The 57,671-nt window shown below is 41.3% G+C and carries 48 protein-coding genes and 1 riboswitch (1 of these 49 running past the window's edge); of the genes, 18 read left to right on the top strand and 30 right to left on the bottom strand.

Annotated features, from left to right (window positions below; translation table 11 throughout):
- Positions 1 to 585, bottom strand: partial view of a methionine gamma-lyase gene (gene megL, locus N9I19_RS06025; protein WP_089362603.1) — the 5' end (the start) only. The gene continues 591 nt to the left of window position 1, outside the view; 585 of the gene's 1,176 nt are visible here — the first part of the coding sequence; it begins with the start codon at positions 583 to 585; its stop codon lies off the left edge, out of view.
- Positions 586 to 750: 165 nt separating this feature from the next.
- On the opposite strand from megL, the gene N9I19_RS06020 reads away from it, so the two are divergent.
- On the top strand, positions 751 to 1,644 hold the full coding sequence (locus N9I19_RS06020; protein ID WP_317777258.1) for a DMT family transporter: 894 nt from the start codon (positions 751 to 753) through the stop codon (positions 1,642 to 1,644).
- A 108-nt stretch (positions 1,645 to 1,752) separates the two neighbouring features.
- On the opposite strand, the gene N9I19_RS06015 is transcribed toward N9I19_RS06020, so the two are convergent.
- The 3 genes from N9I19_RS06015 to putP all read right to left on the bottom strand — a co-directional run bounded on the left by N9I19_RS06015 (position 1,753) and on the right by putP (position 5,850).
- Entirely contained in the window at positions 1,753 to 2,889 is a 1,137-nt protein-coding gene (locus tag N9I19_RS06015; RefSeq protein WP_061461466.1) for a DEAD/DEAH box helicase, read from the bottom strand.
- A gap of 47 nt (positions 2,890 to 2,936) precedes the next feature.
- On the bottom strand, positions 2,937 to 4,214 hold the full coding sequence (locus N9I19_RS06010) for an ATP-binding protein (protein ID WP_317777257.1): 1,278 nt from the start codon (positions 4,212 to 4,214) through the stop codon (positions 2,937 to 2,939).
- Between the two features lie 166 nt (positions 4,215 to 4,380).
- A complete protein-coding gene (gene putP, locus N9I19_RS06005) occupies positions 4,381 to 5,850 on the bottom strand; it encodes a sodium/proline symporter PutP (RefSeq protein ID WP_284471892.1) in 1,470 nt (489 codons plus the stop codon).
- 191 nt (positions 5,851 to 6,041) lie between these two features.
- On the opposite strand from putP, the gene N9I19_RS06000 reads away from it, so the two are divergent.
- Positions 6,042 to 8,090, top strand: a complete 2,049-nt coding sequence (locus N9I19_RS06000; protein WP_317777256.1) for a molybdopterin oxidoreductase family protein — start codon at positions 6,042 to 6,044, stop codon at positions 8,088 to 8,090.
- A gap of 265 nt (positions 8,091 to 8,355) precedes the next feature.
- Here the strand turns inward: N9I19_RS06000 and N9I19_RS05995 are convergent, their stop codons facing one another.
- The 3 genes from N9I19_RS05995 to N9I19_RS05985 all read right to left on the bottom strand — a co-directional run bounded on the left by N9I19_RS05995 (position 8,356) and on the right by N9I19_RS05985 (position 12,905).
- A complete protein-coding gene (locus tag N9I19_RS05995; RefSeq protein WP_317777255.1) occupies positions 8,356 to 9,876 on the bottom strand; it encodes an aldehyde dehydrogenase family protein in 1,521 nt (506 codons plus the stop codon).
- Between the two features lie 251 nt (positions 9,877 to 10,127).
- Positions 10,128 to 11,561 (bottom strand): aldehyde dehydrogenase family protein, encoded by a 1,434-nt coding sequence (locus N9I19_RS05990; protein ID WP_411730409.1) that lies wholly within the window; start codon positions 11,559 to 11,561, stop codon positions 10,128 to 10,130.
- A gap of 18 nt (positions 11,562 to 11,579) precedes the next feature.
- Positions 11,580 to 12,905 (bottom strand): aminotransferase family protein, encoded by a 1,326-nt coding sequence (locus N9I19_RS05985; protein WP_317777253.1) that lies wholly within the window; start codon positions 12,903 to 12,905, stop codon positions 11,580 to 11,582.
- A gap of 429 nt (positions 12,906 to 13,334) precedes the next feature.
- On the opposite strand from N9I19_RS05985, the gene N9I19_RS05980 reads away from it, so the two are divergent.
- On the top strand, positions 13,335 to 13,490 hold the full coding sequence (locus N9I19_RS05980; protein ID WP_317777252.1) for an RNA polymerase factor sigma-54: 156 nt from the start codon (positions 13,335 to 13,337) through the stop codon (positions 13,488 to 13,490).
- Positions 13,491 to 14,016: 526 nt separating this feature from the next.
- Here N9I19_RS05980 and bluB read toward each other — a convergent pair.
- Both bluB and N9I19_RS05970 read right to left on the bottom strand, forming a co-directional pair.
- On the bottom strand, positions 14,017 to 14,658 hold the full coding sequence (gene bluB, locus N9I19_RS05975) for a 5,6-dimethylbenzimidazole synthase (RefSeq protein ID WP_061461453.1): 642 nt from the start codon (positions 14,656 to 14,658) through the stop codon (positions 14,017 to 14,019).
- A gap of 107 nt (positions 14,659 to 14,765) precedes the next feature.
- Positions 14,766 to 15,371 (bottom strand): uridine kinase family protein, encoded by a 606-nt coding sequence (locus tag N9I19_RS05970; RefSeq protein ID WP_317777251.1) that lies wholly within the window; start codon positions 15,369 to 15,371, stop codon positions 14,766 to 14,768.
- Between the two features lie 96 nt (positions 15,372 to 15,467).
- Here N9I19_RS05970 and N9I19_RS05965 point away from each other — a divergent pair, with 96 nt between their 5' ends.
- The gene (locus tag N9I19_RS05965; protein WP_411730408.1) at positions 15,468 to 16,151 is read left to right on the top strand and encodes an HAD hydrolase-like protein; all 684 of its coding nucleotides are present in this window, start codon (positions 15,468 to 15,470) and stop codon (positions 16,149 to 16,151) included.
- Here N9I19_RS05965 and dacB read toward each other — a convergent pair.
- A complete protein-coding gene (dacB, locus tag N9I19_RS05960; RefSeq protein ID WP_317777250.1) occupies positions 16,131 to 17,621 on the bottom strand; it encodes a D-alanyl-D-alanine carboxypeptidase/D-alanyl-D-alanine endopeptidase in 1,491 nt (496 codons plus the stop codon). The two genes, N9I19_RS05965 and dacB, sit on opposite strands and share 21 nt — an antisense overlap.
- Before the next feature lie 246 nt (positions 17,622 to 17,867).
- On the opposite strand from dacB, the gene N9I19_RS05955 reads away from it, so the two are divergent.
- The 3 genes from N9I19_RS05955 (at position 17,868) to N9I19_RS05945 (ending at position 22,040) form a co-directional block, all read left to right on the top strand.
- On the top strand, positions 17,868 to 18,362 hold the full coding sequence (locus N9I19_RS05955; RefSeq protein WP_317777249.1) for a PH domain-containing protein: 495 nt from the start codon (positions 17,868 to 17,870) through the stop codon (positions 18,360 to 18,362).
- A gap of 2 nt (positions 18,363 to 18,364) precedes the next feature.
- Positions 18,365 to 19,831 (top strand): PH domain-containing protein, encoded by a 1,467-nt coding sequence (locus N9I19_RS05950; RefSeq protein WP_317777248.1) that lies wholly within the window; start codon positions 18,365 to 18,367, stop codon positions 19,829 to 19,831.
- A gap of 217 nt (positions 19,832 to 20,048) precedes the next feature.
- Positions 20,049 to 22,040 (top strand): methyl-accepting chemotaxis protein, encoded by a 1,992-nt coding sequence (locus N9I19_RS05945; RefSeq protein ID WP_317777247.1) that lies wholly within the window; start codon positions 20,049 to 20,051, stop codon positions 22,038 to 22,040.
- Positions 22,041 to 22,090: 50 nt separating this feature from the next.
- Here N9I19_RS05945 and N9I19_RS05940 read toward each other — a convergent pair whose 3' ends face one another.
- Positions 22,091 to 22,597 carry a general stress protein gene (locus N9I19_RS05940; protein WP_317777246.1) on the bottom strand — a complete coding sequence of 169 codons (507 nt, stop codon included), beginning with the start codon at positions 22,595 to 22,597 and terminating at the stop codon, positions 22,091 to 22,093.
- Between the two features lie 163 nt (positions 22,598 to 22,760).
- Here N9I19_RS05940 and N9I19_RS05935 point away from each other — a divergent pair, with 163 nt between their 5' ends.
- The 5 genes from N9I19_RS05935 to N9I19_RS05915 all read left to right on the top strand — a co-directional run bounded on the left by N9I19_RS05935 (position 22,761) and on the right by N9I19_RS05915 (position 28,981).
- Positions 22,761 to 23,825 carry a M20 family metallopeptidase gene (locus N9I19_RS05935; protein ID WP_317777245.1) on the top strand — a complete coding sequence of 355 codons (1,065 nt, stop codon included), beginning with the start codon at positions 22,761 to 22,763 and terminating at the stop codon, positions 23,823 to 23,825.
- A gap of 397 nt (positions 23,826 to 24,222) precedes the next feature.
- Positions 24,223 to 24,789 carry a 3D domain-containing protein gene (locus N9I19_RS05930; protein WP_317777244.1) on the top strand — a complete coding sequence of 189 codons (567 nt, stop codon included), beginning with the start codon at positions 24,223 to 24,225 and terminating at the stop codon, positions 24,787 to 24,789.
- 146 nt (positions 24,790 to 24,935) lie between these two features.
- Positions 24,936 to 25,856 carry a ketopantoate reductase family protein gene (locus tag N9I19_RS05925; RefSeq protein WP_317777243.1) on the top strand — a complete coding sequence of 307 codons (921 nt, stop codon included), beginning with the start codon at positions 24,936 to 24,938 and terminating at the stop codon, positions 25,854 to 25,856.
- 220 nt (positions 25,857 to 26,076) lie between these two features.
- The gene (locus tag N9I19_RS05920; protein WP_217899803.1) at positions 26,077 to 27,345 is read left to right on the top strand and encodes a dicarboxylate/amino acid:cation symporter; all 1,269 of its coding nucleotides are present in this window, start codon (positions 26,077 to 26,079) and stop codon (positions 27,343 to 27,345) included.
- Between the two features lie 217 nt (positions 27,346 to 27,562).
- Complete coding sequence (locus N9I19_RS05915; RefSeq protein ID WP_089362585.1) at positions 27,563 to 28,981, top strand: NAD-dependent succinate-semialdehyde dehydrogenase; 1,419 nt, start codon at positions 27,563 to 27,565, stop codon at positions 28,979 to 28,981.
- 64 nt (positions 28,982 to 29,045) lie between these two features.
- Here N9I19_RS05915 and N9I19_RS05910 read toward each other — a convergent pair whose 3' ends face one another.
- The 8 genes from N9I19_RS05910 to N9I19_RS05875 form a co-directional block, all read right to left on the bottom strand.
- Entirely contained in the window at positions 29,046 to 30,152 is a 1,107-nt protein-coding gene (locus N9I19_RS05910; protein ID WP_289321125.1) for an AI-2E family transporter, read from the bottom strand.
- 404 nt (positions 30,153 to 30,556) lie between these two features.
- Positions 30,557 to 32,083, bottom strand: a complete 1,527-nt coding sequence (gene scpC / locus N9I19_RS05905; protein ID WP_061461424.1) for a succinyl-CoA:acetate CoA-transferase ScpC — start codon at positions 32,081 to 32,083, stop codon at positions 30,557 to 30,559.
- 131 nt (positions 32,084 to 32,214) lie between these two features.
- On the bottom strand, positions 32,215 to 32,865 hold the full coding sequence (locus tag N9I19_RS05900; RefSeq protein WP_125163285.1) for a LytTR family DNA-binding domain-containing protein: 651 nt from the start codon (positions 32,863 to 32,865) through the stop codon (positions 32,215 to 32,217).
- A 513-nt stretch (positions 32,866 to 33,378) separates the two neighbouring features.
- Positions 33,379 to 33,741, bottom strand: a complete 363-nt coding sequence (locus tag N9I19_RS05895) for a P-II family nitrogen regulator (protein WP_061461417.1) — start codon at positions 33,739 to 33,741, stop codon at positions 33,379 to 33,381.
- 15 nt (positions 33,742 to 33,756) lie between these two features.
- Positions 33,757 to 34,971 carry an ammonium transporter gene (locus N9I19_RS05890; RefSeq protein WP_317777242.1) on the bottom strand — a complete coding sequence of 405 codons (1,215 nt, stop codon included), beginning with the start codon at positions 34,969 to 34,971 and terminating at the stop codon, positions 33,757 to 33,759.
- Positions 34,972 to 35,231: 260 nt separating this feature from the next.
- The gene (locus N9I19_RS05885) at positions 35,232 to 35,435 is read right to left on the bottom strand and encodes a YbdD/YjiX family protein (protein ID WP_089362581.1); all 204 of its coding nucleotides are present in this window, start codon (positions 35,433 to 35,435) and stop codon (positions 35,232 to 35,234) included.
- Between the two features lie 13 nt (positions 35,436 to 35,448).
- A complete protein-coding gene (locus tag N9I19_RS05880) occupies positions 35,449 to 37,503 on the bottom strand; it encodes a carbon starvation CstA family protein (RefSeq protein WP_317777241.1) in 2,055 nt (684 codons plus the stop codon).
- Between the two features lie 204 nt (positions 37,504 to 37,707).
- Complete coding sequence (locus N9I19_RS05875; protein ID WP_317777240.1) at positions 37,708 to 38,412, bottom strand: CPBP family intramembrane glutamic endopeptidase; 705 nt, start codon at positions 38,410 to 38,412, stop codon at positions 37,708 to 37,710.
- A gap of 85 nt (positions 38,413 to 38,497) precedes the next feature.
- Between N9I19_RS05875 and N9I19_RS05870 the strand changes: the two genes are divergently transcribed.
- The gene (locus N9I19_RS05870) at positions 38,498 to 39,238 is read left to right on the top strand and encodes a MerR family transcriptional regulator (RefSeq protein WP_317777239.1); all 741 of its coding nucleotides are present in this window, start codon (positions 38,498 to 38,500) and stop codon (positions 39,236 to 39,238) included.
- A gap of 52 nt (positions 39,239 to 39,290) precedes the next feature.
- Here the strand turns inward: N9I19_RS05870 and N9I19_RS05865 are convergent, their stop codons facing one another.
- Together N9I19_RS05865 and N9I19_RS05860 are read right to left on the bottom strand one after the other, a co-directional pair.
- Positions 39,291 to 41,081 (bottom strand): ABC transporter ATP-binding protein, encoded by a 1,791-nt coding sequence (locus tag N9I19_RS05865; RefSeq protein ID WP_317777238.1) that lies wholly within the window; start codon positions 41,079 to 41,081, stop codon positions 39,291 to 39,293.
- Positions 41,056 to 42,804 carry an ABC transporter ATP-binding protein gene (locus N9I19_RS05860; RefSeq protein WP_317777237.1) on the bottom strand — a complete coding sequence of 583 codons (1,749 nt, stop codon included), beginning with the start codon at positions 42,802 to 42,804 and terminating at the stop codon, positions 41,056 to 41,058. The genes N9I19_RS05865 and N9I19_RS05860 overlap by 26 nt, the downstream gene beginning before the upstream one ends.
- Positions 42,805 to 43,244: 440 nt before the next feature.
- Between N9I19_RS05860 and N9I19_RS05855 the strand changes: the two genes are divergently transcribed.
- Entirely contained in the window at positions 43,245 to 43,811 is a 567-nt protein-coding gene (locus N9I19_RS05855; RefSeq protein ID WP_317777236.1) for a nitroreductase family protein, read from the top strand.
- Between the two features lie 116 nt (positions 43,812 to 43,927).
- Here N9I19_RS05855 and N9I19_RS05850 read toward each other — a convergent pair whose 3' ends face one another.
- Both N9I19_RS05850 and N9I19_RS05845 read right to left on the bottom strand, forming a co-directional pair.
- Positions 43,928 to 44,905: a sensor histidine kinase gene (locus N9I19_RS05850; protein ID WP_317777235.1), complete on the bottom strand. Its 978-nt coding sequence runs from the start codon at positions 44,903 to 44,905 to the stop codon at positions 43,928 to 43,930.
- Between the two features lie 12 nt (positions 44,906 to 44,917).
- The gene (locus tag N9I19_RS05845; RefSeq protein WP_317777234.1) at positions 44,918 to 45,616 is read right to left on the bottom strand and encodes a LytR/AlgR family response regulator transcription factor; all 699 of its coding nucleotides are present in this window, start codon (positions 45,614 to 45,616) and stop codon (positions 44,918 to 44,920) included.
- A gap of 162 nt (positions 45,617 to 45,778) precedes the next feature.
- Between N9I19_RS05845 and N9I19_RS05840 the strand changes: the two genes are divergently transcribed.
- Both N9I19_RS05840 and N9I19_RS05835 read left to right on the top strand, forming a co-directional pair.
- Positions 45,779 to 46,531 (top strand): ATP-binding cassette domain-containing protein, encoded by a 753-nt coding sequence (locus N9I19_RS05840; protein WP_317777233.1) that lies wholly within the window; start codon positions 45,779 to 45,781, stop codon positions 46,529 to 46,531.
- The gene (locus tag N9I19_RS05835; protein ID WP_317777232.1) at positions 46,521 to 47,687 is read left to right on the top strand and encodes an ABC transporter permease; all 1,167 of its coding nucleotides are present in this window, start codon (positions 46,521 to 46,523) and stop codon (positions 47,685 to 47,687) included. The genes N9I19_RS05840 and N9I19_RS05835 overlap by 11 nt, the downstream gene beginning before the upstream one ends.
- Before the next feature lie 155 nt (positions 47,688 to 47,842).
- Here the strand turns inward: N9I19_RS05835 and N9I19_RS05830 are convergent, their stop codons facing one another.
- Positions 47,843 to 49,189, bottom strand: a complete 1,347-nt coding sequence (locus N9I19_RS05830; protein WP_089362573.1) for an aspartate kinase — start codon at positions 49,187 to 49,189, stop codon at positions 47,843 to 47,845.
- Between the two features lie 203 nt (positions 49,190 to 49,392).
- The gene (gene queF, locus N9I19_RS05825) at positions 49,393 to 49,893 is read right to left on the bottom strand and encodes a preQ(1) synthase (protein ID WP_061461394.1); all 501 of its coding nucleotides are present in this window, start codon (positions 49,891 to 49,893) and stop codon (positions 49,393 to 49,395) included.
- A gap of 106 nt (positions 49,894 to 49,999) precedes the next feature.
- Positions 50,000 to 50,045: riboswitch (PreQ1 riboswitch) on the bottom strand.
- A 128-nt stretch (positions 50,046 to 50,173) separates the two neighbouring features.
- Here queF and N9I19_RS05820 point away from each other — a divergent pair.
- Both N9I19_RS05820 and N9I19_RS05815 read left to right on the top strand, forming a co-directional pair.
- Positions 50,174 to 51,031 carry a DMT family transporter gene (locus N9I19_RS05820; protein ID WP_317777231.1) on the top strand — a complete coding sequence of 286 codons (858 nt, stop codon included), beginning with the start codon at positions 50,174 to 50,176 and terminating at the stop codon, positions 51,029 to 51,031.
- 526 nt (positions 51,032 to 51,557) lie between these two features.
- Positions 51,558 to 51,692: a BA3454 family stress response protein gene (locus N9I19_RS05815; RefSeq protein WP_125163276.1), complete on the top strand. Its 135-nt coding sequence runs from the start codon at positions 51,558 to 51,560 to the stop codon at positions 51,690 to 51,692.
- A gap of 268 nt (positions 51,693 to 51,960) precedes the next feature.
- On the opposite strand, the gene N9I19_RS05810 is transcribed toward N9I19_RS05815, so the two are convergent.
- The 5 genes from N9I19_RS05810 to qoxA form a co-directional block, all read right to left on the bottom strand.
- Positions 51,961 to 52,410, bottom strand: a complete 450-nt coding sequence (locus tag N9I19_RS05810; RefSeq protein ID WP_089362571.1) for a YfmQ family protein — start codon at positions 52,408 to 52,410, stop codon at positions 51,961 to 51,963.
- A gap of 475 nt (positions 52,411 to 52,885) precedes the next feature.
- Positions 52,886 to 53,170, bottom strand: coding sequence for a cytochrome aa3 quinol oxidase subunit IV (gene qoxD, locus N9I19_RS05805; protein WP_061461387.1), 285 nt, complete (start codon positions 53,168 to 53,170; stop codon positions 52,886 to 52,888).
- A 1-nt stretch (position 53,171) separates the two neighbouring features.
- On the bottom strand, positions 53,172 to 53,768 hold the full coding sequence (gene qoxC, locus N9I19_RS05800) for a cytochrome aa3 quinol oxidase subunit III (protein ID WP_061461385.1): 597 nt from the start codon (positions 53,766 to 53,768) through the stop codon (positions 53,172 to 53,174).
- A complete protein-coding gene (qoxB, locus tag N9I19_RS05795; RefSeq protein WP_061461383.1) occupies positions 53,768 to 55,714 on the bottom strand; it encodes a cytochrome aa3 quinol oxidase subunit I in 1,947 nt (648 codons plus the stop codon). The genes qoxC and qoxB overlap by 1 nt, the downstream gene beginning before the upstream one ends.
- Positions 55,715 to 55,787: 73 nt before the next feature.
- The gene (qoxA, locus tag N9I19_RS05790) at positions 55,788 to 56,732 is read right to left on the bottom strand and encodes a cytochrome aa3 quinol oxidase subunit II (protein WP_317777230.1); all 945 of its coding nucleotides are present in this window, start codon (positions 56,730 to 56,732) and stop codon (positions 55,788 to 55,790) included.
- Positions 56,733 to 57,671 lie beyond the last annotated feature (939 nt).

Genomic DNA, 57,671 nt, shown 5'->3' with positions numbered 1-57,671 from the left:
GGGTCTCTGTAAGTAGGGTGTCGAAAACGTATTATCGACTACAATCGTCACATTATATTCCTTCGCTACTCTCACTACCATCTGTAAGTCAATCATTTTCATCGTCGGATTGATCGGGGTTTCTACATAAATGCAGGTCGTTTCCGGCCGAATCATTTTCCTTACCTTTTCTTCTGTATCCATTTCACAAAAATCATGAGTGATGCGGTATTTATTTTTCATTAACTGCAGAAGGCCAAAAGTACAACCATATAAACCCTGTGAACACAGGATGTGGTCATCCGTTTTAGTTAAGGCAAAAAGCACCGCAGAAACTGCAGCCATACCTGATCCGAAAGCAAGGCCAGCTTCCCCGCCTTCCAAAGCGGCAATCTTTTCTTCCAGCACTTGTACCGTCGGATTTCCAAGGCGTGAATAAATATATCCATCTTCTATACCGGCAAAACGCCGTTCCCCTTGCTCGGCCGTTTCAAAAGTGAATGTTGAGGTTTGGAATAATGGTGTTGCCAAGCTTCCTAAATGCTTCTTCGAGTCATATCCTTCATGTATGACTGCCGTTTCAAACTGTTTATACTTTCCTGTCATAACATCTCCTCCTAACCTATGTCTATTGATATCATATGTCAAAAATCCACATAAAGGAAGCGTTTTCATACATAGATATCCCTGTTGTAAAAACCCATAATTTAGTATGTGTGATATAATTTCACAATCTGGTATTTATAGTTGAAGACTTCGGGAGGGCACAAGATGAACAAATTCATTTTTGGTTTTCTGGTCATTTTAACGACTGCGTTAATGGGTTCTTCATTCGCTATAGGAAAAATTGGCTTAGCGTATACTTCCCCAATGTTACTTGCAGCGATTCGGTTCATCCTAGCAGGTTTCATCATGGCCATTGTCGTCAAGCTCATCAAACGCCCGCATCCAAAAAAGATCAAGGATTGGTCAAAATTGAGTATCATCGGTTTTTTCCAGACGGCTGGTGTAATGGGATGCATCTTTGTAGGTTTAAGGACCATTTCAGCCGGGGAACTTTCGATCTTGACATTCATGAACCCATTATTAGTGGTCATTTTTGGAACGCTATTTCTTAGAACGATTTACACCTTGCAACAATGGTCGGGAGTTTTGCTCGGTTTTATTGGCGTTTTTATCACAATGGGGGCACATCTTGATTTGAAGACCGGTACTCTTCTTGGATTAATGTCAGCCATTTCGTGGTCCATTGCGACCCTATTGATGAAAGTTTGGGGACATACCTTCGACACTTGGGTCATGTCAGCCTATCAAATGCTGTGCGGAGGTTTTCTCCTGCTCATTGGATCATTTCTTTTTGAACAGCCCTTTTTCAAGTTTTCCCAGGCATCCATCCTTATTTTGTTATGGCTGGCCATCATGGCATCCATCGTTCAATTTTCTGTTTGGTATTTCCTATTACAAAAGGGGGATTCAGCCAAAACGAGCGCCTTTCTATTTCTAGCTCCCTTTTTTGGTGTCCTATCTGGCTACCTCTTGCTGGATGAGCCTGTTCACTGGTACGTTGCGGTTGGAGGTTCACTCATTTTCATCGGCATATTTTTGGTTAACTGGGAATCCCACCATACAGTGGAAAAGGCATGTAGAGTGGATTCTGCAAAATGAATATCCACTTTAATTTCAAGACGAGAAGGAGTTCAGGCATGTTTGCGGATTGTATCTGACTCCTGCAAAAAAAAGAGACAGCCGCAACGGCCATCCCTTTTCCCCAACTCATTCATCGACTACGATGTTTCCACCATAGAAAGTTACTCTCGTTAATGGAATCTCCAGTTCACGAGCCATTTTTTTCAACTCTCGCTCTTCTCTTTCCGTTACGATTGAAATAACAGTGCCATCTGCACCTGCACGCCCTGTTCTCCCTGATCTATGGATATATTGATCGATGTTGTCAGCCATATCAATATGAACGACTGCTGTGAGGCCTTTTATATCTAGCCCTCTTGCCGCTACATCCGTTGCGATCAACATCGGGGATTTTCCGGAACGAAGCTTGCGCAGCGCCTTCTCCCGGTCGACTTTATTGGATTCCCCGTGAAGCACACCCATTTCAACACCTTTATAACTCAGCTTTTCATGTAGGACGCTCAGCTCTGCTATATCGTTAAGGAAGGCAAGGGCCTTCACATCTTTAAGTCTTGTGATTTTCTCAAGAATCTTGGATTTTTCCCGTCTCTCTACAACAAAGTAAAGATGGTCCACTTTCGATTCCATTTTTTCATGCTTATCGACCTTGATCATTTCGGGTTCATTCATGAATCCTCTGGCCGCTTTTTCCGTTTCCTCTGGCAGGGTTGCCGAAAATACCATGATTTGCCGGTCTTTTAGCGTTGTTTTGATAATATTATTGATCGTTCCCATATGCTCTGGAGTGATCAATTGGTCACCTTCATCAAGTACAATCGTCTTAACTTCATGCATCTTCAATTTTTTTTGGGCAATCAATTCGTAAATCCGTCCTGGTGTTCCAGCAATGACCTGTGGATGCTTCTTCAGTTTGTCCAACTGCCTTTTTACATTAGCACCGCCGATGAATGCTGCACCATTTATACCGCTTCCCTCTGACCAAATGCGAATTTCTTCATTGATTTGCATGACCAGTTCACGTGATGATGCTAAAATCAAAGCTTGGGGCGATTTTTTTTCAGGATCTATCTTTTCTAGCAATGGCAGTAAATAAGCTAAAGTTTTTCCGGTTCCAGTCGGTGATTCAGCCAAGATGTCTTTTCCCTCAACAATCACGGGAATCGCTTTCGTTTGAATCGGGGTAAGTTGTCCGAACCCGGATTTTTTCCAGACCTCTTGTATATATGGTTTTCTATCGTTCACTAATGCAGGTAATTCGCTCATATCGTTCTCCTTTAATATAAAACTTTTCCTATCTTTCATAGTACCATTTATTCTTGTCCAGTAGCCAACGGAATACGAATTGTAACCCTCGTTCCTTTGTTTATCTCACTTTCAAAATGCATTTCCCCATCAAGGCGATGAACGATCTTCCGGCAAATCGCAAGCCCGATCCCTGTGCCCTTTTCCTTTGTCGAATAGAAAGGTTCACCAATCCGTTCAAGGCGCTCGGGTACCATTCCTATACCATTATCACTCACGCTGACTACAGCTTGATCATCGATGATTTGCAGCGACAGATCAATTTTCCCATTTCCGTCAATCGCTTCAATGCTGTTCTTGACAATATTGATTATCAACTGTTTAAGTTCGATTGTATCAGCCATAATATAAATCGGTACAGCGGTTTTAACCCTGAACCCCATCTCGATATTATTCAAATTCGTCTCTGCTTTCATTAACGTGAATACCTGTTGTAAACTGTCGGCAAGATCAACCCTTTGGAAAGCGACATCCTGTTTTTTTCCGAGAACCAACAGTTCACTCGAGATTATATTAATTCGATCAATTTCCTTTAACATGATATCAGAATGCAGCGGATTGACTTCCTTCGTCATATCCATTAACTGTACGAATCCTTTTAACGATGTCAGCGGATTCCTTATCTCATGTGCCACGGCCGCGGCCAGATGTCCGATTACGGATAGCTTTTCAGACATGATCATCAATTCCTCTTCGCGCCGTGATTCAGTAATATCCCTAACGATTGCATATACTCCAAGCAACTCCGCTTGTACGATGATCGGTAAAAAGGTTACACGGATTATCCGCTCTTCACCACTCTTATTCTGAATGGTCGTTTCGAATTTTACCGCCTCGCCTTTAAGGGACTGTATAAAGAAAACAGATACCTTTTCCCTTTCATTCCAGTTGATGAGATGCTTCGCATTCTTGCCTTTCAAATTGTCACTGTTATTACCTAACAGCTTTTCAGCTTCCGGGTTAATCGAAACGACATTACCTTCGAGATTCAGTTCAAGGACACAATCCGGGTTATGGTTGAACAGCGACTGATACTGTTCATCCTTCAGATTAAATTCCTGTTGGGACCTCAACATTTTCCCTGTCCAATACCTAATTATGAAGTATAAGAAAAGCCCGGTTATGAAAATGAAAATCCACCCTTTGGAATGTTGAAACATTGCATATATCTGAACATCTTCCTTTGCCTGTGTCATAGAGATATAATCCGTAACGATAATCCATAAGACCCCAATGATTATATATATAATAGCCACTTTACATGCAATTTTATGAGATTGGTTCATGTTTTATCCTTTGTATTGTTTTTTGGTTTATTATTCCCAAATCACTCAAAAAAAGCCCTCATGTTTTCAACATAAGGACTCTTTGGATATTGTATCATATATATTGCATTCATTGTTTCATATCTCTAAAAAATCCAGCACCATTTAACTGGACTGTTTCAAAGGATCAAGAGAGGTTTTTGATGGCCTGATTGAATTCCTCTTCTATATCTTTTGAAGGCTTGGCCGATAATAAGCTGAAGACAACCACCGCTATTGTACCAGCAATGAAACCGGGAATGATTTCGTATACTTCAGAGAACTTATCGATCATTTCCCAGATGATCACGGTTGCGGTACCGATAATCATTCCCGCCAGTGCTCCCCATTTCGTCATTCGCTTCCAGTACAGGCTTAACAAAATGACCGGACCGAAAGCCGCTCCAAAACCAGCCCATGCGTAACCCACCAGTTTAAGAATCGTACCACTGGGATTAAAAGCTAAAACGAGGGCTATGGCAGCAATTGCCAAAACGCCGAACCGTCCCACCAGCACTAATTCCTTATCCGATGCATTTGGCCGAATGAACTGCTTATAGAAATCATCCGTCAGAGCACTTGCCGAAACTAACAGCTGAGACGCAATCGTACTCATGACCGCTGCTAAAATCGCCGCCAACAAGAAACCTGTAATTAAAGATGGAAACAGTTCTTTAGCTAAAATGATGAAGACAGACTCTGCATTTCTTTCCCCTAAAGGACTGCCTGTCAGGTTAAAATAAGCAATCCCTACCAATCCGGTGAACATGGCTCCTACGATAGCAAAAATCATCCAGCCCATACCGATTCTTCGTGCACTTTTCAAATCTTTAACAGATGAAACCGCCATGAATCGAACGATTATATGAGGCTGCCCGAAATAACCAAGTCCCCAAGCCAGAAGTGATATGATGCTGATGGTTGATGTTCCTTCAAAAGCATGCAATAAATTCGGGTTAATCGATTTTATTTCATTGAAGGTAGGATCCCAGCCACCAATATTTACAATCGTGACAACTGGTACTAGAATTAAGGCAATGAACATAATCGTGCCTTGTACGAAATCCGTCCAGCTAACTGCCAGAAATCCGCCAAATAATGTATAAAGAATAACGACGCTCGCCGTCAGCCAGATGCCCCACCGGTAATCCATACTGAAAGCCGAGCGGAAAAGCTCCCCGCCTGCTACCATCCCTGAAGATGTGTAAAAGGTGAAGAAAATTAAAATGACCGATGCTGATACCACTTTTAAAATCCGGGATTCATCTTTAAAGCGATTTCCCAGAAAGTCGGGAATCGTAATCGAATTGTCCGCTACTTCCGTATATGTCCGAAGTCGAGGCGCCACGAATAACCAGTTTAAATAAGATCCTGCACACAGGCCGACGACAATCCATCCAGCACTTAAACCGCTTATGTACATTGCACCTGGCAGACCCATCAATAGCCAGCCGCTCATGTCGGATGCGCCTGCACTCAGTGCAGTTACAGCTGGGCCCAGGTTCCGTCCACCAAGCATATAATCTGTTAAGTTGGCCGTTTTCCGATAGGCGAAATAACCAATTAACAGCATACCTACCATGTATATCCCAATTGATATTATAATTCCATAATCCAAAAATGAATCCTCCTATTTCTTATTGGTTTTGTGATAATTATAGGTTAATTTTCATCTTGTAAGCTTATCAGAAAAAAAAACATATGTTAAGAAGTTCTTGCACCTTTCAATGATTTCACTTTCAATATAATTAAGATATAAATGAATTTTGGATTCATTTATGAGATTAGATTATTAGGAGGAATACGCCCATGCAATCCTATATCGATCAGTCAGATGGAGTCTTTCCCTCTGTTTGCTCGCTTGACTGTCCTGATCAATGCGGTTTACTGCTGCACAAAAAAGACGGGAAAATCATTAAAGTCCTGGGGGACCCTGATCACCCAGTCACCAAAGGGAATATTTGCAACAAAGTCCGAAACATGACTGCCCGCCTATATGACCCCAATCGCTTAAAGCAGCCATTAAAGCGCATCGGCCCGAAAGGAGAAGGGAATTTCACTCCAATCAGCTGGGAAGAGGCCATTGACACAATCACTTCAAAGTGGAAAGAACTGATCGAAATGCATGGTCCTGAAAGCATACTTCCCTACAGCTTTTATGGAAACATGGGCAACCTCAGCGCAGAGGGGATGGATCGGCGTTTTTTTCACAAACTCGGTGCAAGCATGCTTGAGCGCTCCATCTGTAATGCGGCCGGCTCAGTCGGATACAGCTATACAATGGGTGGTTCATTCGGCATCGACCCTGAAGAAACGATTCATACAAAGCTTTTCATCCTGTGGGGCATTAACGCCGTGAGCACAAATATGCACCAAGTTACGCTTGCCCAGCAAGCCCGAAAAAACGGGGCCAAAGTAGTTGTCATTGACGTACATAAAAACCAAACCGGTAAGTGGGCAGATTGGTTCATACCGATTCTTCCTGGTACAGACACTGCCCTCGCCCTCGGTTTAATGCATATACTATTTGACGAGAATCTAGTCGATCAGCCTTTTCTCGATGAATACACAGTGGGTGCTGCTGAATTGCGCGAACACGTCCGCCAATATGAGCCTGCGACCGTCTCCGCGATCACTGGCGTTCCAATTGATGACTTATATGAATTAGCCAGGATGTATGGCACCACCACTCCATCATTCGTTCGCATAGGCAATGGCCTGCAGCACCATGACAATGGCGGCATGGCAGTACGTACCATTGCCTGCCTGCCTGCACTTACCGGACAATGGATGGTGGAAGGCGGCGGAGCCATCAAAGGGAATTCAGGCTATCTTGCTTTTAATACAAATGCCTTAAGACGTCCTGATTTATTGAATAATAAAGCTACCCGGACCATTAATATGAACCAAATCGGTCAAGCTCTTTTGGAAAAGGATAACCCGATTAGATCCATGTTTGTATACGGCTCCAACCCAGCACTTGTCGCTCCGAATGCAAATAAAGTGAAGCAAGGTTTAATGCGGGAAAATCTATTCACAGTGGTCCATGACCTATTCTTAACCGAAACGGCCATGTATGCTGACCTTGTCCTCCCTGCCACATCATCTTATGAAACGGAGGATTTTTATAATTCTTACTGGCATAATTACGTCCAAATACAAAAACCTGTAGTCAATAAATATGGCGAGTCGAAATCGAATGTTGAATTGTTCAAACTTTTGGCTGTTGGAATGGGCTTTGAGGAACAAGCTTTTAGAGATTCAGAGGAAGAAATGATACGGCAGGCGCTGGATTTTCCCGATAACCCGCATTTAGATGGCATCACCTATGACTCCCTATCAAGGAATCAATTTGTCAAAGCAAAGATGCGCCGGATATTCCCAGGTAAACTACCGACACCTAGCGGAAAAATCGAACTTTACTCAGATCGGATGAAACTGGATGGATACCAGCCCCTGCCAACATATACGCCAATCATAAAAGACAGTGACCTGCCATTTTTATTCATACCGGCACCTAATCACAACTTCTTGAATTCAACCTTTTCAAATAATGCCAAACATATCTCCTTGGAAAAGGAACCGAAGCTGCACATGAATGCCGCTGATGCCAAAACATTAGGAATAGCTTCCGGAGATATGGTTAAAATCTGGAACGGACGCGGTGAATGTTTGCTCACCGCTGCTCCCGGTGAAAATGTGTTACCCGGCGTACTAGTCAGCCAAGGCTTATGGCAGAATACACCTGAGACCAAACAACACATCAATTCCCTTACCCCAGATCGCCTTTCAGATATGGGTAATGGCGCCGTTTTCTTTTCAGGACGGGTGGATCTTGAAAAAGTCCAGCAAAAGTAAATCAATGTCCAGCAACCTTTGAATATATCTCCGATTTTCGGATTTTATCTGCGGTTCTAGAAATATATCTGCTATTTCCGGATTTTATCTGTGATTCTAGAAATATATCTGCGATTTCCGGATTATATCTGCGATTCCAGAAATATATCTGCGATTTCCGGGATTTTATCTGCGATTCTCGAAATATATTCACGATTCTGGCATTATAACTGCGATTCCACAAAAAAAGGCTGTTCCCCAAGGAACAGCCTTTTCGTTAAGCTATTTACTCTTCATCAAACCAACCTGTTGGTTGAATATCCAAGTTGTTATTGATTTGCTTCACTTCCGTATAAGCCTCGTAACCAAAAGTGCCGAGTTCACGTCCATTTCCACTTTGCTTGAATCCTCCCCAAGGAGCTTCATTATAGGTCGGATGATATGAGTTTATCCAAGTGATGCCGGCACGCACTTTTTTTATGACACGGTATGCTTTTGCGATATCATTCGTGAACACCGCTCCCGCTAAACCATATTTCGTATCATTGGCAAGTCGAAGAGCTTCAGCTTCATCCTTGAACTTTTGAACGACAAGCACTGGGCCAAAAATTTCTTCCTGTACAATACGCATATCCGGTGTCGTATCAACAAAAATGGTAGGTTCGACAAAATATCCCTTTTCCAAACCGTTTCCTTTAATTCTATTCCCACCGACGATTAACTTGGCTCCTTCTTCCTTTCCAATTTGGATATACGATAATATTTTGTTCATATGTGCCTCTGAAACGACAGGGCCCATTTGGCTCTTTTCATCAGAACCTGAACCTACTTTGATCTTTTTTGCCTTCGCAGTAAGACTTGCAATGAACTGATCGTAAATGGACTCCTCCAAAAGTAACCGGGAGCCTGCTGAACAAACCTGTCCTTGATTACAGAAAATCCCATATAGAGCATAATCCACTGCAGTCTCAAAGTCAGAGTCCGCAAATACGATATTAGGCGATTTTCCGCCGAGCTCCAATGTCACCTTCTTCAGGTTACCTAGTGAAGCCTCCATGATCTTACGTCCTGTTTCCGTTCCACCCGTAAAGGCTACTTTATCGATTTCCTCATGTTCGGCAATGGCCTGTCCGACAACTGGTCCCGCTCCTAACACAAGGTTTGCGACACCTTTTGGCAATCCGACCTCATCCATGATTTCAAATAGTTTGACCGCTGTCACTGGTGTAACCTCCGATGGTTTGAACACAACTGAATTTCCTGCAGCAAGTGCCGGGGCCAGTTTCCAGGCTGACATCATTAGAGGGAAATTCCAAGGAACGATCTGCCCGCATACACCGATCGGTTCCCTTACGACCATCGCTTGCTGACCATCAGGAACTTCGTAAGTCTGACCAGTCGGTTTTGTAGCCAACCCTGCATAATATCTAAAACAGGCTGCTGAATCATCTATGTCATAACGAGCCTCACGCAACGGTTTCCCATTATCCAATGTTTCCAACGCAGCAAGTTCTTCAGCCTTTTCTTCTATTTTATCGGCAATTTTGAATAAAATGCGAGCTCGCTCCACTGCCGGAGTACCCCACCATCCACCTTCATAGAATGCATATTTCGCTGCTTCGACCGCTGCATCCACATCTTCCTGTGTGCCTTCCGCAGCTGTAGCAATGACTTCTCCCGTGGCCGGATTCAATACATCCCTCTTTTCACCTGAAGTCGAATTCACCCATTTTCCATTGATGAACATCTTTAAGTCCAGTGCTCCCGTTCCTTCCTTTTTCGTGTTATTTTGTAAAGTTTCCTGCATCTAAATTCCTCCTCGGTTTTAAGTTTTCTACCTATATATAACATGAGCAAGATTCATGCCAGTTTGAAATAATAGGGAAATCACGTTTTCTTCCCCTTTCCGGTCAACCATTTAAATTCATCCATGAATTACCTATTCATTTTTGCATACCACATGGGCAATCCTTCATCTCAGACTTTTTAAAGATTCCTAGAAAAATGAAACCCGCAGCTCAAAAAAAGAGATGAGCAGCTGCTCATCTCTTTTTTTGATTAATTTCGGTTAATAATGACCAGTTTCATTTCCGTCATTTCTTCAATGGCATATTTCAGCCCTTCGCGGCCCGTTCCGCTTTTTTTGACTCCGCCATATGGCATGTTGTCGACACGGTAAGTTGGGATATCATTAATGATAACACCGCCGACTTCCAATTTTTCTGCGGCAGAAAGAGCCAGATTGATATTTTCTGTGTAAATCCCGGCCTGCAATCCAAATTCGGAATCATTGACCAAATCAATCGCTTCCTCAACGGACGAAACCTTATTGATCAAAACAATGGGAGCGAAGACTTCCTGACATGATACCTTAAGCACTGCATCCACTTCCAGCAACACAGTCGGATGCAGGATATTCCCTTCAGATTTACCTCCTGCTGCAACAATCGCACCGTGTTGTCTAGCCTCACCGATCCAATCCAGGCTTCGCTGTACATCACCAGCGCTGATCAATGCCGAAATATCCACCGACGGGTCCAAAGAATCTCCAAGTTTCAAGCCATTTGTTGCTTCTATGAATTTTTTGACGAACTCATCATATACCTCTTCATGAACATATGCACGCTGTAAGGAAATACAGACCTGCCCTTGAAAAGCGAATGCTGCCGATACACAGCGTTGGATGATTTTGTCGATATTGATCCCTTTATCAACGATGACAGCCGCATTCGAACCTAGTTCAAGGCTCACTTTCTTTATTCCTGCCTTATTACGAATCCCGATTCCGACAGCCGGACTTCCAGTAAATGAAATGCTCTTCACCCGTGAATCGGTGACTAATTTATCACCAATAACCGAACCGCTTCCGGTAACTAAATTAAACGCACCTGCCGGCAAATCAGTTTCGGCTAATAGTTCAGCAAGAAATAGCGAAGATAGCGGTGTTTGGCTCGCAGGTTTCAGGACAAGTGTATTTCCGGCAGCAATGGCTGGGCCTACTTTATGGGCTACAAGGTTCATCGGAAAATTAAATGGAGTAATCGCACCCACAACGCCTAGAGGCTCACGGACGGTGTATCCTATTCTTCCCTCTCCGTCAGCTGTAGCATCCATCGTCAATGTTTCTCCATGAATCCTTTTGGCTTCCTCTGCTGCAAATTTATATGTGGCAATCGTCCTGGATACTTCAACCATTGCCGTTTTAATCGGTTTCGCTGCCTCTTTAGCAATTATTTCAGCAGCCTCGTCTTTGCGGCTTTCCAAAAGACTCGCGAGCTTTTCAAGTATGGCAGCCCGTTTATGACTAGGCAAAGCTGCCATTGTTTTTCTAGCTTGATAGGCTGATTCTATTGCTAACTCGACATCTTCAAGGCTTGCAGAAGGAATTTCCGCCAGAACTTCCTCGCTATAGGGAGACTTGAGTGTCGTGAACTTTTCAGCTTCATGCCATTTACCATTAATGAATAATTTCTTTTTCAGCGTTTCCGTCATTACCATCACTTTCACCTCTTATAAAATTTCTTTTTCGACAGCAGTAAATGTCTCATCAAGGATTTCAATTATTTTTTCGACTTCCGATTTAGTAATGATCAAAGGCGGTGCGAATACGAGTGTATCTTGGTCAAACGTAACAGACCGGCAAATCAAACCATTCTTCGCCGCTTCAGCAACCAGTCTTGGTGCAAGCTGTGTCTCAAAGCCTTCGCCTGTTTGTTTGTCCTTTACGATGGAGATGCCGCCAATTAATCCAAGTGCCCTGACATCACCAACAATCGGGTGTTTGCTTTGAAGCTTCTTGAAGCCGGCAAGCAACTCTTCACCACGCTGTTTCGAGTTTTCTATCAAGTTTTCACGTTCAATTATTTCAATATTTTTCAAAGCAACCGCACAAGCCATAGGATGGCCGCTGTATGTGTAGCCGTGTAAAAGCGTACCTTTTGAAAGGGCAATGAAATCCTGATGCATCTTATCATTCAGGACGACACCGCCTAACTGTGCATATCCGCTCGTAACACCTTTTGCGAAGCACATCATATCAGGTACAACACCAAAATGTTCAATCCCAAAATAAGTCCCTGTTCTTCCGAAACCTGTAATGACTTCATCCGTCACCATTAAAATGCCGTATTCATTACAAATCTCCCTTACTTCCTTAAAATAGCCTTCAGGAGGAAGGTTCACGCCACCGGCCCCTTGAATCGGTTCAGCGATAAATGCCGCAATCGTTTCTGGTCCTTCCTGTTCTATGACCTTACGCAACTCTTCAATGGAAGAACCGTCCACATGGTAAAAATCCGGTGCGATTGAATTCGTGAAGTCCCGGAACGGCTTCAGGCCAGTCGCACTTGTAGCTCCCATTGCCACTCCATGATAGGATTTCGAGCGGGAAATGATTTTTTGACGATTAGGCTGCCCTTTCAAAAGCCAGTAATGACGAGCAAGTTTGATGGCCGTATCATTCGACTCTGATCCACCTGAAGTGAAGAAAACTGCATTCAAATCCCCAGGAGCGATGGAAGCGATTTTGGCCGCCAACCGGATTGCCGGCTCATTGCTGAAAGTGGCGAAACTTGAGGTGAAAGCTAGCTTCGCCATTTGTTCCTTCGCGACTTCAGCCATCTCTTCTTGTCCATGTCCAATATTCACATTCCAAAGTGAAGCCATGCCATCAATGACTGTCCTGCCCGTGACATCCGTAAGATATATTCCCTTCCCTTCCTTAAAGATGAAACTTGGACCATCTGCCTGCTGTTGCTCGATTGCCGTAGTCGGATGAATAAAATGCTTTTTATCCAAATCGATTAATTCCTGAATACCCGTCTTCTCTTTAATCATGTAAAAAACACCCTTCTCATGTTATGGATTTTTTTCAAGCTAATTTATTTTTATATTTATATATAGCAAGATGCATGCCAAATTATATGAGTCTTATATTAAAGGTATTCAAGGTACAACGATTCATAATCAAATCATCACGAGCAAGTATTGATTCATATATAAATCATTCGATTCGTATTCAAATCATTAATCACCCCACCCATTACATTAAGTGCTAAATGACAGGCATATTGTCGAGCTTCAACCGCGACGATGTTTACAACCCGAACGATAATTATTCCAGCAAAGCAGAAACACTGGAAAAACTAGAAGAAACGAGCATGCTATGATCCTTGAAAGCAATCTAAAGGGAAATTCCCCAATGGGGGGCTTAAATGAATATGGACTTCTTGAATTGGATGCAAATGGGTCTGCCTCGCATTTTCCGTGTCCGTGGTAGAAATAGAAGATATGATTCAAGTATTGCAATCCCTTGACCCCATTGGAGTTGGGGCTAAAGATCTGACTGATGGTTTACTCATTCAGCTGCGGGAGCTTGAGGATTACAATGAATTGGCATATACGATCGATAAAAAGCACTAACCGGATTCAGCAGAAAAACCTACAGGAAAACCATGAAGACCTCGGTATACCTGAATCCTCCAAAAGGCGCAGACTTTAAAATCAAAAAACTGACAACGTTAAAAGTGCAGCCAGTTTTTATTTTTAGTTTATCGGTGTTCACAAGGGCACTTACCAGGATCCACGGAAATTATTGAATACGTACATTCAATAAGACCCTTCCAGAATATGTATCTTCCGAAAGAGCCTTCTATATTTTCACTGCTTCTTTCATTTACAACCACTTCGTTATGACTGCAGGTACGTTGCCTTCCCCTCCAACGTAAATGTGTCAACAGGATTAATCTTTTTAATCGCCCATAATGAATGAGTGCCTTCTGGTTTTTTCTCAGAAAACCATTTCCTCACAACAAAAACCCCTAAACCAGGGGCTTTATAACTTTGTTAAGATTAACTTTCCAATACCTGTGTAACTGATTTTCCCAAACCCTCCCCAGTTCACTCGAAGAGGATTCAGAATCCATGTCCTTCATTTATTATAAAAGTTTCATCTTTTACCCCATTTATCCTCGAAAATAAGTTCATCCATCGGCCTTCTTTTTTCCCAATTGGCAAGTTCAAGAATGGGTTTATCCGGATATTGATCCGTATAGCCAATTGACATGAGTGCAATGGGTTCTACATGCGGCGGAATCTCCAAAATGTCACGAATATCATTCTTCTTATAAAAGCTTACCCATCCCATTGCCAATCCTTCCGCACAGGCAGCCAGCCACATATTTTGAATTGCACAGGCCGTTGATAGGATATCCGTTTCCGGAATAGAGTTCCTCCCCAAAACATGGGAGCCGCCACGTGTCGGGTCACATGTTACACAAATGGTGTAAGGTGCTTCTTTTAACCCTTCCACTTTCAAACTAAGAAACTTATTTTCTTTACCCCCTTCATAATGAATAGCTAGTGCCCTTCTTTCTTTATCCGCTGCCCATGCCAAACTGTTCTTGGTTTCCTGAGATGAAATTACAATGAAACTCCAAGGCTGCATGAATCCTACAGACGGCGCATGATGTGCAGCATCCAAGATTCTGCGGAGTATATCCTTTGAAATGGGCTTGGGCAAAAAACTCCTGATATCCCTTCGGTTATAAATGGCTTTATATACGGCTGCTTGTTCTTCATTATTAAACATAATTTCCCCCCATGCTTCTGGCTCCCCAGAAATTTATCTAAAAATTCAATATGAATTTTACAGGTAAACCCTTACAATTAAAAGGGACTTTCCAGATATCCCTGGATTCAGCTCATTCCGTCCACAACAAGATTCGCTCTTTCTTGCGGCCTTTGCGCGTCGACATATAGATCTTCATGAACCATCCAATTATCCTCCCACATTTGACGCGCATCTTCACCATCCCGCTCGAGGCCACGTTTCAAGCGCTGATCGCGGGGACATTCCACCCATATCGTGAAATCATGGGACCCTGCCAATTCTTTACGGATAGAATACGTCCCTTCAATAATGACAAGGCCACCAGCAGGAACGACATGCCATTCGGCCATAGTGTCCGTTTCCCAATCATACCTTTGATACCTTGCATCATTCCCTACAGTAAGCGGTTTTAGGATTTGGTTAAAAACCCGTTCCCAATCACAATCCGCTCCAATCTGTTTTTGGGCTGGGGGCAACTGGATCCTTTTCGATGATGGCAAATAAAAATCGTCCATATGAACGACTGTGCTACCTGGACACTTTGCATGGATAAGGGAAGCGAGTGTACTTTTTCCAGACCCGCCCCGACCATCGATGGCCATAATATATGGAGATCTTTTTTGGGAAATTTCGTGAATTTCAGCAATAAGATTTTTAATCGTATACTGCCCATTAAGTGTTGGAAAGTTCATAAGCATTCCTCCTATACTACTTATTTCTATTCGTCCTCCCTTATATTCCTTCCTTGTGGGGATAAAATGAAAAAAACTAAGAAGAAGGTGCTAGTAATGAACAAAATCCAATTTGCCGCCATTTTCGATATGGACGGCACCTTGTTTCAAACAAACAAGATATTAGGTTCTTCACTTGAAAGAACATTTGAGATACTTCGATCAGAAGGGAGCTGGACAGGGAATACCCCGCTTGCCAAGTATCAAGAGATTATGGGCGTCCCGCTGACAATCGTATGGGAAACTCTATTACCTAAGCATCCTGATCATATTCGCCGACAGGCTGACCAACTTTTTTTAGATTGCTTGATTCAAGAAATCAAACAAAGGAATGGTCAGCTTTTCCCCCTCGTCATGGAGACCTTGTCAACGATCAAACAGCTTGGAATTTCCATTTTCATTGCTAGCAACGGTCTAGTAAAGTACCTGGAAGAAATCTGTTCTTATTTTGGGCTGCATGAATTCGTTACGGACATATATAGCGTGGAAAGGTCCTCGAAAGGCTCGAAGACCGAATTAGTGCAAATGTTGTTGAAAGACTATCGAATTGAAAGCGCCATTGTGATTGGGGATCGAAAATCCGACATCGAGGCAGCAAAGAAAAATGGCTTATCGGCTGTAGGCTGCCAATTTGGATTTGCCGAAGAAAATGAATTGGCTGATGCTGATCTGTTCATCGCAGATTTTTCTGAACTTCAAGCTTACCTTTCAAAATGGATACTAAAGTCCGCTCACCAATAGCTTTTCCTGTTCTGCAAGCATCACGGCTATCTTATCCTGGATTGCCGTAATGCCCTTTTCTTCCATGAAATTATTCACGATGATCGAAAATATGACTCTTTCCCCTCTTTTGGTCGTCACATAACCTGATAGAGAGCTCGTTCCTGAAATGGTCCCTGTTTTCGCACGAACGTTCCCAGCTGCATTTGTCCCTTTCATTCTCTTTCTAAGCGTACCGCCTACCATCCGCTTTTCATTTCCTGCAATCGGCAAAGCGTTCAAGTAAGCAGGAAACCACGTTTTCTCCTGTACGGCATATAGCAGTTTCGTTATTTCATTCGCTGGAATCATATTGACTTGGGATATGCCAGATCCATCACGCATCTTGATTGTTTGCATATTGAGACCCAAACCCTTCATTTGATTTCGAGCGACCTTCAAACCATCTTTCCAGCTTCCCCTCCCTACTGCTTCTTTGCCCATTTCTTTCACCAAAATCTCAGCATGGCCGTTATTGCTCAATTTCATGAAAGGAATAAGCAGTTGTGAAAGTGGCATGGACTGATGAGTGGCGATCAAGTCCGCTCCTACAGGGGCTTTTCCTATTTTCCTTTTTCCCAACACTTTAATTCCATGTTTCTTCATTGACTTTTCAAATAGGCTCAGGGCATATTCTGTGGGATCTTTCACTGAGATCCATTCTTCGGTCACCCCGGCATGCTCCGGAATGGTCCCGGTGATTGTAATGACATCTGTGCCATGAGACCGTTCGACTTCAATTTCCTGTTTGCCGTCTGCCGCTACTGTTTTCGTTTTGTTGATGATCTTCACGTAATCCGTTTCAGGCTTCAGCATCACCTTTGCCATTTTGCCAGCCTTTTCCCCGGGGGTTATCTCCACGATAATGGTACCGGTATCGTAGTCATCATTCGGGGAGGCGGTTAAAGCCGAAACAGCTGCTCCGTAATATTCCTGTTCATCGCTCCAGACCAAGTCTCGGGAATAACGGATATCATCATACCAAGAATCATCCCCTATAAGATCTCCATGAACGAGCTTAACTTGCTTGTGCTTCAGTGACGATGCCAGCTCATCAAAATCCTTTTCCAATAATGTAGGATCTCCTTTTCCCTTCAGATAAACATTCCCCTGCAGAACATGGCCAACCTGCACCCCTTTTATGTATAGTTCCGTTTGAAAAACATGATCTTCCCCTAATGTTTCCAGCGCAGCTGCTGCAGTCAAAAGCTTAAGGTTCGAAGCAGGCCGCAATCTAGTTTGCGACCCTCGTTCATAAATCATTTCCCCCGATTCCGCTGATCGGATGGAAATTCCCGTTAACGCCCCTGCCAACCCTGGTGAATCATCCAAAATTTGTTGAATTTCCTGTCCTAGGTTTCCATCATCATTCGCAGCCTGCATCGATTCTCCATTAAAAAAACAAATCAAAAACAGGAAGAATATAAAACTCAACTTCCTTTTATATGTCAAACCTATCACTCCCACTCTAAAAACTCACCACCTCTATCTTGTCCATTTTACGGTCAATTAAAAAAGAAAATTTCCACATGATGGTCTCTATTTATACATACTCAGGAAAGGCAGGATTATTCGACCGCCATTCAATGGAATCCAATTGGCGATCCTTACTTCATGATTCATTTACATGTACGATTACAGGGAACTTTTTTGAATGATAATCCGTATAAGTATAAAGACATAGTAAGGAGTGAATATATGTATTCAAAGATACAGCCACCAACGAAGAAAATTTCCAAAGAATCCGTGAAGATATGGCGGATGACCGAAGCCATTACCAATTTCATTACCCTCGCCGTCTTTTGCATCCTATTATATGTTGATGATTATTTCGCTTGGAAAGAATGGATTGGATGGATTTTATACGGACTTATCACATTATCTTTTTTCCATGCAATCTGGTCCATCTTCATTGAACCAATCTTGTTGCAAAAGTATTGGCGTTACGACGTGAACGAAGAATTCATTCAAACAAAACGCGGAGCTTGGAGTGAAACGCATGAACTCATTCCGATGACGAAGGTTCAGTCCGTCAAATTGAACCAAGGCCCGTTTTTGCGAAAATATAACCTTTATTCACTAAGTATCGGAACAATGGGGGACTCACATGACATACCTGCCATCCCCGAGAAAGAGGCGTATGAATTACGAGATAAAATTGCCCATTTTGCTAAAATTAAGGAAGTGGATTAACAATGGAAGAACATGTAAAACGATTACACCCTTTCAAAATCCCCTTCGAATTATGGAAATTGCTGAAAGGGAATGTGTTTTTCATAATCATGCTTTATGTCCTGAACTTCGGTTCTGAAAAGATGTATATGAAGGTACTCCAAATCGGCTTTCTAGTTTATCTGATTTGGAATGTCCTTTCTATCATCCTTAAATGGTATACGTATAAATATCAAATCAAAGAAGGAACCATTTATATTACCTCAGGGATCATTTCGAAATCTTATCGAACGGTCCCGCTTCATAAGGTACAGAATGTTCAACAACGTACGACGGTATTCCATAAGATTTTCCGCTTAACCTCTTTAACATTCGAAACAGGGATGACTGGTGATCAGGGTACCTTGCCTTTTGAGGTTATTTCCCGAAAAGAGGCCGAACGGCTTGAGGGGGAATATTCTTCAAAACAGGAACTTCAGGTTATCGAATTGGATAGCCCCGAAGAACGAATAGCGGAGGATATGGAACCAATTAAAAAAACGATCCATTTCACGCCAACTAAACAGGATGTGCTGAAAGCTTCCTTTACATCACTCAGCTTTTTGGCTCTTATCCCAATTGTGGCTACGTTATATAATACACTCGATGATTTTATCAATTTGGAGAATGCCGAAGGGTTCTTTGCCAAGCTATTGGATACGTGGTGGATCATAACCATCGTTCTTGTCGGCCTCATATGTATAGCCGTTGCCTTCGGAATCATTTCCACATTCGTTAAATATGGAAAATATGAAATTTCATCCGATCACGATCGTATATATATCAAGAAAGGTCTACTGGATGAATCTGCTTTTTCCATTCAGAAAGAAAAAGTACAAGCTGTCGAAATCTCCCAATCAATCATTAAAAGGTTGCTAGGCTTGGCAGAAGTGAAACTGATCAGCGCAGGAAGTACGGGTGATGAAGAGCTAGAAACAAATACTCTCTATCCTTTTTTATCGATTGAAATGGCATATGGAATGGTAGAAGAGATTTTACCCGCTTACAAAGTGGAACGGTCAATGGAGTCGCTATCGAAGCAGGCCTTCAAAATCCGAATGCTGCGGCCCAGCTTTTTCTGGATTCTCACAACAGTGGCAATCTATTATTTCAAACCCTCCCTATGGTATATATCGCTGATTTTACTCGCCATCATTTATACATTGAGAATTCTAGATTACAAAAATAGCCGTTACTTGTTAAATGATGAGTTTATTCAGTTTAAGTCCGGAAGTTTGGAAACATCACTATTCATCACCAAAAGAAGCAAGGTCATTCAAATTGAGGTGGAACGTACGAAGTTGCAAAAGCTTTTCGGGCTTGCCTCAATCGAAACGATCAACCGCTCCAAGCCTGTGCACCATACAAAGCTCCAAGATGTATCCGTTGAATATGCTGACGAGTTTTACACATGGTATACGGGCAGGACAAAAAATATCCAAGTCGAATAAGATTCAATGATTGGAAGAGTTGACTATAGCGGTCAGCTCTTTTTTTTCATCTATATTCCACTCCATGCCAACCGCAGAATACCTTATATTTATGTTGGAGATTCCGACAAAATTAATATTGGCAATTTTCCAACTTCAATCTTCAAAAAAGGGAAAACAGACCGAAATATCTATAGAAGCCAAAATTAATTAGAGGTATATAAGGAGGATTGTCCATATGAAAAGACTGAAGGACTGGTATTTTAATTCGCTAAAAAAACAAATATTGATTCCCTTTTTAGCTTTGATCATGATAAGCGGAATGGCCATCTCCTACATGAGCTATAAAAATAGTATCGATATGACGACCCAGGTACTTACCGGAACGACGGAAGAGCAAGTAAAGTCAATGAACGATTCTTTCGAAATCTTCTTTCAAAAAACGGAGAATCAATTGGATAGGATCGGTAAGTATCCTATCATAAGTAATTCTGATAAGTACCCAGAATCCATAATGGATGAGTTTTCCAACACACAGTCCAGCAACTCTGAAATAAATAGTTTATATATTGGCACAGAGAAAGATGGAAAAACATTAATATTCCCAAAAGCTGAATTACCGGCTGACTTCGACCCAAGACAAAGGGATTGGTATCAATCCGCATTGAAACAAAAAAACAAGACCATTTGGACGGAACCTTATACAGATCGGGCGACGAATACACTTGTCATCACGGCAGCAAAAGCCATATATGATGGTGATGAATTAATAGGCGTGATCGGCGTCGACATTTCGATCGATACATTGATCACGATGGTTAATCAAACGAAATTCGGAAAAACTGGCTATACCGTTTTGCTTGATAAGAAAGGGATATTCGTTACACATCCTGACAAGAAAAAAATTCAACAGGATATATCAAAGGAAAATATCTTCAGAAAAATGAAAAGTGAATCCGGTTCAATGATAGAGGAATATGAAGGGCAAAGCCGGATCATCGGATACGCCACCAATCCAACCACTGGATGGCGAATTGCTGGAGTAATGGAAGAAAATGAAGTGATAGCCCATGCAAGCCCGATGATAATCGGTAATATCATCACAATGTTGATCGTCTTTACTGTCACTGCACTATCTGCCATCTTCATAACCCGTTCTTTAACAACTCCCATTAAAAAGCTGCAAGAATCCATTCGGAAAATGGCTGACGGCGATTTCACACCCAGGACTTCCATTCCCAGAAAGGATGAGATTGGACAACTTTCAGAAGACACCAACATAATGACCAGGAATATGAGCCATATGTTAGGGGTTGTCAACAACCTTTCCGATAAAGTATCCGATTCATCCATGACACTGGTGGCTAGTGCAGATGAGAATTCAGCGGCAGCTAACGAGGTGGCCCTGACTATGGAACAAATAGCGGCCGGTGCCATCGACCAAATTGAAGTAGGACAGAATAACGAAAGGGCTGTAAAGCTTTTGGCTGACAAAATCAATGATCTTGAAGCGCAAGCGAGCAATATGGCCACGGAATCCGAAAATATGTTCAAGGCTTCCGAAAACGGAATCACTCAAGTGCAAGGACTAAAACGGCAATTCAATGAAACTTCCATGATATCCAGTAAGATGAGTACGGCAGTCAAATCTTTGGATGCACGGTCAAATGATATCAATGCGATTGTAAAGACCATAAGCGGAATTGCCGGACAAACTAATTTACTCGCTCTGAATGCTGCCATCGAAGCAGCCAGGGCAGGTGAACATGGAAAAGGGTTTGCAGTTGTTGCCGATGAAGTGAAAAAACTGGCCGAACAGACGAAAAACTCACTAAAGGAAATCTCGGAAATCATTCAAGCCATGCAAACCGATACAACCAATACCGTTGATTTGATTGACCAAGTCAATCAAAAAATCCATCATCAGGATACTTCTGTAACGGATACAGAAAATGCCTTCAGTCACATTGCGTCCATTATCGCGAATACATTCAGCAATTTTGACGAAATAAAAAAGATGATGAACGAAATGGTATCCGAGGTCACACGGATGGCGAGTAATGCAGAACAATTAAACTCAATCAGCCAGGAAACTGCGGCAGGAACTGAAGAAGTATCTGCTTCCGTAGAACAAACGAATGCTTCCATGGAACAATTAAATGCCCTGGCTAGTGAATTGGATGCCCTATCCCAGGATATGCACAAGGAAATACGGAAATTTACATTCTAATCAAAAAAAGGACGGGCCCTAACGGGATCCGTCCTTTTTTAACTTACAATTTAAAGAGGTCTTCTACTGTTCGTTAGCGTTTCATCGGTCTCTGTAATTCCTGAGTAGGAAGAGTTGGGTTTACTCGCATCCGAATCGACTAACACAAGCAGCTTGCCGCCCTTAACATCCGCTTCATAACGATTCGCCTCTTCTTCAGGTATGCCCATACCGATTAATGTACCGGCCAATCCGCCAGTACCTGCACCTACAGCCGCTCCGGCTAATGTGGCAGCAAGCGGCCCAGCTGCAAGTACCGGTCCGATTCCCGGAATCGCCAGTGCACCCACACCTGCCAATAATCCGGCAGCACCGCCCAAAATTCCTCCGGTCGCCGCACCGGCTGCAAGTCCCTCTTCAACCTTTGTACCCGTTTCTTCATTCACTGTCTTTAATTCTTCTTTATCTTTCGCCACTACTGAAATATCTTCACGGCTATATCCTTGTGCCTGCAATGACTCAACAGCCTTAATGGCTTCTTCTCCAGTTTCATATACACCAATTATACGTTTATCCATATTTATCATCCTCCTTAAAGAATGTAAATTGTCGCTCCCCCTTTACATACCCCACAGGAAGAAAAGGTTAAACGTTTTTTAACAAGAAAATATTTTTGAGTTAACCCTTACTAAGAAAGGGTATATATACTAATAGTATGCATATTTTTAGGGGGTTTTCTTTTTGCTAATCGAGTTACTTAAGGATTTAGTATCTATTGATAGTTCATCGAAAGAAGGAGCCAACGAAGCAGTTGAATACTGTGCGAACTGGCTTAAAAAACAAGGAATTACCGTAAATGTGATCGTCAATAACGGTTATAAAATGCTTGTTAGCGAGATTGGCAGCGGAGATAAAACCATAATTTGGAATGGCCATGTCGATGTTGTCAGCGGGACGCCTGATCAATTTTTCCCTGAAGTTCATGAAGGAAATTTATATGGACGCGGGGCAGCCGATATGAAAGCTGGGCTTGCAGGGATGATGTGTGCATTTACCGAACTGAAAGATAAGGGCCTAGGTTTGAAAATCCAGCTACAGATTGTATCAGATGAAGAAATTGGCGGGTTGAACTGTTCTGGATATTTAGCGAAACATGGTTACAGAGGGGACTTCGTAATATGCGCTGAACCGACACAATTGGGAATCGGTCTCCAGGCAAAGGGTGCACTTCGACTCGATATTGAAGTATCCGGCAAATCCGCACACGGAAGCCGACCATGGGAAGGCGTAAATGCAATCGAAAAGGCCTATGATCTCTACCAAAAAATAAAGGAACTTCCTTTCACCCGGGATCATACCCCCCTTTACTCTTCCCCTTCAATTAACCTAGCAAAAATAAAAGGTGGGGATGTCTACAATAAGGTACCGGATGCGTGTTTGCTCAGTCTTGATATCCGCTATCTTCCTACGCAAACAATGGAAGAAATCATTGCTCAGATCGAAAGTGTGACAGGAAAGAATCTCCACCTTAATATGTACAGTAAACCTGTAAAAACAGAAGAGTCAGACCCATTCATCACACTGCTTCGCCCGATTATCGAAAAGAACACCCATCGAGATGCTGTCATTTTTGGACAACATGGCTCCGCAGATACCGTCTTTTTTGCGGCATATAATATACCGGCCATTGAATTCGGACCTAAAGGTGAGAACTGGCATGGAGATAGAGAATGCGTTAATCTTGAATCTGTGGCAGTATATCAAAAAATGCTAGTCGATTTCGCTTCTGAATTTTCTTTAACTTAATCCATTTGGATGTTAACATCCGGCATCATTAGATGTCGGATTTTTTCATTTCCTAAAAATCCTCTCTCACTAAAATATACAGCAGGTATTTGTCTATTATTGCGTTGTATTTTTACAAAATATACAGGACTTTAAAACTAAGTATCAATCAACCAATTTTTTTATAATTAAACAAAATATGCCATGGTATCAACATTATTAAACAAAAAAAACGCTCATACTGACATAATAAATACACATTTCCATTTAATGGACAAGTCCTTTAGACCTAGTTTACATTACATTTATTTATCAACGGAAACGTTTTTGTAATACAATTACTATTCCACCGAAACATTATTGTCATATATACCTGTTATTCTAAGTCTACGATTTAAAACAAAGGAGACTATTCATTTTGAAAAAAATACTACTTCCACTATTCACTGCTTTCTTGCTGGTATTTAGTTTTTCCGGAGTTTCATCGGCTGCTACTACTACATACAAAGTTAAAAGCGGCGACACACTATGGGGTATCGCCAATAAACATAATATAACAGTCAATCAACTCAAAGGTTGGAACAACCTGAAAAAAGATAACATCCATCCAAATCAAGTTTTAAAGCTTAAGAAAACTTCGACCTCTGCTAAACCTAAACCTAAAGCTAAAGCTAAAACAACATCATCCAAGAAATATAAAACGATCACCGTCAATGCGACAGCTTACACAGCGAACTGCAAAGGTTGCAGCGGTATTACAGCATCAGGTCTTAACTTAAAGAAAAACCCTAACGCAAAAGCAATCTCAGTCGACCCTAAGGTCATTCCGCTAGGAACTAAAGTTCATGTAGAAGGCTACGGGGAGGCCATTGCCGCAGATAAAGGCGGCGCAATCAAAGGAAATAAAATTGACGTCTTCTACTCTTCTCACTCAAAAGCAATGAATTGGGGCAGAAAAACGGTTAAAGTAAAAATCTATAAATAATGATAAGTGCCAGCCTGATATCTTTCAGGCTGGTCTTTTGTTTTTTCCACTTACACACTTTAAAACAGCTAGTTTACCCTTAAATGATAAACATTTACCGAAAATTCAGTCAATGTTATGATTAGTACATCTTAACCAAAAGAGAGGTGTGCACTTTGAATATTGTCATTATTGGGGCCGGGGCACTCGGCTCCTACTTTGGAGGCAGATTGCAGCAGGCCGGGCAGGATGTTCAATACCTTGTCCGAAAAAAACGTGCCAAACAATTGAAAGAAAACGGCATGAGCATAACAAGCCCACATGGAAACCATCAATCTAACGACCTCCATATCACAGAAAATGTAATTGATATAGACAAGGTTGACCTTGTGATTCTCGCGGTAAAAGGCCAGCATCTGCAAGGTACCCTCACAGATTTAAAGGTCCTTGTTGAAAAGGGTGCAAAGGTCCTTCCGCTTTTGAATGGATTGGAGCATATATCCATTTTACAGGAAGAACTGGGCGATGAAGCCGTCATGGGAGGAAGTGCCTTCATCATTGCCACCCTTGATGAAAAAGGTCATGTCATTCACTCCAATGATAATCACGATTTAATCTATGGCCCGCTTCACCCTTCACAGAAAAAGATTTGTGATGAATTTGAACAGGCGGTCGGATCAGCTATCATGGAGGTAAGCAGGACGGAAAACATATTAATCAGGATGTGGATCAAATACATGTTCATCACCGCTTTCTCGGGTGTAACAACCGCCTCAAACCTCCCTATCGGCACGATACGGAGATTCCCGGAAACCAATGGATTGCTGGAAAACGTCCTAGTTGAAATGAAGGAACTTGCAAACGCTTATGACGTTGGGATTACCAGGCAGAATATTGCTCAGGCTTTGGAAAACATGGCAGGTTTACCGGATGAATCAACCTCTTCCATGCATCAGGACCGCCGGAAGGGCCAAACCCTCGAAGTGGAACATTTACAGGGCGGAGCACTGCGCCTTGCTGACAAGGCCGGCTTGAAACTTCCTGTGATTGCAACCCTTTATGCACTCATAAAACCATTTGAAAATTGATTTTCCTCAATACCGGAGCTCCGCCGGTATTTTTTTTATGCTGCTTAGGTATACATGAGACCTAAATCACTATCATTTCCTCTTCTACCCATCATTTGAAATCCACAAGACCAAAAAGACCAAAAAGAACAATATCACCAAAAGAATATTCTGATTCTTCCTTCTGTTACACTATAGTCAAGTTAAGAAAGCGCTATCATATAGCAAAGGAGAATGTACCTTGAAAATATTAAAAAATCTAACAGTTCAGGTCATCATCGGTATCATTTTGGGTATAACAGTCGGTTTCTTCTTCCCTGCTTTTGGTGAACAGCTGAAGATATTAGCTGATTTATTTATTAAAATGATTAAAATGGTCATTGCACCAATCATCTTCCTAACCGTCGTAATCGGGATTGGCGGTATGGGCGATATGAAAAAGGTTGGCCGCATCGGCGGAAAGGCCCTGCTCTATTTTGAAATCGTTACCACCTTCGCCCTTGCTATCGGAATTATCGTAGTTAATATGTTAGGACCTGGTAAAGGTTTCAACATCGATTCAGTCGAAGGCGGCGATGTATCACAATATACAACAGCCGCTTCCGAAACGGAACATGGCGCAATGGCCTTCATTTCTAACATCATCCCTGATAATGCTGTTGCTGCAATGGCTGGCGGGGACTTACTCCCTATTTTATTCTTTGCCGTATTATTCGGATTATCAATGGCGGCGATGGGACCAAAAGTACAACCTGTCGTCTCCTTCCTTCAACATATTGCTGATATTTTCTTCGGCATAGTCAGTATGATCATGAAAGTATCTCCATTGGCGGCTTTTGGGGCAATGGCTTACACAATCGGTAAGTTCGGTCTTAGTTCACTAAGTTCCTTAGGACAATTAATGGGTAGCGTATATATCACCATGGCACTATTCATCATTCTTATCCTTGGTTCGATCGCAAAAATCTACGGCTTTAATATTTTCAAGTTCATTGCCTATTTAAAAGAAGAGATCCTCTTAGTTTTAGGTACATCTTCGTCGGAATCCGCCCTCCCAAGCGTGATGAAAAAACTCGAAAAATACGGTTGTTCAAAATCCGTAGTCGGTTTAGTTGTCCCAACTGGTTATTCTTTTAACCTTGATGGCACATCCATTTACTTATCCATGGCAGCGATTTTCATCGCCCAAGCCTATGGTATCGATTTAAGCATCTGGCAGGAATTAACCCTTCTGGGAATCTTGATGTTAACGTCCAAAGGAGCTGCTGGTGTAACGGGATCCGGTTTCATTACACTTGCTGCAACATTAGCTGCCTTCCCAATGATTCCGGTTGAAGGAATGGCACTACTTCTTGGAGTCGACCGCTTCATGTCTGAAGCACGCGCAATCACTAATCTAATCGGTAACAGTGTTGCTACTGTGGTCATTTCTAAATCCGAAGGTGAATTCAATCCAAATCAAGCCATCTCAGGTGATATGGGTGAAGTGGCCGTCTCATCGGAAAAATAATCGAAACCATGAATGTAGAGGTGTGCAACTTGCACCTCTTTTTTTATGTCTTCCTCCTCCACATTCTACAAGGAATAGTCGAGTTTCAAAAAAATAGCCAATCAAATAAATTTCAGTATCATCGGAAAGTGTTTATACTTTTATGTAACAGGTAAAGGTATAAAGTTAAAAGTTTTTTAGTAGTTTGATGGATTTAACCAAAATAGGAGGTTTTATCATGAAGGATTACGGATTATTTATTAACGGTGAGTGGTCGGATTTTGGGTTGGATAAAATTGAAGTGAAAAACCCGGCAACGGATGAAATAGTTGCCACCGTTCCTAAAGGCGGTGCGACTGAAGCAGCCAAGGCTGCAGATGCCGCTTATGATGCCTTTACGGATTGGTCAGCACTCTCAGTCTACGAACGTGCAGAACTAATTTGGAAATGGCATCGATTGATTGATGATAATAAAGAAGAACTTGCCAAAATCATGACTGAAGAGCAAGGCAAGCCCTTTAAAGAGGCTCTTGGCGAAATGACATATGCAAATGGCTTTTTATCTTGGTTTGCCGAAGAAGGGAAACGGGTCTACGGCGAAACGATTCCTGCTTCCGTGTCCAATAAGCGGCTTTTCGTGACTAAACAGCCTGTAGGAGTTGTAGCTGTCATTACGCCTTGGAACTTTCCAGCAGCAATGATTACAAGAAAAGTGGCACCAGCTCTTGCCGTCGGCTGCACAGTCGTCATTAAACCGGCAAACCTGACTCCCATAACAGCTTTAAAAATGGCTGAATTAGCGGAAGAAGCTGGGATTCCAAAAGGAGTCATCAATGTCGTGACAGGAAAATCATCAGAAATCGGTGAAACTTGGCTTCAAGATACAAGGGTCCGTAAGTTGACGTTCACCGGGTCTACAGAAGTCGGTAAAACCTTAATGAGGGGCTCAGCCGACACAGTAAAGAAAATCTCGCTTGAACTTGGAGGTCACGCCCCCGCGATCGTTCTTGAAGATGCCGACCTTAATAAAGCGGTTGATGGCATCATCAGTTCAAAATTCCGTAACGCTGGACAAACATGCGTCTGTTCAAATCGCATTTATGTCCACGAAGCCATTCAGGAAGCCTTTATCGAAAAGCTCGTTGCCAGGGTCAAAGAACTAAAAGTAGGAAACGGATTGGAAGATGGCGTCGATATCGGTCCGCTTATCGATCAAAATGCAGTGGATAAGGTTCAAAAACAAATTGATGAAGCAATCAGCAGCGGAGCTAAGCTCGAAGCTGGCGGAAAATCAATCGGCGGCCTTTTTCTTCAACCAACCGTACTGTCCAACATTGATGACAGCATGCTTTGCATGAAGGAAGAGACATTCGGTCCACTAGCTCCAATTGCATCCTTCAAGACCGATGAAGAGGCAATCAAAAGGGCAAATGACTCCATCTTCGGTTTGGCAGCTTACGTATTCACTGAAAATATCACCAAAGGCATCAAATTCACCGAGGCACTTGAATTCGGTATTGTAGGATTGAACGACGGACTCCCTTCCGTTCCACAAGCTCCATTTGGCGGATTCAAGCAAAGTGGGCTCGGCCGCGAAGGTGGACACCAAGGCATCGAAGAATACCTTGAAGTAAAATATATTTCGTTAGGTTTGTAATTAATAAGCTTTCGTTCCTTCACTAAGAAAACGGGCCCGACTCAAATGAGTCGGACCCGTTTTTTCATTCCAATATATCCTCTTCAAGCTTTTCCTCTTTCCTGATCCTGATGAATTTTACGATATTCAATACAATCGTTTTAACAACGGAATAAGTAGGAACGGCCAAAATCATACCGATGATACCGGCAATATTTCCGGCGACGAGCAATAGGATGATGATGGTAAGCGGATGTGTGTTCAATTTTTTCCCGATGACTAACGGTGAAATGAAATTACCATCCAGTTGCTGGATGACCGTTACAACAAGAATGACCAATAACGCTTCGGCCGGTGAATGAATCAATGCCACTATGACCGCAGGAGCCGCTCCGATAAACGGACCTACATATGGAATGATATTGGTTACTGCACCAATCAGCGCAAATAAGAACGCGTAAGGCAAACCAATGATTAAATACCCAATGAACGTTCCAATCCCAACAAACAAGCAAACAAGCATCTGTCCTTGTATGTATGTAGTAAGCGTCCCGCCAGTTTCCTGAAGTACTGTTAAAGCTGGTTTTCTATAGCTAACCGGTACGAACTTCATGATGGAGCTTGGAAGCTTATCCCCATCCTTCAACATATAAAATAAGATGAAAGGAACCGTTACGACCACTAATGTTATATTCGTCACTACGCTGAAAACAGAAGATAAACTGTTCGTTATATTACTCGGTAAATTCGTCAAATATTTTTGAAGCGAATCTCCTACTTCTTGCAAAGGGACATAATCTTGTTCCACCGTCCACAAAAACCATTTTGACTCTGCTGAATCTTCAATGAACTTCCTAACTTGATTGAAATAATCCGGAAGGTTATTGATTAAATCCGTAACCTGTTTGGAAAGTGATGGGCCAACCAGACCGACCAACAAACTAACCAATCCTAGGAAAAATACATAAAGCAATACTATGGCCAATCCCCTTGGCACTCTTCTTTTAACCAGGAAATCAACAGTGGGGTTGAACAAAAAGTAGAGAAAACCCGAAATCAAGATGGGAAAGAACAATGTAGATGTAAAAATAACTATTGGTTCGAAAAGAAAAGAAATCTTTGTACCAACATAAAAAAGTAAAGACAATAGTAATAACTCTAACGTCCAAAAATGCAGTTTTGTCTTGAACAAATTATCTCCTCCACTATTAACATTCTATTTAACTCCCCTAAGGAAACAACATCATAAATTCGGAAAATCCTATGATGATAATCTTTCATTGTTAGCAGTTTACCATATTTCCATAACTTGAATGAATAATTATATACAAAAATAAAAGAAAAAATCATAATGACGCCAATCCCTACCTTTTTGATGGTTAAGCTTCATTTTACACTTTAAATCCGTTATAAGTTGAAGGAAAAAGAACTGATTGGAAACACCATACAAATTGCTCAGGAGAATAATCTATTTACCTTTCAATATTCCATTGGAGTTGACGAAAGATTCATTGGTTTCCACAAATATCATAAAGTGGATAAATAACAAGGGCGAATCCAAATAAAAAAACCCGCTGTAATGGCGGGGTTTTGACTCTATTTTTGATCTTGAAGTACTGCTTCAAGCATCGTACCGTTTTTAGCTAGGTTTGTATGCCATGAGAATGCTTTTTCAAGAATATGTGGAGTTTGATGTCCTCCAGTTTGCGCAACAGCTTCAGTGAAGTATGCACGAAGCTGCGGACGGTAGTCAGGATGCGCACAGTTTTCGATGATTAATTCTACGCGCTCTTTTGGTGCCAACCCGCGTAAATCAGCGATCCCTTGCTCTGTCACTAATACATCCACATCATGTTCAGTGTGATCCACATGAGAAACGAAAGGAACGATACTGGAAATATTGCCGCCTTTTGCATATGATTTCGTTACGAAAATACCTAAGCGTGAATTGCGGGCAAAATCTCCTGATCCACCAATTCCATTCATCATTCTTGTCCCAGAAACATGTGTTGAGTTTACATTACCGTAGATATCACACTCTAACGCTGTATTGATTGAAATCAAACCAAGACGGCGGATGATCTCAGGGTGGTTAGATATTTCTTGTGGACGAAGAACAAGTTTATCACGGTACTTCTCAAGTTCACCGTAAACCTGTTTTCCTTTTTCTTCAGCTAATGTAATCGAACAACCTGAAGCGAATTTAACTTTTCCAGCATCGATTAAATCGAATACCGCATCTTGCAGCACTTCTGAATACACTTCCAAATCTTTAAATTCAGAATCAAGGAAGCCCGCGAATACTGCATTTGCCACTGATCCTACACCTGATTGAAGCGGAGCCAGGCTTTCAGTTAAACGACCAGCCTTGATTTCTTCACGAAGGAAGTTAATAAGGTGGTTTGCGATGGTTGCAGTTTCTTCATCCGGCGGCACGATTGTAGAAGGTGCATCAAGATCTGTAGAAACGACGACCCCCATTACCTTTTCAGGGTCAACCTGAATACCGATCGAACCTAGACGATCGCTTACGCTAGTCATAGGAATCGGTTCGCGTTCCCCTTGTTTAGCTGGTGTATATATATCATGCAACCCTTCCAATCCTTCTGGATGGGATACGTTCAATTCAATGATTACATGTTTAGCTTCTTGAACGAATATGGCTGAGTTACCTACAGAAGTTGTCGGGATGATTAACCCTTCTTCTGTAATCGCCAGTGCTTCGATGATTGCAAAATCTATAGGTCCGACAATGCCTTGACGGACTTGTTCAGCTGTATGAGATAAATGCTGATCCACATATGTGACTTCATCAGCATTGATTTTATTACGAATGCCTTTGTCCGCTTGGAACGGTAAGCGTTTGTTAATGATACCAGCTTCCGCCATATGTTGGTCGACTTCAGGTCCTAAAGAAGCACCAGTATAAACATCAACTTTGAATTTTTCAGTTTTAGCTCTTTCAACCAGAGCCATTGGAATAACTTTAGCATCACCAGCACGGGTAAATCCACTCATACCGAGTTTCATCCCATCTTTAATCCATGAAGCTGCTTCTTCCGCTGTAACTACTTTCCCCTTAAATTGTTCGTTGCGAATTTTTTTGAAAACGCTTTCGTTCATACAAAAGACCCCCATTTTTCGCTTTTCTTACACTTAATTTTACCAAGCCAGTGTAATAGTTACATTCATTTCCGAATGAAAAGCCTTAAATGGAGCATAAACCAGCATTTTTTTCACACAAAGGAGTAACACTAAAATCCTAAAGCCCTTCTGAATTGACTTGCATATGTTTGACTTACTTGGATTTTGGAATTGTCCTTCATTATTAGTAAAAATGTAGAATGAAAATCAGGAAGGATTTCCTGTATATAGTTAATATTGACGATGTACGAACGATGCACACGAATGAATAAATCACTAGGTAAAATGTATTCCAATTCACTTAAGTTCATTTTATGAAATCCACTCACACGTTCGGACTGAATTTTAGTTTTCCTATTTTGAGCTTCCAAATACATAATTTCATCATAAGGAAGCGGTATCCAGCGTTCATCTGTTTTAATGGTCAAGAATGATGTCGGTAAAATTAATGGCTTTGAAGGCAAAATGGCTGTTACCGCCCCTAAAGGATTGCCCTCGTCCATGATAGGTACACTCAGCCCATAGTAGGGTACGCCAAAAACATTACTTTCAACTTGCACCCCTATTTTTTTACGGACACTCAGAGCTTTATATGTCGCCGTGTTTTCACTAATTAAATCACCCGGTTTTATTCTTAGGTCAACTTGTTTGCTCGGTTGATAATAAATGTATTTTTTGGAATCAGCCACAGAAATTGAAGCATCCTTCGGAACAAACTCCCTGATGATATTTAAAACGGATTCGACCGTAAATTGATCCATTTCCCTTCACCTCTTAAAAGAACATATTAATAATTTCCCCATCATTAAACAGGGCATTCGCGAATAATTTTTTTTGGAGGACTTACATTTTTTTGAATCCACTTTTCGCAAATTAAAGAAAAAACGAATTAACTAAGCGAAAAGTATCAAAAAAGGCAAAAAAATTGGATTTAAATTTATGTCCTTATCTATTATAGTTGGAAAGCTCATCGATTTCCATGGGGGATGCATAAAAAAGCCGTTCTCCTTCATAAGGAAACGGCTAAAAGGTTATTTTTTAAATCGGGGATCCTGAAACGAGGACTTTATTCGAAGTGATAAAATTTCTTCTAAATTTTTTAATGGTAATTCCAATAAAAAGGGTCGGTCATCAGGTTGATATACATCCTCTGAAATGAGCGTATTAACGATCTTCTGTTTTTTTGCATTAACAATTCGGACCAGTCTCCCCATTTCCAGCTCCCTTTCTTTTATTTATTGGATCCGGCACATTTGGTCGATTGAGTCACTGCATCAAATCTCATTCTTTAACGCATCATGGCCTTCTTTTCCGGTACGGATATTCACAACATTCGCCAATTCATAAATGAAGATTTTTCCGTCACCTGGTTTACCGGTACTCAAGAATTTCCTTGCTACATCCACAACATCCTGAACTGGAACTTCACACACGACGATTTCTATCTTCATTCGGTCATGTAATGACATTTCACGATTTCTGCCTCTATATGTTTCCACATAACTTTTCTGAAGACCCGTTCCTTTTACTTCCGAAACAGTCATTCCGCTTACCCCTATTTTTGCTAGTTCCGTTTTGAATTGTTCAAATTTAATGGGACGTGTAATGATTTCTATTTTCGTTAAAACCTCGGACATATGATCAACCCCCTTTTAAATTGATTCGTGATAGGCTTTTTCTCCATGAAGTGTAAGGTCAAGCCCCATGTACTCATCTTCTTCACTGACACGTAACGGAACGAAAAGGTTAATGGCTTTAGCGATGATATATGTGACCACGGCAACGAAAATATAAGTTACAACGATCGCTATGAGCTGCTTCCACAATAGGTTGAAATCTCCATAGAATAAACCGTTTGCCCCGCTTTCATTGACGGAAGTGGTCGCGAATAAACCTGTAGCGATGCCACCCCATGTTCCACCGATCCCATGTAATCCGAAAGCATCAAGAGCATCGTCGTAGCCCAGTTTATTCTTCAAGAAGAATACGCCCCAAAAACAAACGGCGCCGCCTATGCCCCCGATGATGATGGATGATGCAGGCGTTACAAATCCGCAAGCCGGTGTAATGGCAACCAACCCAGAAATAGCTCCGGATACTGTCCCCAGCAATGTCGCCTTTTTATTAGCCATATACTCAACGATCAGCCAGCCAACGATACCAGCAGCTGCTGCAACAGCTGTATTAACGAATACGTTCATCGCCACTTCATTGATTGTCAGTGCGCTTCCGACGTTGAAGCCGTACCAACCGAACCATATTAATGATCCGCCTAGGAATGTTAAAGGAAGATTATGTGGTGCACTGTCCCCCGACTCTTTCCTTTTACCTAACATAATCGCTAAAACCAGACCGGCAACCCCCGAAGAAATATGAACAACGTTGCCACCTGCAAAATCAAGAGTACCAAGCTCTGCTAACCAGCCGCCTCCCCATACCCAGTGAGCAACAGGAGCGTATACGAATAAAGACCAAAGGATCGTAAAAATCAAGAATGCTGAAAACTTCATCCGCTCAGCAATGCCACCTGCAATGATCGATACTGTTAAAACGGCAAATGTCATTTGGAATAACATGAACAAACTATGAGGAATTGTTTCGCTGTATGGTCCAGGTGCAAAGCCTACATCATTTAAGCCAACCCAGTCCAGACCGCCCAGAAATGTATTACCAGGTGAAAATGATAAAGAATATCCAATCAGCACCCAAAGAATCGAAATGACAGCAAGTGGCATGTAACTATGCATTGCCGTATTCAGGACATTTTTACTTTTTACCATCCCTCCATAAAATAGGGCAATCCCTGGTGTCATTAACCAAACCATCATCGTCGCCAAAAACATGAATACTGAATCTGCCATTTGCATACTGTTTTTTCCCCCTTGTTTTTGTATATGTTATGTTTATTAACATTCAAATGTTATATTTTTTATCATAAACTTAATTTTCTAATAATTCAACTTATTTTTTAATGTTTCATACTAATAATGTTAGGTTAAATAACATAAGTTTTGAATAAAGGACCAGGATTCTATCGTCGTTATATTTCTCCCTCTACTCATGTCCGGGTTCATAGATTCAAATAAAAAAGGCCCTCCTATTGAGGGCCCTTCAAAAAAATATTCAGTTAACAGCAACGAGACACTTTCCCACCCTTTGCGTTATAGCGTTCATCCTGGGCTTCGCAGAAAAATTCTTTCCTGGTTTTCACGGGATCTTCAGGATGGTGCACTCTCATATGTGCCACATAAGTATCATAACTCGGAACGCCGACAAGCAAACTGACGAACTGCTTTCTGTAGCTGAGAATCTTAACTAATCTTTTCAACATTTCCTTCCCTCCCTTATGATGACCTCGATACATAAGGTGATTCATGTAAATCTATTTTCTCGTTCTTCAAGACCTTTATCCATAACTTAATGGCAGAAATCAGGACAGTGATCACAACGATCATGAAGATGGCACATAGGGCAGCATCCACATAATCATTGACGATAACCCGTTTCATCTCAGATAGATTTGCTGCCGGAGCGAGAATTTCCCCATTATCATAGGCCGCTTTAAATTTATCCTTATGTGCCAAAAAGCCAATCGCCGGGTTTTCGTGGAAAAGCTTTTGCCATCCAGCCGTCATGGTCACTATCAATAAGAATGTAGTTGGCACAAGAGTGACCCATGTATACGCTTTTTTGCCCATTTTGAAAAGGACTGTCGTCCCAAGCAGCAACGCAATGGCGGAAAGCATCTGGTTCGCAATTCCAAACAATGGCCAAAGGGTATTGATTCCGCCAAGAGGATCAATGACCCCTTGATATAGGAAATACCCCCAACCGATTACACAAATGGCAGTCGCAATAATATTAGGTAGCCATTTATTCGTTTCGGCAAATGGCTTGTAAAAGGTGCCGATAATATCCTGTATCATAAAACGCCCTACCCTGGTTCCCGCATCAATGGTGGTCAATATGAACAATGCCTCGAATAGGATCGCGAAATGATACCAGAACGCCATCAGGGACGCTCCACCAATCACTTGTGAGAAGATATGGGCCATACCGATTGCAAAGGTTGGCGCTCCACCAGTGCGGGATAAGATGGTCTCTTCCCCAACATCATCTGCAAGGCCGGTAATCATTTCAGGTGTCAAAATGAAACCCCAATCGGATATCGTAGCCGCCACTTGAGCCGGCTCCGTTCCCACAACGGCGCCCGGGCTGTTAATGGCAAAATAGATCCCTGGCGTCAGTACACAGGCTGCTATCATCGCCATGATGGCTACAAAGGACTCAGTCAACATCGCCCCGTATCCGATTGGACGTGAATGTGATTCACGTTCAATCATTTTCGGAGTCGTTCCCGATGAAACGAGAGCATGGAACCCCGACACCGCTCCACAAGCGATCGTTATGAATAAGAATGGGAATAAATTCCCTGAAAAAACGGGTCCTGTTCCATCAATGAATTGAGTGACGGCAGGCATTTCAAGGCTCGGCATGACAATGAAAATACCAAGCGCAAGTCCGATGATCGTGCCGATTTTCAAGAATGTGCTTAAGTAATCACGTGGTGCCAATAACATCCATACCGGCAAAACGGAGGCAACGAATCCGTATACAATCAGCATGATGGCGATCGTTTCTCCATCAAATGTGAACATTGGCGCCAATGTAGCACTTTCGGATACAAAGCGGCCGAAAAATAACGCAAGCATCAATAGTATAATGCCAATAATGGAACCTTCTCCAACACGACCGGGCCTTATATAGCGCATGTAGATGCCCATGAGGACTGCAATCGGTATGGTCGAGGCAATCGTGAACATACCCCATGGGCTGCCCACCAACGCTTTTACGACAACCAGGGCAAGTACCGCTAATAAGATAACCATGATGCCGAGGATTCCGATCATCGCAATCAAACCTGTAATCGGTCCGATTTCCTCTTTGATCATCTCTCCCAATGATTTACCGTTACGGCGCATCGAACCGAAGAGAATAACGAAATCTTGAACGGCACCAGCTAATACAACTCCGACTACAAGCCATAGTGTCCCTGGCAAATACCCCATCTGCGCTGCAAGGATGGGGCCAACAAGAGGGCCAGCTCCGGCAATTGCTGCGAAATGGTGGCCAAACAACACCCACTTATTTGTAGGCACGTAGTCCTTCCCATCATTATTCGCTTCCGATGGAGTCTGGCGATTATCATCTAGCTCAAACACTTTCTGTGCAATGAATTTACTATAAAAGCGATATGCAATTGAATAAACACAGAGTGCTGCAGTGACAATCCACATGGCATTGATGCTTTCCCCCCGGTTTAATGCGACGAAACCAAAACTCACCGCCCCCACCGCAGATATGATTCCCCAAAGAATGACCGACTTAAGCACTTTCATTTTTTACCATCCCCTCTCAATGGTTTACTATAAAAAATCTTCATTTCATATGGAGTTAGGCAATAATCCATTTAATTTAAAGAATTTTACGTATATTCAGAATTATATGTCATTATAATGTTTTTTAGCAATAGCAAAATAGGCGATTTGTAAAGTATTTTCCATTATTTTGTCGATAATTCCCTTTTTCCTGTATTGGTTATTTCACTCTAAGAACGTCAATATCACCGCCAGTCCGTTAAATAATCCATGAATCAAAACAGATGGCCAGATGGACCCTGTCTTTTCATATGCCCAAGCAAATACCAACCCGCTTATAAAATTGATCATTAATGTATTATAAGTAGGGATATGAACGACCATGAAAAGGAAGGAGCTGATGAACATTCCCCAGCTCTTTCCCGTTCGGACCCTAATCCAACGGTATATGAATCCTCGATAAAGGATTTCCTCATAAACGGGAGAAATGATGGCAGCAGAAATGAAGCCTATGAAGAAATTAAAGACTGTGACATTCTGTTTCACACTTTCCGTTTTTTCATTTTCATACGTTCCCCCTACGGCCATCATCAGGGCAAGCACCATAATACTGCTAAATATCAATACAATGGTCCAACCTGCTATCGCCCCCCAGTAAGACGCCGCAAATCGGCGAACCCCCACTTCCTTCCAAGATAAACTACACGGCCTTAAGCATACGAAATAAACCCCTAACATAAAAACGATGGCCATAATGAAGCCCATGGTCGTTCCTGCATATAAACCATTCCGAAAAAATGAATCGAACTGCTCTCTCAGCAAGATTTCAATGAAAACAGGCACAATGAAACATGATAACCCCAACATCCATACTCCTTCCTTAATTCCCCATGGATCACCTTTAAAATACTCATTCTTGTCAAAATCCATTTTATCCCTCCTGTTCTGTTAAGCTATAATGTAAGTGTAGATGATGACGCAACGTCATCTTCAATATTAATTTGGAGGTAAGACAATGGAATTTTGGACCGTGGGGCAATTGTCCAAACTTGCGAACGTTACGATTAGAACGATTCGGTATTACGACCAAATCCAATTACTGACACCTGAGTTCCGACACGCAAATGGCCGCCGATATTATACGGAAAAAGACCTCAAAAGGCTTGAAAAAATTCGCTTGCTTAAAAGCCTTTCGGTCTCTTTAGATGATATAAAGACCGTGTTGGATAAAAAGGCCTTCAAAGAATTGCTCCTTCATCAACAACATCAGACAATATCAAACATAAGGGAAGCTGAAAACACTCTCAAGAACATCCATACCTTGTTAAATAGCATAGAAGTCGAAGGAGATCTCGATTGGGAGCTGCTGCTGCCGCTAATCAAAAGAAAAGAACATAATCGTGATCAATTCTTCAGCAAAGAAGAACGGAAAACCTTGGACAATCTACCTAAGATGGAAAAAGATAATATCCAAACGAAACAATGGATCAACCTAATAAAACGTATAGAATTAACCATCAAAAAAGGATTTCCTGCCGAATCCGAGGAAGGAAGGCTGATCGCTGAAGATTGCCTCCTTTTATCCGAATTGATTTTCGAAGGAAACAAAGATCTAGAGGAGAAATTCTGGAAAGTTCGTAAATCCGCGGCTGACTCTTCCTCGGCAGGTTTATATCCGGTAAAGGAAGAAATCCTCATATTTTTAGAGGAGGCAGTCGCCTCTTTAAATGAAACGGAATGCAAGTTCAAGGTATAAGGTTTTGTGACCAACACAAAAAATGTGCGCCCGACGGCACACATTTTTTTCTTCATCCGGTCTGATTTCCCTTTAATGAACTGCGATAGAGTTCGTAATAAGGACCCCTTTGCCGCAGTAATTCATCATGTGATCCCTTTTCAGTGATCCTTCCTTCATCAAGCACCAGGATTTGATCACTTTGCTGAATCGTATTCAATCGATGGGCAATGACAAAACTTGTCCTTCCCTCCATCAAACGATGTAATGCTTCCTGGATTTTCAGCTCGGTAATCGTATCTATACTGCTTGTCGCCTCATCCAAAATCAATAGAACAGGATCGGCTAAAATAGCCCTGGCAATCGATAAAAGCTGGCGCTGTCCCTGACTGATTCCACTGCCATCCTGATTCAAGATGGTATCATATCGGTCTGGCAGCTTCATGATAAAGGAATGGGCATTGGCAAGCTTGGCTGCATCCACCACTTCTACATCGCCCGCCTCCAGCCGACCGTAGCGGATATTTTCACGAATCGTACCTTGAAACAGAAAGGAATCCTGTAATACAAAGCCCATATGCTCGCGGAGACTGGACCTCTTCACCTGCTGGATATTCTGTCCATCGATCAAGATCCGGCCGCTGTTCGGCTCGTAAAAACGCGCAAGAAGATTAATGATCGTAGTCTTACCGGCCCCAGTGGGTCCTACAAGCGCGATGGTCTCCCCTTTTTCTGCATGGAAACTGACATCATATATCGTTTGACCCTCATCATTGTACGAAAAGGAAACACCTTCAAAGTTCACCTCACCACATACATCCTGAAGTTCAGAGGCTTGTTTCTCATCTACTTCTTCTTCTTTTTCATCAAGTATAGCGAACACCCGCTCCGCACCGGCAACGGCCGATAGGAGTGTATTGAATTGATTAGCCAGGTCATTGAGCGGGCGGGTGAATTGCCTTGAATACTCGGTGAAAATGACAATGACCCCGATGGAAACTGTTCCTATGCCACTCAGCGCCAAAAAACCGCCGACAGCGGCTATTATAGTAAAACTTAAGTTGTTCAGTAAATTCATCAGTTTTGGAATCAGCCCAGAGTATGATTGTGATAGGAATCCGGCTTTCTTTAAGTTTTCACTCCGGGTGATAAAGTCACGGATCACTTTATCTTCCTGCGAAAAAGCCTTTACAATCCGTTGTCCCGATATCGTTTCTTCTATAAACCCATTCAATTCTCCAAGGTTCTTCTGCTGTTCCTTAAAAAGCTTGCCCGTCCTGTTCGTTATCCACCTCAGCCCAAAAAACATAAGAGGAACGATGAATAAGGTTAAAACAGTTAATAAAGGGCTTAAATACAGCATCACTCCGATCGTCCCGACCAGTGTCAGCACACTTGAGAAAATCTGGATGACGGAACTATTCAAAGTGGAACTGACATTTTCTATATCATTCGTGACCCTACTCATCAATTCCCCATGCTGACGCCGGTCAAAAAAGGTAATGGACAGCTGGTGAAGCTTTTTGAACAATTGATTGCGCATCTCATAAACCGTATCCTGCGCGATTCCGATCATCCAATAATTCTGAAGCCACATGGATAGTGAATAGAATATATAGACTCCGAGAAGCCCGATAAGAAGACTAATCAGCCCCCCGCTATCCTTTGTGACAATATAATCATCGATGGCCATCCCTACAAGAAATGGGCCAAGCAATCCCAAAACCGAGCTTATCAGTACCATGAAAAGGACACAAAATAGCAGGCTTTTATTCGTTGCTAAGTAGGGGATGATCCTTTTTATCGTATTCCATGAGTTGACTGGTTTTGCCTTTTTCTTATCGGGAGATATTCTTCGACTCAAGAGAAATCCCCTCCTCCCCAAACTGTGAGTGAACGATTTTTCGATAAAGATCACTTGTTTGAATCAAATCCTGATGTTTCCCCAGCGCAAGCACTTGGCCATTTTCCAGCAACAAGATCTTGTCCGCCTCAATGGCTGTACTGATTTTTTGTGTAATGATGAGTGTTGTACATGTATAGGTCTTTAAAGCGGCGAGCAATTTACTTTCCGTTTTTAAATCCAGCGCACTCGTACTGTCATCCAGAAGGAGAATCTTCGGTCTGCGCACTAATGCCCTCGCAATCGATAACCGTTGTTTTTGCCCTCCGGACAGATTCACCCCTTTTTGCCCTAACTGAGTCTCATATTGTTTTGGGAGTTTCATTACGGTCTCATGAACCTGAGCATCCATGGCAGCTGCCATGATTTCCCCCATCGAGGCCCCTTCTTTTCCCCAAGCAACATTATTTTTTATGGTTCCTGAAAAAAGCAAGGCTTCTTGCGGTACATAGCCGATCCTTTTCCGCAGCGAATTCAAGGGAATATCTTTCACATTCTGGTCATCAATTCGAATGGAGCCGCTTTCAACTTCGTATAATCTCGGAATCAGCTGAAACAGTAATGTTTTCCCTGATCCTGTCGCTCCTATGATGGCAAGCGATTCTCCCGGATCGATGGAGAAGCTCAAGTTTTTCAATACAGGTGCATCTGTTCCAGGATAGCGGAAAGATACATCTAGAAACTTGATGCCTCCCCCTTTGACGGTATCACTCTTGCTTTCAATTTTGCCTTCATCAATATCTATCGGGGTTTCAAATATTTCCGTCACACGTTCCGCTGAAGCCTTTGCACGGGAAATGACCGTGATCAGCCATGAAAAAACGGAAAGTGATGCCGCAATCCTTGTGGCATAGTTGACAATCGCCACAACTTCCCCTTCCTGTATATCTCCCGTTGTAATAAATTCGCTTCCAAGCCAAAGAATGATCAGAATCGCCACATTCATGACCAGCATCAGAACAGGCATGGTCGTTTCAATTAAACGAAGGGAAGTCACAGTCTTTCTTTTCAACTCGTCATTCGCATCGTCAAACCGTCCGATTTCATGCTCCTTACGAAGAAAGGCCTTGATCAAGCGCATGCCTGTCAGGTTTTCCCTCATGACCCCATTGACATTATCGAGCTTTTTCTGTACGAGCTTAAACAGCTTAGCCGCTCGTTTCATAACCCATCCCAGGAAGAAAACAAGAACCGGAATCGAAATGACCAAAACAAGGGAGAGTTTCAAATCGACCGCAATCGCCATTATCGCCCCCCCGATTACTATCAAAGGCGCCCTTGCCATGATACGAAGGCCCATGAAAACCGTATTTTGAAGCTGGGTCACATCATTCGTCATCCTTGTAATCAACGATGAAGTCGGGATATTATTCAAATTCGCAAAAGAAAACGCCTGTATCTTACCAAAAAGGTTTTTTCTTACATCATGTCCAAAGCTCTGACTTACATGTGATGCTGTAAAGGAATTAACGATCCCGCCAAGAAATGAAAAAATGGAAAGTCCAACCATGACACTTCCCCATTTAATCACTACCGATAAATTTTTCTGTAAAATGCCATCATCAATTATTTTAGCAATAAATAGAGGTTGTAACAGTTCTACACCGAGCTCGACAATCATCAAGAATAAAGCAAGAATGATCAAGAGCCAGTATGGCTTAAGAAATGAGGCCAGTTTTTTCATCTATGACACCCTTCGATTCTTCATATGTAGATAGCATCTTTTCATCTCTCATTATACATTTTTATACAGATTATTTAAAAGATTTTAACTGATTTAAAGGATTGGTAAATAACTTGATTTTTTTTAATAAATACCCTTGACAAATAACAGGAAATAGGTGAAAATTCTAATTGATAATGATTTTCAATTTCATTATATATCTCTGAAATTTGATAAACAATTACGATAATCTCATATCGTACCTTTTTGATATTGTACATAGATACAATGTCGCCCCGGCTTCTCTGTGCCTAGTAAAAATTATATGCTCATTAGCGAATGCAGTTCACTGGAATATTGCCCCCTCTTTATTCAAGTATTCATTCACGTTGGAAGCATATTAGGCAGCCGGGGATTATTTTTTTAAAAAACTAACAAACTTACTTATATAAAGGAGCAGGATGATCATGAAACTTGAAGATATCATTAAAGAACGGCGCAGCATTAAACGATTTAAGGACATTCCTGTTCCTATTGATACCATCCGATCACTATTGGAAACTTCGACATGGGCACCGAACCATAAACTTACCCAACCATGGCGCTTTGTCGTGGTGCATGGTGATAGCCGATTAAAACTCGCAGAAGCAACCCGTGCTTTCATGGCAGGCAAAGAGAAGGACCCGGAAAAGAAAGAAGCAGCCGGACAGCGAGGATATAATAAGCTTATAGGTGTACCGATGTTTGTCGCGGTGATCATGGAAGAGAATCCGAATCCTATGACACGTGAAGAAGATTATGCGGCTACAAGTGCCTTGATCCAGAATTTCAGCCTGCTTGCCTGGGAACAAGGAATCGGGTTGATATGGGAAACATACGGCATGATACACAGCATCGAGTTTCGTGAAGCTTTAGACGTGAAACCCGGAGAGAAGATCGTCGGCAGCCTTCACGTCGGCTATCCCGATATGATCCCTGCCCCACGTCCAAGGAACGCGATCGATCAACTCCTGTTAATTATGGACTAACATAAAAGGAAAGCCTCCAATCTTCTATTTGGAGGCTTTCCTTTTATATTTAAGAGCAAAACAATAATCACGGGGGCAAATGTTCAATACCACTTATCATAATCATTTAAAGATGATTATTTAATAGCCGGCACCTTAATTTTCAAGTTGAATTCTTCACTTTTATAGGTGAAATCCAAATACCCTTGATGTTTTTTCACGATATCAGCGATGATTTTCGTACCCATCCCTTCATGCTGCCCCAATTTCGTGGTTTGACCGTATTTTTCAAACAGTCCGTCCAGAATGGGATTAGGTACTGGCAGACAACTGTTACTGCATGATAATAGGTACATACCGCTCCGTTTATAAAAATGGAGCGTGATTTGGGCTATCTCCCCTTTTTCCTCCTGCCATGTTGCAGCTGCTTCTATCGCATTTGCGAGGACATTCCCTATCAATGCCACAACGTCATGATCCTTTAAAGGTAAAGATGAGAGGGGAACGTCTAGTTGAAATACAATTTGGGCTTGAGTTTCCTTTGCCCTCCTGTACATTTTATGAAGTATCCCGGCAACTACCCCTTTTTCACCTTTAATCGATAGATTCGTTTCTTCAAACTCAGCTATCAATCCATTCATATATTCCTTCGCTGCTGCCCCCTCATCCTGTTCGATCATAAATTGGAGCGCTGATACGTGCTTGAGGAAATCATGGCGCTGACTGCGGACCACCCTGAAGGTTTCATTAATCTGCATCCGTTCTTCTTCCATTCGCTTCTGCTGATTTTTCAACCGGAGGAAACTTCTCCCCATATTGACCCTAACCATTTCTATCCCTATGAACATAAGGAATAGACCCAGATACGCAATTGAAGGTTCTATCAATGCATAAAGTATCGCAACAATCAGCTGGATGCCTGATAGAATAGCAGTCACATAGTTTCCCAATGAAATTTGCTTATAGAGGCGAGAATACTTTCGATAAAGGAAAAAAGCAAGAAAGCAGATGAATATCGCTGATATGTATATCGGGAAAGGCAAAGAAATTAATTTTGTTAATCCATAAACATTCCATGTCCCTAATAGGGCTGTAATGATCGGTAATGCATTCACGGTCTTCACACCTTAAAAGTATTGGGCTTGAAGGAAACCCACTCTTTCCTTCGTAATCATAGCCTGCTCCTCGATGCCCTCAAATCTCACGAGGTAAGAATTTTTTGCGTATAAAGAAAAGTTTTTGACAAAATGTATGTTGATGATGAATGATCGGTGAGAACGGATGAAGTCTCTTTCCCGCAACTCGCCTTCCAATTCATTCAATGTTTGATAGGTTTTAATCGGACCGCTTTTCGTATGTATTGTAGTGGAACGGCCAGAACGTTCGATGAAGATAATATCCTTTTTTTGCAGAATATGAATATCATTTTTTTGCTTTAAAAACAATCTTCCCGCCACTTCCGCAGTTTTTAATTTTTCCAGAAAACGATCGACGGATTTGACAAGTCTATCCTTCGAGTAAGGCTTCATGATATAGTCATGCACATTCAGCTCGAACGCATGCACCGCATAACCGCTGGTACCGGTCACGAAAATGACGGCAATGTTCAGTGCATGGGAATGTATGATGTCTGCCAATTCATAACCAGACAAATCGGGCATTTCAATATCCGCAATAAGTAAGTCGATCGTTTCCTGTTTAATCTGCTCATAAGCATATTCAGCGGAATCCGTAGAAAAGACAAGCTCGATACCTGGTATTTGACTCACAATCCCATTCAGCTTGTCTAAATCGATCCTCCTATCATCCACAAGTCCTACCTTCATTTTCAACTCTCCTCATTTGAAATTATCTTTATTTTACCATTCCAGTATGGAAAAATGACCTTTTCGCGACAATAAATGGCATTTTTACGACAAAACTGCAGATTCCCATCTTGTTTGTTTGTATGATTAAAACAACCAAAAGAGATTACAGGAGGTTACGAAATGATTGAGATTCATGAAATCACTAAAACATTCCAAGATAAAAAAATATTCATAACTGCACTTAAACATGTTTCCCTTGATGTGAGGAAGGGCCAAATCGTAGGATTGCTTGGAGAAAACGGGGCTGGAAAAACAACCTTGCTGCGATCCATTGCTACGCTCTTGACTCCAACTGATGGATATATCAAAGTTGCCGGATTCGATACAATCGATAATCCGAATGAAATCAAGAAAAGGATCGGTGTCTTGTTCGGTGGAGAAACCGGTCTATATGATCGCTTGACCACACGTGAAAACCTTGCATACTTCTCTACCCTTTACGGGCTGAGCAAGCACGAAACGAAAGTCAGGATAGAAGAACTTGCCGTCATGTTCGGGATGAAAGATTATCTTGACCGGAAAGTTGGAGGATTCTCTAAAGGCATGAGGCAAAAAGTCGCCATTTCACGAACATTGATTCATGATCCTGATATCATACTTTTCGACGAGCCGACGACTGGGCTCGATATCACATCATCCAATGTTTTCCGACAACTTGTCCTGGAACTGAAGCAACAGGGAAAAACGATCATTTTTTCAAGCCATATCATGGAGGAAGTAACATTGCTCTGTGACTCTGTAGCAATGATGCATAAAGGGGAACTGATTTATAAAGGGAAGCTGGAATCGCTTTATATAGAAGAGAACAGCCGTGATCTAAATTATATTTTCATGTCCAAACTTGTAAGGGGGAATCAATCGTATGTTTCTTGATATGTATCTAAAAGAAATGAAGGAAGCTCTGAGAGATCGGCGTACATTGATTTTGAGCGTCTTCCTTCCTATTCTATTATTGACAGGACTAACTCTATTTTACGAGAGCACGATAACGACGAATGAAAATGAAACATATACACTTGCAGTCGATCCATCATTCAGAAAAGATGCTAAAGGCTTACTTGGAGGCTTCAACCAAATTGAAGTCAACTCGTTTAACGATCCGATAAAAGCCGTTCAAGAAGGTGAAGCCGCCGCTGCGCTTCAAGTAAGCGAAGGGTTTATGGAAAAGATAGAAAAGGGAGAACAAGTCACTTTCAATCTCCTAGGTGACACATATAGCCAAGATAGCTCTTTCACCATTTCTCAGATTGAATCTGCTTTAACACTTTTTGAAAAGCAAGTAATCCAAGAACGACTGCAGAATATAAAGGCCGACTCCAAGCTGACCAGTCCGCTGCAAGTCAACATCAAGGAAATTGGTCTCGACACCGATAATGGCGCCTCACTCAGCATTCTATCCCTCTTTTTGCCGATGATCATCACGATGGCAATCAGCACCGGGGCCTATCCGCTAGCTTCTGACTTATTTGCGGGAGAAAAAGATCGTAAAACGATGGAAGCCCTTCTTATGACTCCGGTCAGCCGCGGGAAAATCCTTGTCGCAAAGTGGCTCACGATTTCATCAATCGGGGCGCTTGCCGGTATCATCTCCATCCTTGTGGTCACCTTGGAACTCATCTTTTTCACGGAAGAGCTAAGAAAAGGATTTAATTTCGGTAACGATCTATTGCTGATCCTGCCAATCGCTTTATCGATCACTGTGTTATTTTCGATGTTCTTGGGTGCATTGCAAATGTCCGCCAGTATCATTTCAAAAACTGTAAAGGAATCACAAAACTATTTATCACCCATAACAATGCTCGTCATTTTGCCGACATTATTCTTAGGAGGCACAGGTTTACATGAGTTAACAAACAAGCACTTCCTGCTGCCGATTTTAAACATCTTCGCACTCTTTAAAGAATTGATATATGGTGTGATCGATATTCAGAATATCTTCCTTACAGCCAGCTCCCTCATCATCTCGATCATCCTCCTCTTTGTTGTCTCAAGAATATTATTCTTAAAGGACAAATGGGTACTGAACTAAACATGACGCGCTGAACCCTCAGCGCGTCTTTTATTCACTCGAATTTAATTCCCTGAAAATCACTCGTTTCCCACAATCACTGAAAACACATTTTACCAGCTTGGAACATTCATAAAAAAACCTCCCTTTTCAAGGAGGTCCCTAAACGCTCTTACTCAAAAAAACTCGTGATATAAGGCCTGAATGGCCGTCTCTTCACTGTTCCCTTTCACACCGAACATCATGCTTACTTCCGAAGAGCCTTGGTTGATCATTTCAATGTTCACCTTTGCTTCGGCCAGCGCTTTTGACGCCCTTGCCGTTGTACCGACATTATGACGCATTCCTTCACCTACAATCATGATCAAAGCAAGATCATGCTCCACATTCACCTCATCGGCATGTAGCTCTTTCTTGATTCGTGAAATGATTTTCTTCTCGGTTTCACCCTCCATCTGGTCCTGCCTTAGAATAAGTGTCACATCATCGATGCCTGATGGAATATGCTCATACGAAACTCCGTAATCTTCAAGGATATGCAGCAGTTTCCGGCCAAAACCAACTTCCCGGTTCATCAAATATTTGCTAATGTAAATACTGCAAAATCCTTTATCACTTGCAATCCCAATAACCGGCCCATTCGTATTATCCCGTGAACTTACAATGCGGGTCCCTTGTGCAGCCGGATTGTTTGTATTTTGTATATGGACTGGTATTCCCGCACGGAATGCAGGAATCAGCGCCTCATCATGAAATACCGAGAAACCGGCATAAGAAAGCTCCCGCATTTCACGATAGGTCAATTCCCTGATTCCCTTCGGATTGGAAACCACATTTGGATTCACCGCATAAACGGCATCCACGTCCGTAAAGTTCTCATACAAATCGGCTTTGACCCCATTCGCAAGAATCGAACCCGTAATATCGGAACCGCTTCTTGAGAATGTTAAAACCTCACCATCTAACGTGTATCCGAAGAACCCTGGGAATACTACGATTCCTGGCTCATCACGTAGAGCATATAACCGATCATACGATTCTGGCATCACCTGGGTAAATCCATCTTCATCCGTTACGATCAAGCCAGCCTTCTTTGGATTTATATACTGAGCCTCTACACCACGGCTTTGAAAATAACCTGCAACCAGCTTAGCATTATTATCCTCGCCACTGGCCATTAAAGCATCCAAATAGCGCTTCGGGTTAGATTGGTCTCCATGCAACAGTGCTTTTAGATTTCCATGAATCCCAGTGATGACCTCCTCGGATATATCCAGCTCTTCAGCAATGCTCGCATAGCGGGATACCACATCTTCTATCAAATGCTCTCCGTTATCCCCGCGCAGCTGCTGTTCCGCAGCCTCAATCAATAGATCCGTCACCTTTATATCATTTGAATTGCGTTTCCCTGGAGCCGAAACGACTACAATCTTCCTCTCTGGATCAGCAACTACAATTTCGAATACCTTTTTCACCTGTTCACCTGACGCAAGTGAACTTCCGCCAAACTTTGCAACTTTCATCACGACATCCCCTATTTTTGAAAATATTCTGTCAAAATTAACTCTTCCTATTATTACGTTTTTTCACGAAACAATCAAGTGTTAATTCCGTTTCAGGAGGACATTTGTGTTTTTAAAGAATACAAAATAGTGAGTTTACTGAATGAGAATAGCAAAAAACCAAAAAAAGACAACGGCATAAGCCAGTTGTCTTTTTCTAATCTTTAGCGATTATCCACCGTTTCCGGGTATAAGTCATGATTCATCAAGCGGTAATCCGCCATTTCCTCATACTTCGTACCTGGTTTACCATAATTTGTGTAAGGATCGATAGAGATTCCGCCCCTAGGTGTAAACTTGCCCCAGACTTCAATATATTTGGGATCCATCAACTCGATTAAATCATTCATGATGATGTTCATGCAGTCTTCATGGAAATCACCATGATTACGGAAGCTGAATAAATAAAGTTTCAATGACTTGCTTTCCACCATCTTCACACTTGGAATATAGCTGATGTAAATGGTTGCAAAGTCCGGCTGGCCCGTTATTGGACATAAGCTAGTGAATTCCGGGCAATTGAATTTGACGAAATAATCCCGGTTCGGATGCTTGTTATCGAATGATTCCAGAATTTCAGGCGCATAGTCAAATGTATATTTTGTCCCTTGATTCCCAAGCAGTGTGATATCTTTTTTTAATTCTTCTTCTTTTCTTCCAGACATATAAAGTCCTCCTCATCCACGTTTGTCAGGGGAGATTCATAAAATGGGCCTCTATATAACAAAAACCATATCTCCTCAAAGATATGGTTGATTCGCAAAAAAAATCAAAGCCATAGTTTTTTTAAGAGGGTGAAGCTATGAACCTCTCCCGTTTATCGGGAAATATTTTAAAATTGTCATAGTAAATATAGAAAAAAATATCTAATCTGTCAATCTACTTTTTATTTTAGTTTGATTCCTACACGTATTCGGCTTAAAATGTAGAAGAAGTTTATCCTACATGAAGGAAGAGATTAAAGCAATGTGGATTTTTGCGGCTCTTATCACCAGTTTATGTTTCGGAATCAATAACAGCATTTTTAAATGGAGTAACGGAAAGGGTTACTCAAAGGTACATATCCAATTTTTCTTTTATTTTACCGCCTTCATCATGGCACTTTTATATAGCGGATTTGTAGATGGCTTGACTACTAACTGGCCATCCATCTTGCTTGGTGGAGCCATTGGTGTACTGAACGCTAACGGTAATATCCAGATGGCAAGTGCCTTTGAAAAAGGACCGGCAAGTTTGACATCACCACTGATCGCGGCAAATGCAATATTTCCCATCCTCTGTGCTGCATTAATTTTTCATGAGCATATTTCTTCACTGCAGTGGAGCGGAATTGTCTGCATGCTGCTCGCTACCCTTGTCATTCAGTATACACCTAATGCTAAGGGCAATCATCAATATTTACCTTGGATGATGCACACATTATTCGCGATTTTCTCATTTGGTGTGCTAGGTATCTTAATGACGACATCAACCCGTCTTCATTTAAACTCCCTTGATATCCTAGTATCAATGTATGGTGGCGGAACACTTTATCTCATTTCGGCATTAGCCATCAAGAATGAGAAGATTAAGTTAATGGAAGTGAAAATTGGATCACTCGTAGGATTATTAAGCATCATAGCCTATGGATGTTATTTCTTTGCATTAAATAGTGGAATCGCCAGCATCATCTTCCCTGTCGTCAGCCTGAACTGTCTAGTTGTCGTATTCGCTGGTTGTTATTTATTCAAAGAAAAACTTAAATCCTATCAAATTGCCGGCGTACTTGCAGCATTAATCGGAATTATCTTAACTAAAATATGAATAGTTAATTTTACAAAAACAACCTGGCTGTTATGCGCCCAAAAGCCAGGTCGTCTTTATATAGCCGCAAAAAAGGGTATGGTCTAACCCCAATACACAAGCCTTGTACACATAAAAATAGGCTCTTTTCGTAAAGATTGTTGTTTTTAAAACGAAACTATTTAAGGTTGATTGGAGCGGAAGTGCGAGACTCCTGCGGGAGCAGCGGGACAGGTGAGACCCCACAGGCGTTTACGCCGAGGAGGCTCACCGCCCGCCCCGCGGAAAGCGAGCATCTGGAGGGGAAATCAACCACAACTCACTACCTGGTAAATAGCAACAAAGTATGTGAAAACAGCCTAAAAATAAATAAGGAAATGGAGTCTGTCAAAAAAAAGTGTTGACATCCCCTTCAAAATATCAGATAATTTTGAATATTAAATCCCCACACTTGCTACTTCGCAATGTTTGAAAAGTCTTCCCCCACGGGTATAAAAGAAGTAGGTACAACCACCTCATTACTGAACCAAGAAAGGAAAGATGCATAATGGTAAAAGTTACAGTAACAGTTGATTTCCAAGGAAAATCTTATCAAACTAACGTCCTTACTAAACCAGGTACTAATCAAGAAGAAATTTTACAACAAGCCCTTAATCAAGTGGAAAAACAATGGAAAGCTTAAAAAAGCAGGCATCGCTTTAGATACCTGCTTTTTTTATTACCCTTTTAGACATAATCATCAAAATTACTTTTCGCATTTCAATCCAGATTTATTGTATTTCATTTATAGTATTCTAATGAATTTTTTCTATTCAAAGAACTCCTCGATAACGATTTTCCCCTAAATCCACTTTTAATAGCTTTCCCCACATAATACCAATTCGAATGCGTGTGAACATTCAACTCTCAATCTGAATCAGAAAAAAAGAGCGACTTTGTTTATGTTCCTTTTAAACTACATCCCTTATTAATGGCATTGAACGTTCTTGAAGGCTATTGGAGAGCAGACTATACGCAACTACTTTCTTCTTGTACTGTTTAACTACATCCACGTGGTCGTTGTAAATGTACAAAAATAACCTAACATCCTTCTTGCCTTTTTTAGTATCAATGACTAATGGAGCCCCACTGTTCTCTGGATGTAAAAATAATTGTTCGTTACCCGGAAATATATGATTCTTTTTCAAAAATTTAGCTTTGTTGAAATAATTAATAACTTGAATTTTTTCTTCACCTTCCAACCGTTTTCCGTCAAAGGTTACGATGGCATTCGCGTCACTAAGTTCTGAATGCATTTCAAATTTGCTGAGAATCCAATTCACTGCATCTGTTGGAAGACAGGTAACTAATAATTTAATCAAACTTATGAGAATTGTCAAAATCAAAACCGGCAATGTCATATTCATCATCTCCGCTAAGGCATAGTTAACTACGATATCACTTATTATATCAAAAGAGCGGAGAGCTTTTCTTAGGAAATGTGTCCGTTCTATTAACGTTTAACTATTGGTGAATATAAAAACTTTATACTAACTTAATCATCTTGATCATCTAATTTCAAAAATGGATTCTTTTTGTTTACGCTAAAATTTATTTTTTAAAGATATATCCAATATCACGTTTGAATTTGAGTCTCATCAATATATCTAAATGCAAAAAGCCCACCGTACCCATTATAATGCAGGATACACAATAAATTAAGGAGATACTAAATTATTTTCCATCACAGTATTTGCCTCTCCTACCCCCTCTTCTTTCTTAACAATACAAATTTCTATGATGCAGAGAATTGAATGTATGTAATTTTACGCTCACCATAATTTGAATACAAAAAAAACTGGGCGTCATCAAGACGCCCAGTTTTGCAGGAATGGATTATTGATATCCCCAAATCATTGTTAGCATTGTACCGAAAATTGTAACCAATGCAACAAACAATCCGTAGTAAACGTTTGTGTAAATCGATGCTTTATCTTCAGACTCTCCTGCATGCATGAACATAACAAATTGAAGTGCAGCTTGCATGAAGGCTGTAACAAGTAGGATGATTAAAGCCATTTTAAGTGAGAGATCATACACTATAACTGATAGTGCAACCAAAGTCAGGACTAGTGAAAAAGCAAATCCCATAACTTGGCCCCGTGGGAATAATTCTTTCATATTACATCATTCCTTTCAGGTAGACGAAACTGAAGATGAAAATCCAGACAACGTCTAAGAAATGCCAGTAAAGAGAAAAGATGAAAGCTTTGTTTGTAGTTTCTGGAGTCATACCGCGTTTTTTAATCTGCAGAATGATGAAGGTTCCCCAGAATAAACCAAGTGTAACGTGAGCTCCATGCGTACCTAGTAACGCAAACAAACTAGATAAGAAACCACTTGTTTGAATGGTTGCTCCTTCATGTACATACTCCACGAATTCATAGATTTCGACTCCCAAAAAGCCTAAACCAAGAATAAGGGTGATAATGAAGAAACCAAGCATCGCTTTCTGTCTACCAAGTCTCATTGCATTGATTCCAAGACCAATGGTAAAACTACTGGTTAAAAGAAAAATTGTTTGAAGCATTAGGGTTGGTACTTTAAAGAGTTCGTCCCCTGTAGGACCATTTCCAGTACCATGAACTAATACAAAATAAGTGGCGAACAGTGTAGCGAAAAGAGCTATTTCTGCCCCCAGGAAAATCCAAAATCCAAAAATCTTTAAGCGATTTTCTTCCGTGCTATATTCTAGTGGCAGCGAGTTATCTATTTTCATTACTTAGCACCTCGCAATTTATTTTCAGTTTCTTCAATCTCTTCAACGGAGATATAACGTCCGTGGTCTTTTTCGAATGAACGGTGAGCCATACAAGCAAAGATACCAAGTGTGGCAATGATTGCAATGATCCACATGCTGAATACCATTGCAAAGCCCCAAACGAAGAAGATACAGCTCAAGATAAACGGCACGCCACTGTTATTTGGCATATGAATCTTTTCTACTTTACCACCAAATAATTTAAAGCCCTTTTTCTTAGAATCCCAGAATGCTTCTGTAGAATCAACTGTAGGTACAATTGCAAAATTGTATTCAGGAATTGGTGTATGTGTAGCCCACTCTAGAGAACGTGCATCCCATGGATCTTTTGAAATATTTCTTGATGCATAACGAGTACTCCAATAGATATTGTACACAATAAGCGCAAAACCTATTGCCATGCCAATTGCTCCAACGAAAGAAAGCAAATTCAATGGACCATAGCCCGTTGATTCAGAGTACGTATACATACGACGTGCTTGCCCATCTAAACCAGTGATGAACATCGGGAAGAATGTTACATTAAAGCTGATTGTAATGAACCAGAACGACCATTTCCCTATCTTTTCGCTCAACATGAAACCAAACATTTTTGGCCACCAGTACGTAAAACCAGCAAGTACGGCAAATACAGTACCAGGGATCAAAACGTAGTGGAAGTGAGCTACTAAGAACATTGTATTATGGTATTGGTAGTCAGCACTTGCCATGGCAAGCATAACCCCAGTTACCCCACCGAGAGTGAAAATCGGAATGAAAGCTAAAGAGTATAACATTGGGACGGTAAAAACGATTTTACCTTTCCAAAGTGTGAACAACCAGTTGAAAATCTTAACACCGGTCGGAACAGCAATTGCCATTGTGGTAACCGAGAAGATACCGTTAACCATTGCACCGTGACCCATTGTATAAAAATGGTGAGCCCATACAACGAAAGATAGTGTAGAAATAGCTACCATAGAGATAACCATCGAATTATACCCGTACAGGTTACGACGTGCAAAAGTCGAAATGATTTCACTGTAAATACCGAAAGCTGGAAGAATAACTATATAAACTTCAGGATGTCCCCAAACCCAGAACAAGTTTGCCCAAAGCATATCGCTACCGCCATTAGCCATCGTAAAGAACTGAGTTCCGAATAGTCGATCCATTGTCATTAACGCAAGTGCCACTGTCAATACAGGGAAAGCGAAAACGATAATAAAGTTTGTGATCAAGATAGACCATGTGAACATTGGCATTTTCATTAAATTCATGCCAGGTGCTCTCATTTTCAAGATGGTTACGATAAAGTTGATACCAGTCAGTAATGTCCCGATACCAGCTATTTGAATTGCAATCGCGTAATAGTTCGAACCTACTGATTCACTGAAATCGTTACTTGCCAGCGGGAAGTAAGATGTCCAGCCTGCATCAGGAGAACCACCGACTACGAAAGAGATGTTAAATAGCATTGCCCCCATAAAGAATAACCAGAAGCTTACTGCGTTTAGACGCGGGAATGCTACGTCACGTGCCCCTATTTGTAATGGTGTAACAATGTTCATTAACCCAATGATAAAAGGCATCGCCATAAACAGGATCATGACAACCCCGTGTGTTGTAAAAATTTCATTATAATGCTGTCCATCCAACAAGCCGTTATTTGGAATAGCCGTTTGGGCACGCATCAAGAGAGCATCTGCGCCACCACGGAAGAGCATAAGTAGTGCTGACAAGATGTACATGATACCAATACGTTTATGGTCAACCGTTGTTAACCACTCACGCCATAAGTAACCCCATTTTTTAAAATAGGTAATTCCGGCAACAAGCGCAATCATAGTTAGGCCAATGGCAACCATGGATGCATAAATTGCAGGACTTGGATGAGGTACGGCAAATCGATCAAAGTAATCCATACTTTTGTGACTCCTTTCAGGAAAATATTCCTTATCGTAAAACTAATTGTTTAGTAGAATGTGAGTTAAACCCTTAATGATTCATGTTCATGTTCATGTTGTTGTGTTCTGAATGTTCCTCGTGTGAACCTTTGGTAGATTCATCTGATTTTTTTTCAGTATCAGATGATCCGTGGTGATGACCTGAATTTTCACCTTCTGGAGCTGGAGAAAACTTTAAGTGAGTTCCAGTAAACGTGGATTGTCCCACATGACCAGGTTCTAGTAATTTATTGAATTTATCCTCAGTAATCGGTTTAGCAGTTGCTTTAATTTCTTTTACCCATTTATCATATTCTTTTTTAGGCAATACATTTACGTTGAACGTTTGCTGAGCAAAACCTGAACCACTGAAGTTTGAATTTCGACCCATATACTCACCTGGTACTTCAGCTGCTAAGTGCAACGTGGTAACCATATCAGACATCGCATATTTTTGTCCTCCAAGTTGCGGAATCCAGAAACTAGCAATTGGTCCGTATGAATAAAGTTTAAATTCAATTGGTCGGTTAGTCGGTAAAAACAGATAGTTAACTGTTTCAATATTTTCTTCCGGATAACTAAAGTGCCACTTCCAGTTAGAAGATGCAGCGTAGATAACTAATGGTTTCTGCTTTTCGTATCCTTTAGGTGTTGCCTCGACTTCATTTGTTGTTTTAACAGTAACAACGGCAAGGAAAGCGACGATTATGATTGGGATTGCAACCCAAATTATTTCTAGAACCTTACTTCCTTCAATATGAGGTGGTTCATAATCATCACGCTGTTTGGAAGCACGATATTTCATTATCATGAAGACATACAGTACGATTACGACAAGAACGACAAAGGCCATTGTCCATATCGATATCATAATGACATCTGCTTGTGTTGCAGCTACTGGCCCTTTAGGGTCCAAGACCATTAATGGGTTATCGCAACCCGTAAGCACAGTGGCGATGGTAAAAAGTATAGTTAATAAAGCCCATTTTATTTTCATAGTACTACCCCTTTCTTACATAATAAAATTCCTATTGGTAATTATTCGGACAAAGTGTTACCATGTTCACAAACCCCGACATAACAATATTAATCCCAAGTTAAAAAAAAGACAATACAAAGTGACATCTGTCACATAAAGTTCATTAAAATACAGTAAGAAGTTGGTAACTGAACTGAAATGTTCGAAAATCTTAAGAAAATGAAATATAATAAGTGTTTAATTCCTTACATATGGAGTCTAGGATTAAAAAGTAACTCCACTCCATTTTCCATTTAATGTTACTTTAATATAATGAAATATAATTTTTACAATATTTTCGCCGCATACATAACCTCAAGAAAAAATCTGAATTTTCTTAACACTACGAATTCCATTACCTATCATGTTAATTAGGTAACTATCGATGGGATCGTAAATGATGACGATGTTAGCCCGGATTTAAAAACGAATTTTTCTAACTCGACCACAGACGTGGGTAACGGCATTGTGCACACCATGTCGTTTTTTCTGCTTCAATACTCTTACGGTCCAACACTGGTCACTATATATATGGAAGCAAAGAGTCTGAAATGAACATTCCGATCCTTATAAAAATTACTTGATTGCCTTCCCACTTTGATTGCTAATTGGATTACTTCCCCAATAAATACTTACTGCCCTGTCAGTATTCCCCAACAGCAGTTTAGGACATTAATCCAATTATTATCCCAATATGCTATTGCAAAAACCACTTCACCTCAGTTGTCCTTTTTAGTAAAACTGCATTTTGGTGCCTAGCATAAAAGAAACTCACTAGATAACTGCATTTCTTTTAGTAAACGCACATAAAAAAACGAAAAAAAATGGACATTTTAAGGGGGGCTGCTGAAAAACTCACGTTTTTCTAACTAGTACGGTAAATCAAACTAAAAAAAGACAATTCTCATTCGATACTTG

The organism is Peribacillus sp. CSMR9 (assembly GCF_033141925.1).
In the GTDB taxonomy this organism is placed as follows: Bacteria; Bacillota; Bacilli; order Bacillales; family DSM-1321; genus Peribacillus; species Peribacillus simplex_A.
The sequence above is the reverse complement of the archived record's forward strand: the minus strand, read 5'-3'. Positions and strand labels throughout refer to the sequence as shown.

Excerpts from the sequence above, each read along its gene's own strand:
- N9I19_RS05855 (WP_317777236.1), top strand. The coding sequence starts at position 43,245 with ATGATCATGAAACTTGAAGATATCATTAAAGAACGGCGCAGCATTAAA.
- N9I19_RS05940 (WP_317777246.1), bottom strand. The coding sequence starts at position 22,597 with ATGGATAAACGTATAATTGGTGTATATGAAACTGGAGAAGAAGCCATT.
- queF (WP_061461394.1), bottom strand. The coding sequence starts at position 49,893 with ATGTCTGGAAGAAAAGAAGAAGAATTAAAAAAAGATATCACACTGCTT.
- N9I19_RS05955 (WP_317777249.1), top strand. The coding sequence starts at position 17,868 with ATGTATTCAAAGATACAGCCACCAACGAAGAAAATTTCCAAAGAATCC.
- N9I19_RS05890 (WP_317777242.1), bottom strand. The coding sequence starts at position 34,971 with ATGCAAATGGCAGATTCAGTATTCATGTTTTTGGCGACGATGATGGTT.
- N9I19_RS05835 (WP_317777232.1), top strand. The coding sequence starts at position 46,521 with ATGTTTCTTGATATGTATCTAAAAGAAATGAAGGAAGCTCTGAGAGAT.
- N9I19_RS05990 (WP_411730409.1), bottom strand. The coding sequence starts at position 11,561 with ATGACGGAAACGCTGAAAAAGAAATTATTCATTAATGGTAAATGGCAT.
- qoxC (WP_061461385.1), bottom strand. The coding sequence starts at position 53,768 with ATGAAAATAGATAACTCGCTGCCACTAGAATATAGCACGGAAGAAAAT.
- N9I19_RS05810 (WP_089362571.1), bottom strand. The coding sequence starts at position 52,410 with ATGACATTGCCGGTTTTGATTTTGACAATTCTCATAAGTTTGATTAAA.
- N9I19_RS05815 (WP_125163276.1), top strand. The coding sequence starts at position 51,558 with ATGGTAAAAGTTACAGTAACAGTTGATTTCCAAGGAAAATCTTATCAA.
- N9I19_RS05965 (WP_411730408.1), top strand. The coding sequence starts at position 15,468 with ATGAACAAAATCCAATTTGCCGCCATTTTCGATATGGACGGCACCTTG.
- N9I19_RS05830 (WP_089362573.1), bottom strand. The coding sequence starts at position 49,189 with ATGAAAGTTGCAAAGTTTGGCGGAAGTTCACTTGCGTCAGGTGAACAG.
- N9I19_RS05895 (WP_061461417.1), bottom strand. The coding sequence starts at position 33,741 with ATGTCCGAGGTTTTAACGAAAATAGAAATCATTACACGTCCCATTAAA.
- N9I19_RS06015 (WP_061461466.1), bottom strand. The coding sequence starts at position 2,889 with ATGAGCGAATTACCTGCATTAGTGAACGATAGAAAACCATATATACAA.
- N9I19_RS05875 (WP_317777240.1), bottom strand. The coding sequence starts at position 38,412 with ATGGATTTTGACAAGAATGAGTATTTTAAAGGTGATCCATGGGGAATT.
- N9I19_RS05995 (WP_317777255.1), bottom strand. The coding sequence starts at position 9,876 with ATGCAGGAAACTTTACAAAATAACACGAAAAAGGAAGGAACGGGAGCA.
- qoxD (WP_061461387.1), bottom strand. The coding sequence starts at position 53,170 with ATGAAAGAATTATTCCCACGGGGCCAAGTTATGGGATTTGCTTTTTCA.
- N9I19_RS05915 (WP_089362585.1), top strand. The coding sequence starts at position 27,563 with ATGAAGGATTACGGATTATTTATTAACGGTGAGTGGTCGGATTTTGGG.
- N9I19_RS05945 (WP_317777247.1), top strand. The coding sequence starts at position 20,049 with ATGAAAAGACTGAAGGACTGGTATTTTAATTCGCTAAAAAAACAAATA.
- N9I19_RS05970 (WP_317777251.1), bottom strand. The coding sequence starts at position 15,371 with ATGAACTTTCCAACACTTAATGGGCAGTATACGATTAAAAATCTTATT.
- N9I19_RS05950 (WP_317777248.1), top strand. The coding sequence starts at position 18,365 with ATGGAAGAACATGTAAAACGATTACACCCTTTCAAAATCCCCTTCGAA.
- N9I19_RS05885 (WP_089362581.1), bottom strand. The coding sequence starts at position 35,435 with ATGTTGAAAAGATTAGTTAAGATTCTCAGCTACAGAAAGCAGTTCGTC.
- N9I19_RS05985 (WP_317777253.1), bottom strand. The coding sequence starts at position 12,905 with ATGATTAAAGAGAAGACGGGTATTCAGGAATTAATCGATTTGGATAAA.
- N9I19_RS06020 (WP_317777258.1), top strand. The coding sequence starts at position 751 with ATGAACAAATTCATTTTTGGTTTTCTGGTCATTTTAACGACTGCGTTA.
- N9I19_RS06010 (WP_317777257.1), bottom strand. The coding sequence starts at position 4,214 with ATGAACCAATCTCATAAAATTGCATGTAAAGTGGCTATTATATATATA.
- bluB (WP_061461453.1), bottom strand. The coding sequence starts at position 14,658 with ATGTTTAATAATGAAGAACAAGCAGCCGTATATAAAGCCATTTATAAC.
- N9I19_RS05880 (WP_317777241.1), bottom strand. The coding sequence starts at position 37,503 with ATGAAAGTGCTTAAGTCGGTCATTCTTTGGGGAATCATATCTGCGGTG.
- N9I19_RS05820 (WP_317777231.1), top strand. The coding sequence starts at position 50,174 with ATGAAGGAAGAGATTAAAGCAATGTGGATTTTTGCGGCTCTTATCACC.
- N9I19_RS05860 (WP_317777237.1), bottom strand. The coding sequence starts at position 42,804 with ATGAAAAAACTGGCCTCATTTCTTAAGCCATACTGGCTCTTGATCATT.
- N9I19_RS05845 (WP_317777234.1), bottom strand. The coding sequence starts at position 45,616 with ATGAAGGTAGGACTTGTGGATGATAGGAGGATCGATTTAGACAAGCTG.
- scpC (WP_061461424.1), bottom strand. The coding sequence starts at position 32,083 with ATGAACGAAAGCGTTTTCAAAAAAATTCGCAACGAACAATTTAAGGGG.
- qoxA (WP_317777230.1), bottom strand. The coding sequence starts at position 56,732 with ATGAAAATAAAATGGGCTTTATTAACTATACTTTTTACCATCGCCACT.
- qoxB (WP_061461383.1), bottom strand. The coding sequence starts at position 55,714 with ATGGATTACTTTGATCGATTTGCCGTACCTCATCCAAGTCCTGCAATT.
- N9I19_RS06000 (WP_317777256.1), top strand. The coding sequence starts at position 6,042 with ATGCAATCCTATATCGATCAGTCAGATGGAGTCTTTCCCTCTGTTTGC.
- N9I19_RS05870 (WP_317777239.1), top strand. The coding sequence starts at position 38,498 with ATGGAATTTTGGACCGTGGGGCAATTGTCCAAACTTGCGAACGTTACG.
- N9I19_RS05840 (WP_317777233.1), top strand. The coding sequence starts at position 45,779 with ATGATTGAGATTCATGAAATCACTAAAACATTCCAAGATAAAAAAATA.
- N9I19_RS05900 (WP_125163285.1), bottom strand. The coding sequence starts at position 32,865 with ATGGATCAATTTACGGTCGAATCCGTTTTAAATATCATCAGGGAGTTT.